The sequence below is a fragment of the Georgenia sp. X1117 genome (assembly GCF_057784635.1).
The window spans coordinates 630341-685688 of record NZ_CM173492.1; the positions used below are offsets into that span (position 1 = coordinate 630341).

At 72.4% G+C, this 55348-nt stretch carries 56 protein-coding genes (2 of these 56 cut by a window edge); 17 read left to right on the top strand and 39 right to left on the bottom strand.

From position 1 onward, the window contains the following. Together AC3D3D_RS02800 and argH are read right to left on the bottom strand one after the other, a co-directional pair. Window positions 1–109: the 5' end (the start) of a DNA-3-methyladenine glycosylase gene (locus AC3D3D_RS02800; RefSeq protein ID WP_463661050.1), read on the bottom strand. It extends 539 nt beyond the left edge of the window; only the first 109 of its 648 coding nucleotides appear in the window; the start codon lies at window positions 107–109; the stop codon falls past the left edge of the window. Between the two features lie 2 nt (window positions 110–111). Then, window positions 112–1632: an argininosuccinate lyase gene (argH, locus tag AC3D3D_RS02805; RefSeq protein ID WP_463661049.1), complete on the bottom strand. Its 1521-nt coding sequence runs from the start codon at window positions 1630–1632 to the stop codon at window positions 112–114. A gap of 159 nt (window positions 1633–1791) precedes the next feature. Between argH and AC3D3D_RS02810 the strand changes: the two genes are divergently transcribed. Then, a complete protein-coding gene (locus AC3D3D_RS02810) occupies window positions 1792–3096 on the top strand; it encodes an arginine deiminase (protein WP_463661048.1) in 1305 nt (434 codons plus the stop codon). A gap of 31 nt (window positions 3097–3127) precedes the next feature. On the opposite strand, the gene AC3D3D_RS02815 is transcribed toward AC3D3D_RS02810, so the two are convergent. The 17 genes from AC3D3D_RS02815 to AC3D3D_RS02895 all read right to left on the bottom strand — a co-directional run bounded on the left by AC3D3D_RS02815 (window position 3128) and on the right by AC3D3D_RS02895 (window position 19075). Next, the gene (locus AC3D3D_RS02815) at window positions 3128–4111 is read right to left on the bottom strand and encodes an ABC transporter substrate-binding protein (protein ID WP_463661047.1); all 984 of its coding nucleotides are present in this window, start codon (window positions 4109–4111) and stop codon (window positions 3128–3130) included. 49 nt (window positions 4112–4160) lie between these two features. Beyond that, the gene (locus tag AC3D3D_RS02820; protein ID WP_463661046.1) at window positions 4161–4955 is read right to left on the bottom strand and encodes an ABC transporter ATP-binding protein; all 795 of its coding nucleotides are present in this window, start codon (window positions 4953–4955) and stop codon (window positions 4161–4163) included. A 61-nt stretch (window positions 4956–5016) separates the two neighbouring features. Continuing rightward, complete coding sequence (locus AC3D3D_RS02825; RefSeq protein ID WP_463661045.1) at window positions 5017–5778, bottom strand: ABC transporter permease; 762 nt, start codon at window positions 5776–5778, stop codon at window positions 5017–5019. After that, window positions 5775–6587 (bottom strand): ABC transporter permease, encoded by an 813-nt coding sequence (locus AC3D3D_RS02830; RefSeq protein WP_463661044.1) that lies wholly within the window; start codon window positions 6585–6587, stop codon window positions 5775–5777. The genes AC3D3D_RS02825 and AC3D3D_RS02830 overlap by 4 nt, the downstream gene beginning before the upstream one ends. After that, complete coding sequence (locus tag AC3D3D_RS02835) at window positions 6584–8128, bottom strand: class I adenylate-forming enzyme family protein (RefSeq protein WP_463661043.1); 1545 nt, start codon at window positions 8126–8128, stop codon at window positions 6584–6586. Before AC3D3D_RS02835 ends, AC3D3D_RS02830 begins: the two co-directional genes overlap by 4 nt. Then, entirely contained in the window at window positions 8125–8604 is a 480-nt protein-coding gene (locus AC3D3D_RS02840; protein WP_463661042.1) for a PaaI family thioesterase, read from the bottom strand. The genes AC3D3D_RS02835 and AC3D3D_RS02840 overlap by 4 nt, the downstream gene beginning before the upstream one ends. Beyond that, window positions 8601–9644: a zinc-binding dehydrogenase gene (locus AC3D3D_RS02845; RefSeq protein ID WP_463661041.1), complete on the bottom strand. Its 1044-nt coding sequence runs from the start codon at window positions 9642–9644 to the stop codon at window positions 8601–8603. The genes AC3D3D_RS02840 and AC3D3D_RS02845 overlap by 4 nt, the downstream gene beginning before the upstream one ends. 87 nt (window positions 9645–9731) lie before the next feature. Beyond that, window positions 9732–10355: a VOC family protein gene (locus AC3D3D_RS02850; RefSeq protein ID WP_463661040.1), complete on the bottom strand. Its 624-nt coding sequence runs from the start codon at window positions 10353–10355 to the stop codon at window positions 9732–9734. 133 nt (window positions 10356–10488) lie between these two features. Beyond that, window positions 10489–11274 carry an SDR family NAD(P)-dependent oxidoreductase gene (locus tag AC3D3D_RS02855; RefSeq protein WP_463661039.1) on the bottom strand — a complete coding sequence of 262 codons (786 nt, stop codon included), beginning with the start codon at window positions 11272–11274 and terminating at the stop codon, window positions 10489–10491. A gap of 43 nt (window positions 11275–11317) precedes the next feature. Beyond that, window positions 11318–11563, bottom strand: coding sequence for a hypothetical protein (locus tag AC3D3D_RS02860; protein WP_463661038.1), 246 nt, complete (start codon window positions 11561–11563; stop codon window positions 11318–11320). Between the two features lie 65 nt (window positions 11564–11628). Next, a complete protein-coding gene (dctP, locus tag AC3D3D_RS02865; protein WP_463661037.1) occupies window positions 11629–12666 on the bottom strand; it encodes a TRAP transporter substrate-binding protein DctP in 1038 nt (345 codons plus the stop codon). 130 nt (window positions 12667–12796) lie between these two features. Further along, complete coding sequence (locus AC3D3D_RS02870; protein WP_463661036.1) at window positions 12797–13738, bottom strand: YncE family protein; 942 nt, start codon at window positions 13736–13738, stop codon at window positions 12797–12799. Between the two features lie 42 nt (window positions 13739–13780). Next, entirely contained in the window at window positions 13781–14728 is a 948-nt protein-coding gene (locus AC3D3D_RS02875; RefSeq protein WP_463661035.1) for an NAD(P)-dependent oxidoreductase, read from the bottom strand. Then, on the bottom strand, window positions 14728–15819 hold the full coding sequence (locus AC3D3D_RS02880; protein WP_463661034.1) for a mandelate racemase/muconate lactonizing enzyme family protein: 1092 nt from the start codon (window positions 15817–15819) through the stop codon (window positions 14728–14730). Before AC3D3D_RS02880 ends, AC3D3D_RS02875 begins: the two co-directional genes overlap by 1 nt. Before the next feature lie 41 nt (window positions 15820–15860). Beyond that, on the bottom strand, window positions 15861–16844 hold the full coding sequence (locus tag AC3D3D_RS02885; RefSeq protein ID WP_463661033.1) for a Bug family tripartite tricarboxylate transporter substrate binding protein: 984 nt from the start codon (window positions 16842–16844) through the stop codon (window positions 15861–15863). A gap of 98 nt (window positions 16845–16942) precedes the next feature. Then, window positions 16943–18445: a tripartite tricarboxylate transporter permease gene (locus tag AC3D3D_RS02890; protein ID WP_463661032.1), complete on the bottom strand. Its 1503-nt coding sequence runs from the start codon at window positions 18443–18445 to the stop codon at window positions 16943–16945. Between the two features lie 6 nt (window positions 18446–18451). Then, a complete protein-coding gene (locus AC3D3D_RS02895; RefSeq protein ID WP_463661031.1) occupies window positions 18452–19075 on the bottom strand; it encodes a tripartite tricarboxylate transporter TctB family protein in 624 nt (207 codons plus the stop codon). Window positions 19076–19468: 393 nt separating this feature from the next. Between AC3D3D_RS02895 and AC3D3D_RS02900 the strand changes: the two genes are divergently transcribed. Further along, the gene (locus AC3D3D_RS02900; protein ID WP_463661030.1) at window positions 19469–19594 is read left to right on the top strand and encodes a hypothetical protein; all 126 of its coding nucleotides are present in this window, start codon (window positions 19469–19471) and stop codon (window positions 19592–19594) included. Window positions 19595–19673: 79 nt separating this feature from the next. Here AC3D3D_RS02900 and AC3D3D_RS02905 read toward each other — a convergent pair. Further along, window positions 19674–20953 (bottom strand): IS3 family transposase gene (locus tag AC3D3D_RS02905; RefSeq protein ID WP_463661029.1). Its coding sequence is split into 2 segments (ribosomal slippage): window positions 19674–20650 and window positions 20650–20953, totalling 1281 coding nucleotides; the frame shifts between segments, so codons are not numbered across the junction. A gap of 529 nt (window positions 20954–21482) precedes the next feature. Then, the gene (locus AC3D3D_RS02910; RefSeq protein WP_463661028.1) at window positions 21483–22892 is read right to left on the bottom strand and encodes a C40 family peptidase; all 1410 of its coding nucleotides are present in this window, start codon (window positions 22890–22892) and stop codon (window positions 21483–21485) included. A gap of 318 nt (window positions 22893–23210) precedes the next feature. Here AC3D3D_RS02910 and argF point away from each other — a divergent pair, with 318 nt between their 5' ends. The 3 genes from argF to AC3D3D_RS02925 are packed head-to-tail and all read left to right on the top strand — an operon-like array spanning window position 23211 to window position 24913. Further along, the gene (gene argF, locus AC3D3D_RS02915) at window positions 23211–24224 is read left to right on the top strand and encodes an ornithine carbamoyltransferase (protein ID WP_463661027.1); all 1014 of its coding nucleotides are present in this window, start codon (window positions 23211–23213) and stop codon (window positions 24222–24224) included. A 39-nt stretch (window positions 24225–24263) separates the two neighbouring features. After that, window positions 24264–24665: a hypothetical protein gene (locus tag AC3D3D_RS02920; RefSeq protein WP_463661026.1), complete on the top strand. Its 402-nt coding sequence runs from the start codon at window positions 24264–24266 to the stop codon at window positions 24663–24665. Window positions 24666–24724: 59 nt separating this feature from the next. Continuing rightward, window positions 24725–24913 carry a hypothetical protein gene (locus AC3D3D_RS02925; protein ID WP_463661025.1) on the top strand — a complete coding sequence of 63 codons (189 nt, stop codon included), beginning with the start codon at window positions 24725–24727 and terminating at the stop codon, window positions 24911–24913. Window positions 24914–25036: 123 nt separating this feature from the next. Here AC3D3D_RS02925 and AC3D3D_RS02930 read toward each other — a convergent pair whose 3' ends face one another. The 6 genes from AC3D3D_RS02930 to argC are packed head-to-tail and all read right to left on the bottom strand — an operon-like array spanning window position 25037 to window position 31331. Next, window positions 25037–26311: an argininosuccinate synthase gene (locus AC3D3D_RS02930; RefSeq protein WP_463661024.1), complete on the bottom strand. Its 1275-nt coding sequence runs from the start codon at window positions 26309–26311 to the stop codon at window positions 25037–25039. After that, a complete protein-coding gene (argR, locus tag AC3D3D_RS02935) occupies window positions 26308–26865 on the bottom strand; it encodes an arginine repressor (protein ID WP_463661023.1) in 558 nt (185 codons plus the stop codon). The genes AC3D3D_RS02930 and argR overlap by 4 nt, the downstream gene beginning before the upstream one ends. Continuing rightward, complete coding sequence (locus AC3D3D_RS02940; RefSeq protein WP_463661022.1) at window positions 26862–28121, bottom strand: acetylornithine transaminase; 1260 nt, start codon at window positions 28119–28121, stop codon at window positions 26862–26864. Before AC3D3D_RS02940 ends, argR begins: the two co-directional genes overlap by 4 nt. Next, entirely contained in the window at window positions 28118–29110 is a 993-nt protein-coding gene (gene argB / locus AC3D3D_RS02945) for an acetylglutamate kinase (RefSeq protein WP_463661021.1), read from the bottom strand. The genes AC3D3D_RS02940 and argB overlap by 4 nt, the downstream gene beginning before the upstream one ends. Beyond that, complete coding sequence (gene argJ, locus AC3D3D_RS02950) at window positions 29107–30270, bottom strand: bifunctional glutamate N-acetyltransferase/amino-acid acetyltransferase ArgJ (protein WP_463661020.1); 1164 nt, start codon at window positions 30268–30270, stop codon at window positions 29107–29109. Before argJ ends, argB begins: the two co-directional genes overlap by 4 nt. Beyond that, complete coding sequence (gene argC / locus AC3D3D_RS02955; protein WP_463661019.1) at window positions 30267–31331, bottom strand: N-acetyl-gamma-glutamyl-phosphate reductase; 1065 nt, start codon at window positions 31329–31331, stop codon at window positions 30267–30269. The genes argJ and argC overlap by 4 nt, the downstream gene beginning before the upstream one ends. A 196-nt stretch (window positions 31332–31527) precedes the next feature. Between argC and AC3D3D_RS02960 the strand changes: the two genes are divergently transcribed. Next, window positions 31528–32511: a quinone oxidoreductase family protein gene (locus tag AC3D3D_RS02960; RefSeq protein WP_463661018.1), complete on the top strand. Its 984-nt coding sequence runs from the start codon at window positions 31528–31530 to the stop codon at window positions 32509–32511. A gap of 50 nt (window positions 32512–32561) precedes the next feature. Continuing rightward, window positions 32562–33401, top strand: a complete 840-nt coding sequence (locus tag AC3D3D_RS02965) for a hypothetical protein (RefSeq protein WP_463661017.1) — start codon at window positions 32562–32564, stop codon at window positions 33399–33401. A gap of 30 nt (window positions 33402–33431) precedes the next feature. Here the strand turns inward: AC3D3D_RS02965 and AC3D3D_RS02970 are convergent, their stop codons facing one another. Then, complete coding sequence (locus AC3D3D_RS02970) at window positions 33432–33938, bottom strand: flavodoxin domain-containing protein (protein WP_463661016.1); 507 nt, start codon at window positions 33936–33938, stop codon at window positions 33432–33434. A gap of 188 nt (window positions 33939–34126) precedes the next feature. Here AC3D3D_RS02970 and AC3D3D_RS02975 point away from each other — a divergent pair, with 188 nt between their 5' ends. From AC3D3D_RS02975 to AC3D3D_RS02985, 3 genes are read left to right on the top strand one after another with little or no spacing between them, the layout of a single operon-like run. Further along, window positions 34127–34555 (top strand): hypothetical protein, encoded by a 429-nt coding sequence (locus AC3D3D_RS02975; protein WP_463661015.1) that lies wholly within the window; start codon window positions 34127–34129, stop codon window positions 34553–34555. Further along, the gene (locus AC3D3D_RS02980) at window positions 34552–34824 is read left to right on the top strand and encodes a hypothetical protein (protein ID WP_463661014.1); all 273 of its coding nucleotides are present in this window, start codon (window positions 34552–34554) and stop codon (window positions 34822–34824) included. Before AC3D3D_RS02975 ends, AC3D3D_RS02980 begins: the two co-directional genes overlap by 4 nt. 4 nt (window positions 34825–34828) lie before the next feature. Continuing rightward, the gene (locus tag AC3D3D_RS02985) at window positions 34829–35830 is read left to right on the top strand and encodes a hypothetical protein (RefSeq protein WP_463661013.1); all 1002 of its coding nucleotides are present in this window, start codon (window positions 34829–34831) and stop codon (window positions 35828–35830) included. A gap of 77 nt (window positions 35831–35907) precedes the next feature. On the opposite strand, the gene pheT is transcribed toward AC3D3D_RS02985, so the two are convergent. The 3 genes from pheT to AC3D3D_RS03000 form a co-directional block, all read right to left on the bottom strand. After that, window positions 35908–38508: a phenylalanine--tRNA ligase subunit beta gene (gene pheT / locus AC3D3D_RS02990; RefSeq protein ID WP_463661012.1), complete on the bottom strand. Its 2601-nt coding sequence runs from the start codon at window positions 38506–38508 to the stop codon at window positions 35908–35910. Window position 38509: 1 nt separating this feature from the next. Further along, window positions 38510–39604, bottom strand: coding sequence for a phenylalanine--tRNA ligase subunit alpha (gene pheS, locus AC3D3D_RS02995; RefSeq protein ID WP_463661011.1), 1095 nt, complete (start codon window positions 39602–39604; stop codon window positions 38510–38512). Window positions 39605–39704: 100 nt separating this feature from the next. Beyond that, a complete protein-coding gene (locus AC3D3D_RS03000; RefSeq protein WP_463661010.1) occupies window positions 39705–40619 on the bottom strand; it encodes a LysR family transcriptional regulator in 915 nt (304 codons plus the stop codon). A gap of 150 nt (window positions 40620–40769) precedes the next feature. Here AC3D3D_RS03000 and AC3D3D_RS03005 point away from each other — a divergent pair, with 150 nt between their 5' ends. The 3 genes from AC3D3D_RS03005 to AC3D3D_RS03015 all read left to right on the top strand — a co-directional run bounded on the left by AC3D3D_RS03005 (window position 40770) and on the right by AC3D3D_RS03015 (window position 44989). Then, window positions 40770–41771 (top strand): ABC transporter substrate-binding protein, encoded by a 1002-nt coding sequence (locus AC3D3D_RS03005; RefSeq protein WP_463661009.1) that lies wholly within the window; start codon window positions 40770–40772, stop codon window positions 41769–41771. A 104-nt stretch (window positions 41772–41875) separates the two neighbouring features. After that, window positions 41876–43516 carry a thiamine pyrophosphate-binding protein gene (locus AC3D3D_RS03010; RefSeq protein WP_463661008.1) on the top strand — a complete coding sequence of 547 codons (1641 nt, stop codon included), beginning with the start codon at window positions 41876–41878 and terminating at the stop codon, window positions 43514–43516. Window positions 43517–43612: 96 nt separating this feature from the next. Further along, complete coding sequence (locus AC3D3D_RS03015; RefSeq protein WP_463661007.1) at window positions 43613–44989, top strand: NAD(P)/FAD-dependent oxidoreductase; 1377 nt, start codon at window positions 43613–43615, stop codon at window positions 44987–44989. A gap of 82 nt (window positions 44990–45071) precedes the next feature. On the opposite strand, the gene AC3D3D_RS03020 is transcribed toward AC3D3D_RS03015, so the two are convergent. Then, window positions 45072–45575, bottom strand: a complete 504-nt coding sequence (locus AC3D3D_RS03020; protein ID WP_463661006.1) for an aminoacyl-tRNA deacylase — start codon at window positions 45573–45575, stop codon at window positions 45072–45074. Between the two features lie 162 nt (window positions 45576–45737). Here AC3D3D_RS03020 and AC3D3D_RS03025 point away from each other — a divergent pair, with 162 nt between their 5' ends. The 4 genes from AC3D3D_RS03025 to AC3D3D_RS03040 all read left to right on the top strand — a co-directional run bounded on the left by AC3D3D_RS03025 (window position 45738) and on the right by AC3D3D_RS03040 (window position 50593). Then, window positions 45738–46160 (top strand): CBS domain-containing protein, encoded by a 423-nt coding sequence (locus tag AC3D3D_RS03025; RefSeq protein WP_463661005.1) that lies wholly within the window; start codon window positions 45738–45740, stop codon window positions 46158–46160. 162 nt (window positions 46161–46322) lie between these two features. Beyond that, complete coding sequence (locus tag AC3D3D_RS03030; RefSeq protein ID WP_463661004.1) at window positions 46323–48143, top strand: HNH endonuclease signature motif containing protein; 1821 nt, start codon at window positions 46323–46325, stop codon at window positions 48141–48143. 72 nt (window positions 48144–48215) lie between these two features. Next, window positions 48216–49928 (top strand): ATP-binding cassette domain-containing protein, encoded by a 1713-nt coding sequence (locus AC3D3D_RS03035; RefSeq protein ID WP_463661003.1) that lies wholly within the window; start codon window positions 48216–48218, stop codon window positions 49926–49928. A gap of 110 nt (window positions 49929–50038) precedes the next feature. Then, complete coding sequence (locus AC3D3D_RS03040; protein WP_463661002.1) at window positions 50039–50593, top strand: DUF488 domain-containing protein; 555 nt, start codon at window positions 50039–50041, stop codon at window positions 50591–50593. Window positions 50594–50606: 13 nt separating this feature from the next. Here the strand turns inward: AC3D3D_RS03040 and AC3D3D_RS03045 are convergent, their stop codons facing one another. The 7 genes from AC3D3D_RS03045 to hisH all read right to left on the bottom strand — a co-directional run. Further along, window positions 50607–51485, bottom strand: coding sequence for a TrmH family RNA methyltransferase (locus tag AC3D3D_RS03045; RefSeq protein WP_463661069.1), 879 nt, complete (start codon window positions 51483–51485; stop codon window positions 50607–50609). 46 nt (window positions 51486–51531) lie between these two features. Then, entirely contained in the window at window positions 51532–51912 is a 381-nt protein-coding gene (gene rplT / locus AC3D3D_RS03050; protein WP_463661001.1) for a 50S ribosomal protein L20, read from the bottom strand. 30 nt (window positions 51913–51942) lie between these two features. Beyond that, window positions 51943–52137, bottom strand: a complete 195-nt coding sequence (gene rpmI, locus AC3D3D_RS03055; RefSeq protein WP_463661000.1) for a 50S ribosomal protein L35 — start codon at window positions 52135–52137, stop codon at window positions 51943–51945. An 81-nt stretch (window positions 52138–52218) separates the two neighbouring features. Further along, entirely contained in the window at window positions 52219–53262 is a 1044-nt protein-coding gene (infC, locus tag AC3D3D_RS03060) for a translation initiation factor IF-3 (protein WP_463660999.1), read from the bottom strand. A 346-nt stretch (window positions 53263–53608) separates the two neighbouring features. Then, complete coding sequence (locus AC3D3D_RS03065; protein WP_463660998.1) at window positions 53609–54415, bottom strand: SseB family protein; 807 nt, start codon at window positions 54413–54415, stop codon at window positions 53609–53611. Beyond that, window positions 54412–55185 (bottom strand): bifunctional 1-(5-phosphoribosyl)-5-((5-phosphoribosylamino)methylideneamino)imidazole-4-carboxamide isomerase/phosphoribosylanthranilate isomerase PriA, encoded by a 774-nt coding sequence (priA, locus tag AC3D3D_RS03070; protein ID WP_463660997.1) that lies wholly within the window; start codon window positions 55183–55185, stop codon window positions 54412–54414. Before priA ends, AC3D3D_RS03065 begins: the two co-directional genes overlap by 4 nt. Then, window positions 55182–55348, bottom strand: the 3' portion of a protein-coding gene (gene hisH, locus AC3D3D_RS03075) for an imidazole glycerol phosphate synthase subunit HisH (protein WP_463660996.1). Its footprint extends 490 nt past the window's final position; 167 of the gene's 657 nt are visible here — the last part of the coding sequence; the start codon falls outside the window, past its right edge; its stop codon occupies window positions 55182–55184. The genes priA and hisH overlap by 4 nt, the downstream gene beginning before the upstream one ends.

Here is a 55348-nt window from a genome sequence, read left to right on the forward strand (position 1 = left end):
GCACGACGACGGTGCTCCCCAGCAGCTCGGGCGCCACCTCGGTCGCCGGTCGGGCGAGGAACGCCCGGGTCCGTCCGACCTCATCGGCCGGGCCCGCGGCGTCGGGCACCGTCAGGCGCCCTCCCCCGAGGTGCCGCCCCCACCCGGGGCGGGGACGTCGTCGTCGGGGGCGGGATCTCCCTCCGCGTCCGCCGCGGCGCCGGTCAGGGCGCTGCGCAGCTGGGCGCTGAGGTTCCCGGCACGGGCGAGCTGCTCGAGCACCCGTGCGGGGGCCGTCCCGCCGTGCCCGTCGCGCGCGGCGACCGAGCCCTGCGCGGAGAGGACCTCGCGCACCTCGGGGGTGAGGTGGACGGAGACCGACGTGAGCTCGTCGTCGGTGAGGTCCCACAGCTCCTTGTCCTGGGACTCGGCGACGCGCACGCAGCCGCCCGCGATCTCGTGCGCCTCACGGAAGGGGACCCGACGGCGCACGAGCCACTCGGCGATGTCGGTGGCCAGCGAGAAGCCCTGGGGGGCGAGCTCGGCCATCCGCTCGGTGTCGAAGGTGAGGGTGGCGATCTGGCCGGCGACGGCGGGCAGGAGCACGGACAGGGTGTCGACCGCGTCGAAGACGGGCTCCTTGTCCTCCTGGAGGTCGCGGTCGTAGGCGAGCGGGAGGCCCTTGAGCGTGACGAGCAGGGCGGTGAGGTCGCCGACGAGACGGCCGGCCTTGCCGCGGGCGAGCTCGGCGACGTCGGGGTTCTTCTTCTGCGGCATGATGCTCGACCCGGTGGAGTAGGAGTCGTCGAGGGTGACGAAGCCGAACTCCTTGGTCGCCCAGATGATGACCTCCTCGGAGATGCGCGAGAGGTCGACGCCGATCATCGCGGCCACCCAGGAGAACTCGGCGACGACGTCGCGGGCGGCGGTCGCGTCGAGCGAGTTCTCCTCGGGCCCCATGAACCCGAGGTCGGCGGCGACGGCGTGCGGGTCGAGGCCGAGCGTGTTGCCGGCGAGCGCCCCGGCGCCGTAGGGGGACAGTGCGGCGCGCACGTCCCAGTCGAGGAGGCGCTCGACGTCGCGCATGAGCGGCCACGCGTGGGCGAGCAGGTGGTGGGCCAGCAGGATGGGCTGCGCGTGCTGCATGTGCGTGCGCCCGGGCATGATCGCCTCGGGGTGGGCGGCGGCCTGGTCGACCAGCGCGTCGACGACGTCGAGGACGAGGCCACCGACGTGCCGGGCCTCCTCGCGCAGGTAGCGGCGCACGAGCGTGGCGATCTGGTCGTTGCGCGAGCGTCCGGCGCGCAGCCGCCCACCCAGCTCGGGCCCGGCACGCTCGATGAGGCCGCGTTCCAGGGCGGTGTGCACGTCCTCGTCCTCGGGCCGCGGGGCGAAGGCGCCGGAGACGACGTCGGCCTCGAGCCGGTCGAGGGCGTCGAGCATCCCGGCGAGCTCGTCGTCGGTGAGCAGGTCGGCACGGGCCAGGGCCCGGGCGTGCGCGCGCGAGCCGGCGATGTCGTGCCGGGCCAGGCGCCAGTCGAAGTGGGTGGAGCGCGAGAGCTCGGTGAGCGCGTCGGCGGGGCCGCCGGCGAAGCGGCCGCCCCACAGGCGCAGCTCGGCGGACTCGGACGACGACGGAGAGGCTTCGGTCATGGGGTCCATCGTGCCGCGTCGCGGGCGATGGGACGAACGGCGTTCAGGCGGGGCCCGGGTGCGGGGCTGGTCAGCGGGCGTCGTCGCCAGGCCGGTCGTTGACGCCGGACGGCCCGCGCTCGAGTCCCTCGCGTCCGACCTGCGGCAGACTGCCCTGTCATGGAGCCCACCGCCGCCGCCCCGAACGTCGCCTCCGAGGTCGGCCGGCTGCGCGAGGTGATCGTGCACCGGCCCGGTGCCGAGCTCGAGCGCCTCACGCCGGCCACGATGGACGAGCTGCTGTGGGACGACCTGCTGTGGGTCTCCCGTGCGCAGGAGGAGCACGACGCCTTCGTCGAGGTGCTCACCGGGGCTGGCGTCGTCGTGCACGACCTCACCCGGCTGCTCACCGAGACCCTTGCGGTGCGCGAGGCACGCTTCCACCTGCTCGACGCGACCTTCACCCGGGAGAACCTCGGTCCTGCCCTGGCTGCCGAGCTGTGGGAGCACGCCCATGACCTCGACGACGCCGACCTGGCCGCGGTCCTCGTCACCGGGCTCACCGGCCGCGAGGTCGCCGAGCGGCTCGGCGGCGTGGACACCCTCCCTCTGCACGTGCGCGGCCCCGAGGGCCTCATCCTCGGCCCGCTGCCCAACCACCTGTTCACGCGCGACGCCTCGTGCTGGGTCTACGACGGGGTGGCCGTGAATTCGATGCGCTACGCCGCGCGCGTGCGCGAGTCGATCCACTACGAGGCGATCTACCGCTGGCACCCGCGCTTCGCCCCGTTCCGGGCCCCGGGCGACGTCCTCGGGCCGGAACTGGGTGCTCCCCCGCCCGACGTCGCCGCGCACCGGCGCACGACCTTCCGCCGGTGGGCGGCCGGCCCGGCCGAGGGTGCGGCCAACGTCGAGGGCGGCGACGTCCTCGTGGTCGGCGACGGCGCGGTCGTCGTGGGGATGAGCGAGCGGACCACCCCGCAGGGCGTCGAGCACCTGGCGGCCCGGCTGTTCGCGGCCGGGTCCGCCGACCGGGTGCTCGCGATCGCGATGCCGACGGCCCGCGAGCTCATGCACCTCGACACGGCGATGACGATGGTCGACGAGCGCACCTTCCTGCTCTACGGCGGGCTCGGCGACCTGCCCAGCTTCGTCCTCACGCCCGACGGTTCGGGCGGCCTGGTCGTCACCGATCATGCGCCGGAGCGGATGCGGGCCACGCTCGGCGAGGTCGTCGGACGCGAGCTGCGCTTCCTCACCCCGGACCTCGACGCCCGCCACGCCGCGCGCGAGCAGTGGGACGACGGCTGCAACGCGCTCGCCCTGGCACCGGGCGTCGTCGTCACCTACGACCGCGCCCCTGCCTCCAACGCCCACCTGCGGGCCAACGGCATCGAGGTCCTCGAGGTGCCGGGCGCCGAGCTGGGGCGCGGGCGCGGCGGCCCGCGCTGCATGAGCTGCCCCGTGGTGCGCGAGGTCGCCTAAGCGCAGGCCCCTCCTACGCCCGCGCCCGCTCCTACTCCTGGGGCTCGACGAAGATCTCGTCGTAGTTCGGCTCCTCGGAGATCATCCCCTGCTCGACGGCGGCCGCCGCGAACGCGCGGACGCTGTCCTGGTCGAGGCCCGGCACGTAGGTGGCCAGGTTCGCCTCGTCCACCAGCTCCGGGTCGAGGTCGAGCTGCTCGGCGATGACGCGACGCACCTCGTCCGGGTTCTCCGTCGCGTACTCGTTGGCGCGGTCCATCGCCCGCTGGAAGCCGGCCACCGCGTCGGGGTTCGCCTCGGCGAACGCGCCCGAGGTGATGTAGTAGCCGAGCTGGGTGTCCGGGAACGACTCGACGAAGTTCGAGCTGAGGTTGACGAACCCGTGGCTCTCCGAGATCGACCGGTGCGGCTCGACCGACCAGATCGCGTCGACGTCCCCGCGCTCGAGCGCCGCCGGCATGTCGGAGTAGTTCATCGGCGTGAACTCCAGGGAGGCGCCGTCGACGCCGGCCGCCTCGAGGGCGGTGATGATCGTCAGGTCACCGAGGTTGTTGACCGAGTTGACGGCGATGTTCGCGCCCTCGAGGTCTGCTGCGGACTCGAACCCGCTGTCGGGCAGGACGAAGATGCCCGACGTGTCCGCCTCGGGGTCGCTGCCGGCGCCGCAGCAGTTGGCCACGAGCTGGACGTCGAGCCCCTGGTCGATCGCCTGGAGGTCGCTGACGACGTTGGCGTAGCCGATCGGGCTCTCCTGGTTGACGACCGAGGGCACGATCGCCGATCCGGCCTCCGCGATCTGGACCGTGACGTCGAGCCCCTCCTCCTCGAAGAAGCCCTCCTCGACGCCGAGGTGCAGCGGTCCGGCGTCCATCGTCGTGATCTGCATGACCGTGAGCTCGACGAGGCCCTCCTCGTTCTCGGCCACCTCCTGTCCCCCGCCGCCGCAGGCGGCGAGGGTGAGGGCGGCGGAGGCGAGCGCTGCGGCGGCGGCGAGGCGCCGGGGTCGTGAGGTCATGAGGGGGTCCTTCTCTGGATGGGTCGTGCGCTGGTCGGACGGAGGTGGTTCAGATCGTGTACTCAGGGTCCGGCTGCGGCGAGACGACGAGCTCTCGGATCTCGGAGAACACCCGCGCCCGCAGCTCGGCGAACCGGGGCAGGGCCTTGGTGCGGATCTGGTCGCGGTCGGCGGGCAGGTCGATGTCGACGATCGTCCCGATCCGGCTGGGCGATCTCGTCATCACCGCCACCCGGTCGGAGAGGTAGACGGACTCGTCGACGTCGTGGGTGACGAAGACGACCGTCATCTCGGACTCGGCCCGCAGCGTGAGGACGAGGTCCTCGAGGTCGGCGCGGGTCTGGGCGTCGACGGACGCGAACGGCTCGTCCATGATGAGCACCTTCGGCCGGTAGGCGAGCGCGCGGGCGATGGCCACCCGCTGCTGCATGCCGCCGGACAGCTGCCAGGGGTGCTTGCGCCCCACGCCGTCGAGGCCGACCTCGGCGAGCGCCCGCTCGACGCGCTCGGCCCGCTCGCCCTTCCCGACGCCGCGGGCCCTGAGCGGCAGGCCCACGTTGGAGGCCACCGTGAACCACGGGAACAGCGAGCGGGAGTAGTCCTGGAGGACCACGGCGAAGTCGTCGGGCACGGAGGTGACCGCCCGGCCGTCGAACTCCACGGAACCGGACGTGGCGGGCTGGAGACCGGCGAGGCACCGGAGCAGCGTCGTCTTGCCGGCGCCGGACGGCCCGACGATGGAGAGGAACTCGCCGTCGGCCACGTCGAGGGTGATGTCGGCGAGCGCCTGGAAGGCGGTCGGTCCTTCGCCGTAGGTCTTGGTGAGCGAGTCGATGCGGAGCATGTCTGCCTTCGCTGGTCGTGAGGTGGTGCGGTCGGTCGGTCGGGTGCGGTCTGCCGGTGGGTCAGCGGGCCTGGTCGTCGTGCCAGCGCAGCGTGCGTCGTTCGACGGCGGCGAAGGCGAGGTTGAGGAGCACGCCGAGCGTGCCGAGGATGACGATCGCCCCCCAGACGGCGCTGAGGTTGAACGAGCTCTGGGCGGTGGTGAGGATGTAGCCGATCCCCAGGTTGGTCCCGGTCATCTCGCTGGTGACCACGAGGATGAGGCCCAGCGGGATCGCCACGCGGATGCCGGACGCCGCCCGTGGGGCGATGGCGGGCACGACGACGAAGAGCTGGCGGAACGGTCCGCGGATGTTGAAGCTCCGCGTGGTGTCGTGCAGCTGCGGCGGCAGGGAGCGGCAGGCGTCGATGACGTTGAGGAGGATCGGGAAGAAGCAGCCCAGGGCGATGATGAAGATCTTCATCTCGGTGCCGATGCCGAACAGGACCATGGCGAACGGGACGAGCGCGGTGGCCGGGATGGCGCGGACGAACTCGAAGGCCGGCGAGATCGCGCGGTCCACCACCCGCACCTGCCCCACGAGCAGCCCGATGCCGATGCCGGCCACGATGGCGATCGCGAGCCCGGCGAACAGGTTGACCAGCGACGAGACGAGGTGCTCGCTCCCCTGCCCGGCCAGCCAGTAGTCGACGACCCCGGTGAGGACGTCGGTCATCGGCGGGTAGTAGATGTTCGTCGACGCCGCGGAGGTCGCCCACCAGATCGCGAGGACGAGGACGGCGCCGAGCACCTTGAGCAGCGTGAGGCGGGTGGTCCGGCTCATCGGGTCGCCTCCCGCACCGACGGGTGCCAGGAGATGGCACGGTCGCCCACCCACCGGATGGCGGCGTTGAGGACGAGCCCCACGACGCCGATGACGACGATGTAGGCGTACATCCGGGCGAGCTCGCCACCGCTGCGGGCGAGGTTGAGGCCCTGCCCGAGGCCGGGGACGCCGATGAGGATCTCGGTGGTCACGACGATGACGAGCGCCATCGCCGACGCGATCCGCACGCCCGTGACGAGCTGCGGGAGCATCGACGGCAGGTAGACCCAGGCGATCCGCTGACGCCCCGTGAGGTTGAAGGCGTTCGCGGTCTCGCGCGCGACGGGGTCGACGGAGCGGACCGAGTCGATGGCCGCCACGAGCATCTGCCAGAACGCGGCGAAGGAGGCGAGGACCACCTCGCCGGTCCGACCGCCGCCGATGAGCAGGATGACGAGCGGGATGAGCGCGATCGACGGCAGGGGCCGGAGGAACTCCACGAGCGGCGTCGTCAGGGCGCGCAGGCTCTCGACCGAGCCGAGCAGGATCCCGACCGCGGTGCCGAGCACCACGGCGATCGCCAGGGACAGCGCCCACCCGGTGACGGTGGACCCGATGTGTCCCCACAGCGTGGCGCCACCGAGCAGGCCGACCAGCTCACCACCGATCTCGGTGGGTGGCGGCAGGTACGCAGACGGGATCGCACCGGTGACCGCGACCACCTGGAGCACGCCGAGGAGCGCGACGACGACGCCGACCGGCAGCAGGACGTCACCGGCACGGCGCACCCGGCGACGGCTCCGCACGCGGGCGGGGGCGACGCTCATGAGTCGTTCCCCGGCGGCGTGGCGTTCCCCTGCCCCGCCCGCTCGATCGCGAGACGCGTGAGGAGCTCCCGGTCGACCTTGTTCGTGCCGGACAGCGGGAGCGCGTCGATCACGTGCACGCGCCGCGGGTGCGCGTAGGGCTCGAGGTGGTCGAGCGTGTGGCGGCGCAGCTCGTCCTCGGTCACGCGCGCGTCCCCGGTCAGGACGACGAAGGCGACCGGCTTGGCGCCCTTGATCTCGTCGGGGACCGGGACGACGGCGGCGTGCAGCACGCCCGGGTAGGCCTGCAGGACCTGCTCGACGGCGAGCGGGTACACGTTCTCCCCGCCGGAGGAGAACATGTCGTCCTCGCGGCCGGCGAAGAAGTAGTAGCCGTCGTCGTCGACCTCGAAGAGGTCCTTGGAGTGGTAGAAGCCGTCCGCGGTGAGCGGACTCTCCAGGTCGGGGCGGTCGTGGTAGCCGCTGAGCAGGGCGGGGCACCGGATCTCGAGGACGCCGCGGCGCGGGTCGACGCTCCCGTCAGCGCCGACGAGCCGCAGGTCGACGTCCGGGGAGGCGAGGCCCACGCTGCCCTTCGGCGTCGGGCGGGCGGGGTCCTCCACGAAGGCGACCGGGCCGGACTCCGTGGTGCCGTAGCCGAAGCGGACGTGGGCGCGCGGGAAGAGCTCGCCGATCTCGTCGAGGAGGTCGTCGCTGGCGGGAGCCGAGCCGACGAACGCGAAGCGCACGGAGCCGAGGTCGAGGGTGTCGACGAGGTCGCGCTCGCGCAGGAGGAGCGCGAACATCGGCGGCACGCCGGTCACGCGGGTCACGCCCTCGTCCTGGGTGGCGCGCAGGAACGTGCGCGCGTCGAAGGCATCGAGCAGGACCACGGCGGCCCCGGCGGCGAAGGCGCCCTGGACGTTCGCGAGCGCGTTCATGTGGTACAGCGGCGCGGCCACGAGGGCGCGGTCGCCGTCCGCACCGCCGCCGGAGCCCATCCCCACGCCGATGACCCACAGGTGGCTGGCGTGGGACAGGACGACGCCCTTGGGCCGGCCGGTGGAGCCGGAGGTGTAGAGGATCATGCCCGGCTCGCCGACGTCGACGCTGCGCCTGGGCGCGCGGACGACCGGCGCGGTGCGACCGGCCGGGGACACTCCGTCGAGCACGTCGGCCAGCGGGACCACGGTGACGGCGGCGGGCACGTCGGTGACGGCCGCCGGGTCCTCGGCGAACAGGAGGCGGGCGCCGGAGTTCTCGAGGACGTAGCGGATGCCGTCAGCCGGCAGGCGGTGGCTGACCGGGACGGGCACGAGCCCGGCGCGCTGGGCGGCGTAGAAGGCGACGAGCCAGGCGCCGGAGTTCCTGCCCAGGATGGCGATGCGCGCCCCGGGCTCGTGGCCGGCGGCCTCGAGGCGGTCGGCCTGGGCCTCGATGGCGGTCTCGAGGTCGCCGTAGGTCCAGCGCGTGGTCGAACCGCCCCGGACCTCGACGAGGGCCTCGGCGTCCGGGTGGTCGGTCGCGACGGCGTTGCCGAGGTTGTCGGCCGGCAGCGTCATGGGCGAGGCTCCTGCTGGCGCCGGGCCTCGGCCGCGGCGCGGGCCTGCTCGGCGACCGAGGACAGGAACGAGCCGCGGCCCACGGCGAGCAGGCGCCCGTCGGCGTCCCGGACCTCCGCCTCGGCGTGACTGACCTGGCGGCCCGGGCGGATGGCGCGCCCGGTGACCGTGAGCGTGCCGGGGTGGGCGGCGCGCAGGTAGGAGATGGAGAAGTCGATCGTGGGCACGCCCGTGCCGAGCGTGCCGACGAGGGCCCAGTCGGCGGCCAGGTCGAGCAGCGTGGCGAGGATGCCGCCGTGGACGTACCCGGCGTCGACGTCGGCGATGAACTCCTCGCGGGCGTCGACCTCGACGACGACCGTCTCCCGGGTGACCTCGGTGACCCGCAGGCCGAGCCAACGGTGGTACGGGCTGCGCAGGAGCTCGGCCTCGACCTCCTGGGGCGTCAGCAGGGGAAGCTCGGGGCGCGCGTTCACGCGGACTCCTGCCCGGGCTCGAGCCACGGGTCGACGACGACCTTGCCGACGACGCCGCGATCGCGCACGCGGGCGAGGCCCTCGGCGGCGCGGGACAGCGGGAGGACCTCGTCCACGACGGGCTCGAGGCGGCCGGCCGCGACGTCGTCGAGCAGGGCGACGAAGTCGGGCTCGGCGAAGCCGTTGGAGCCGATGATCTGGAGCTCGAACGTCCAGATGTAGCGCAGGTCCTCGACCGGGTCGAAGCCGGCGGTGGCGCCGCAGACGAGGATCTTCCCGCCGAGCGCGGTGCTCTTGAGGGTGGGCTTCCAGGTGTCGCCGCCGGTGAAGTTGACGACGACGTCGAAGCCCGTGGTGCTGTTGAAGCGGTTCGGCTTGCCGAGGTGCTCCTTGGTCCAGGCGTAGAAGTCCTGCTCGCGGTAGTTGATGACGTCGTCGGCGCCGAGCTCGCGCATGCGGCGTGCCTTCTCCTCGGAGCCGACGGCGGCGACCACCCAGGCGCCGAGCTTCTTGGCCAGGAGGACGGCGGCGGTGCCGACGCCGCCGGACGCGCCGAGGACGAGCACGCGGTCGCCCGCCTTGATCGCATCCTTGCCGACGATCATGCGGTGGGCCGTGCCGTAGGCGACGGGCAGGGCGGCGGCCTGCGCGAAGGTGACGGCGTCGGGGATGGCGATGAGCTGGTCGGCGGCGACGAGCGCGTACTGGGCGAGGCCGCCGTCGACCATCTCGCCCATGAGCTCACCGGTCTCGCGCAACGGGTTGACGAGCACGCGGTCGCCGGCGCTCCATCCGGTCACGCCCTCGCCGAGCTCCTCGATCTCGCCGACGACGTCGAGGCCCGGGACGATCGGCATCGGCACGGTGATGCCGGGCATGCCGCGCACCGTGAAGATGTCGTGGTAGTTCAGCGAGGTGGCGCGGACCTTGACGACCGCGAACCCGGGGCGGACCTGCGGGCGGGGGTGGTGCTCCTCGAGGGTGAGGCCCTCGATCTCGCCGTGCTCGTGCAGGACGACTGCCCTCATGGTGTCCGTCATGGTCCTCTTTCTCGTGGGTGGTGCCGGTGGTGGTGCTGACTGTCGTGCGCGCCGCGGTGCGCACCGCGCTGGGGCGGGCGTGGCTGGTCAGAGGGTGAGCTCGCCGGCCGGGCCCCGGACGGTGACGCGGAGCCCGGGCGGGCCCTCGCTCACGTCGAGGTCGGTGCCGAGGGCCGCGAGGACGCGGCGCAGGGGCTCCGGGTGGGGGTCGCTCGCGGTGAAGGAGACGAGCTCGAGGCTCGCCTTGGTGGTGGTGGCGGGCGAGGGGGTGCTCCCCCAGTCGATGAGGAAGGGCACGACGCCGGTGGGCTCGGCCAGCGGGGTGGTGAGCCGCCACTGCAGGAGCTCACCGGCTGCGGTGCGGCGGGAACCGTCGTCGGGCGCACCCGGATCGGTGCCCGCGTCGGTCGCGCGGCTGCGGGCGGCGTCGAGGTCGCCGGGGTGGATCGCCCAGGTGGAGACGGACTGCTCGGTGACGCGATCGAGGTCGAACGGGCGGCCGGACGTGACCTCGGTGTTGGTGTGGTCGATCCCGAGCAGCTCGAGGTAGGTGTCCCCGCCGAAGGAGACGAGGTGGTTCGTGGTGCCGAAGCCCGGGTGGGCGCCGCCCGGCTCGGGGGTGACGCCCGTGGCGCTCTCGACGGCGCGGACCGTGGCGGCGAGGTCGGGCGTTGTCACCACGATGTGGTCCAGCTGGCGTGGCGAGGTCACTTCTCTCCCTACTGACGGTCGCCGGTCCGGGCGCGGGCGGGTCCGCCGGTGAGCGGACTGCCCAGGGACGGTAGCGCGGAGGGTCCCGCCGGATATTCCACGGCCGGCCACGGCTCACACCGTGAGACGTGGGTCAGCCGAAGGCGATGCCGCCGTCGACGATGAGGCTCTGCCCGGTGATGAACGAGGCCGACGGCGAGGCGAGGAACAGCACCGCACCGACGAGATCCTCGGGGACCTCGGGGCGCTTGATGGCGCGCTGGGCGACGACCCTGGGCAGGTAGGCGGGGTCGTTGACGGCGAGCGTGGCCTCGGACTCCACCAGGCCGGGGACGATGACGTTGACGGTGATGCCGTCGTCGCCGAGCTCCTTGGCGAGCGAGCGGGTGATGGCGTGGACGGCGCCCTTGGAGGCCACGTAGTGGGCGTTGAACGGGACGCCGTGCACGGTGGTGGAGCCGATGTTGATGATCCGGCCACGGCCGCTCGCGCGCAGGAGCGGGTGGAGCGCCTTGATGGTCAGCCACGTGCCGGTCGTGTTGACGCGCAGGACCTGGTCCCACTCCTCCAGCGTGATGTCCGCGAGCGACTTCTTGCTCCCGATGCCCATGTAGTAGCTGGCGTTGTTGAGCAGGACGTCGACGTGGCCGAGGTGCTGCTCGCAGTGGGCCGCGAGCTCGGCGACGGAGTCCGGGGAGCCGACGTCGGTGGGGTGGAAGGTCACGTCGTGCCCGTCCGCGCGGAGGCGTTCGGCGAGGGCCGGCCCCGGGTCGCGGTGGCCGGCGATGACGACGCGTGCGCCCGCGGCGGCGAACGCCTCGACGAACGTGGCGCCGATGCCACGGGCGCCGCCGGTGATGACGGCGGTCGTGCCCGGGGTGATGGTCGGGGTCGTGGAGGGCGAGTTCTGGGACGTCACCAGGGGGACGGTACGGGAGCGTCGTCGTGGCGGTTCGGCCGGCTTACAAACGGCAGACACGCTCGCGGTTGTAATTCTCGTCCTGGAGGTCGTCGACGGCCTTGACAAGGAGGACGAACGCGATGGGGCCGGCCGGTCGACGGAGCACCCACGTGAGAGACTCGCCCTCGATCTCGCAGCGCTTTCCGTCGCTGCCCAGAGTATCGAGCGGGATCCGTAAGTTCGAGTTCCGCTCCTCTGCTTCGACGAAGAGCGAGCGCCACCCCGCCGCCGTGTCCGCCGGGGACACACCCCCGGCCGTCATGATCCGCCCTGCCCGTCACGGTGATCGGGGCAGGGCGGAGCACGACGCTGCTATGCGTCGTCTCCCCCGTGCTCCTCGATCAGCTCCCGGGTACGGTCCAGCACGGCCTGGGCGTCGAAGTCGGCGCCGCTGTTGGACTCGACCCATTCGTCACTGAGGTCGCTCATGATCTGGTCCCACTCCGCGCGGTCGGCCTCGCTGAGCTCTGTGATCTCAAGACTGTGCTCGGTCTGGGTCCACTCGACGGACTCGGCCACGTTGACGTCGTCATGATAGGAGCTGGCGAACACCGACATCTCCTCGACGAGGGTGTCGATCTCGGTCCGGATGTCCTCGGGGAGCCCCTCATACTGCTCCTGGTCCATCAGGGCGACGAATGTTCCACCGATGCCGAGCGGGTAGTCGACCATGTAGTTGAGGAACTCCCCCAGGCCGAGGTCCTGGAGGACGTCGCGGGAGGACAGCGATCCCTGGAGCAGGTTTGTCTGCAGGGCCTGGGCCAGCTCTGGCGCGGGCATGCTGACGGGTGTGATCCCTAGCTCCTCGGCCATGCGGATGAACGGTCCAGGCGCCCGTAGGTCCAACCCGGCGAGGTCCTCTGAACCGGTCACCTCCGTGGTGGTGAGGACGTAGGCCGGCTCGGTGGTGAACGCCGTTACCACGTGGAACCCGTCAAACTCCGTGGGCTCGAACTCCTCGATCAGGTCGAGGAAGACGGCGCTTGCCACCTGCGAGTTGGGGATGCCCAGCGGCAGGTTCATCACGGAGCTGAATGGGAACCGGCTGGCGTCGTTGTGGGGACTGTCCAGCCCGACATCGACGACGCCCTCGGTGATGCCGTCGTAGATGTCGCCCGTGGCCAGGAGCGTGCCACCGGCGAACGTCTCGGCGGTCACCGCTCCGTCCGTGCGCTCCTCGATCAGGGATGACCACTCCTCCATCTGTACGGCCGGGAACGAGGCCTGGGGGCCGTAGAAGGCGTAGCGCAGCGTGACCTGTTCGGCCTGACCGTCGTCCGAGTCGTCGTCACCCGATCCGGAGCCGGTGCAGGCGGCGAGGAGAAGTGCGGTGGCGCCTGCGGCCGCCACCTTGGTGGTTATCGGTCGTTTCCGAGCACCGCCGGTGGACGAAAACTTTATGGGTCTACCTCCTGGTGCGTCGCATCGTCGCGACGGTTGTGGGTGGGGCTGGCGCTGTGAGGGGGTTGTTCGGTGGTGGTCAGACCAGCACGGTGACGTCTGGCTCCGAGCCGGTGGCGATGGTGCGCAGGGTTGTGAGCGTCTCGAGGTCGACGATCGCGACCTGGTTGCTGTCGAGCAGCGTCACGAAGGCGATCGGCTCTGAGCGATGGAACGAGATACCCGCCGGTATGGCGTCGAACTGCACGGAATCGACCTTTCGAAGGTCCGTGTCGTAGCGCGTGACGGTGCGATTTTCGATATCGGTCGTCAGGAGCGTCTCCTCGCCCGGCAGGACGTAGACCCGCAGCGGGTCTCCGTTCACGGCCGCCCGCTTCTCCTCCCGCAGGGTCTCAGCGTCGAGCCGCACCAGCTCCTTGGCGCCCCGAACCCCCACATAGAGCTGCTTCTCGTCCCCGCTCAGGGCGCAGCTCTCCGGGAGCGGGCCCGGCGCCGTGACAACAGGCAGCGTGGAGGCGTCGTGCGGGTCGACCGCGCTCACGGTGCCCGAGAGCAGTCCCGTGACGTAGGCCCGGGTTCCCGCGCGGTTGACCACCACCATGTGGGTCTTGATCCCGCCCGTCGCCACGGCGCCGGAGGGCGCCCCGGCTGTCGCCGGGTCGTCGATCCGCAGCAGGATCGCCTTGTCCTCGCTGAGGACGTAGAGACGGTCGTGGTCGTCGATCGCGATGCCGTGTAGGCGGTTGAACGGGCTCAGCTCGATGGTTCGCTCAAGCGTCCTCGCCCTCAGGTCGACGACGAACACGCTCGTCCCGCCCGCTCCGGCGTCGCCCGACATCCGGACGCCGTAGTGCGCGACGTACGCGCGCTTCCGGGCGGCATCAATCACCATCTCGTGCGGGTACGCGTCGAGCTCGATGCGGCCCAGCAGCGACCCCTCGGACACGTCGTGGAATGCGATAGCGTGGCCGCTCTTCTCGACGACGGCGAGCGTCTCCGTCGGGTCTCCGATCGTCATCACGGGCAACAGCCTTTCGTCGGGTCATGATCTGAGTCGTCGGGCCTACGAGGGCAACTCGACGGGGTAGAGCGCGTCCTGTCCGCCGAGCAGCCGCATCACCTGGTCCGCCGCGAGCCGGGCGAGCCCGTCGTAGGCCTCGTTGCTGTGCCCGGCGTTGTGGAGGGTCGCGATGACGTCGGGCCGGCCGAGCAGCGGGTGGTCGGGCGGGGGCGGCTCGTCGGCCCAGACGTCGACGGCAGCGCCGGCCACCTGTCCACGATCGAGGGCCTCGGCGAGTGCGATCTCGTCCACCACGCCACCGCGCCCGACGTTGACGAAGAACGCACCCGTCTTGATCGCCTCGAACGCCGCCGAGTCGAGCAGTGCCCGGGTGCCGTCGGTCAGCGGCACCTGGACGCACACGACGTCGGACTCGCGCAGCAACTCCTCGAGCGGCACCACCTCGACGCCGGACAGCTCGCTCACCTGCGGGTCCGAGCCCATGATCCGGCAGCCGAACGAGGGGAGCCGCTCGGCGACGGCCCGCCCGATCCGCCCGAGCCCCACGAGCCCCACGGTCCGGGTGCTCAGGAGTCCGCCGACGTCGATCAGGCGTTCTTCGCGGTTGAGGAGGTTCACCTCCTTGACCTTGATGCGGTGGACGATCGACAGCGTCAACGCCACGGCGGCCTCGGCCATCCCGACATAGTTCTCCGGCGCCGCCCCGTGCGCCACTGCGATGCCGCGGTGTGCCAGCGTCTTGAGCGGCAGGTGATCGGTCCCGATGACGGGGCTGACCACGGCGCGCAGGTCGCGCGCGCGCCCCACCTCGTCCTCGGTCAGTACGCGCTCCGGCGGGACGATGAGCCCGACCGCCCGCTCGAGGAGCCGGTCGGCCGCCCGGCCGGGCTCTCCGAGCATCGCCCACTCGAGGCCTGCCTTCTCCAGGGCGTCCTCGACGAGCGAGCGTCGGAACTGGCCCTGACCGACGAGGACCAGGCCTGTGGTCATCAGTCCCATTGCCCTGCGACGAGGAACTGCTCAACTGCGTCGGGCACCAGCTCGAAGCCGTGGCCGAGTGTCTCGGGCACCAGTGCGTGGCCGTTCTCGAACTGCAGCGGGCTGACGAGCCACTTGTCGACCCACGGGAACTGCTCGAGGTAAGCGGCGTTCGGGTAGGCCGCCATGAGGTGGATGTGAATCTCGGGCAGGAAGTGCGGTGCGAGCGCGACGCCCTCGGACCGGGCCACGTCGGCGATCTGGAGGAATTCCGTCGGGCCGGCGAGCTGTCCGACGTCGGGTTGGAGCAGGTGGGCTGCACCGCGGCGGGCGTACTCCTTGAACTCGCCGGCGCTCTGGAGGTGCTCGCCGACGGCGATGGGCACGTCGACGGCGCTGGCGAGGGCGGCGTGGCCGTCGACGTCCCGGGCGGGCATGGGCTCCTCGAGCCAGTAGACGCCGAGGTCGGCGAGCCGCCGGCCCAACCAGATCGCCTCGGGAAGGGCGAGGCGCTGGTTGGCGTCGCACATGATGCGCAACGCGTCGCCGAACTCTGACCGCAGCGCCGAGACGCGGTCGATGTCCTTCTCCGGGTCCATGCCCACGCGGAGCTTGACTGCCGTCAGCCCCATGTCCCTCTGCTTGTGGACGTTCTCGACGACCTTCTCCATCGGGAGTGTCGGCGCGAACTGCCCGCTCGAGTAGGCAGGGACCGAGGTACGGACCTTGCCGACGTGGTCGGCCAGGGAGATGCCGCGCTCGACGGCGGCCAGGTCCCAGAGGGCCATGTCCACGGCGCCGACCGCGATCGAGGCGAGACCGCGTCGGACCCGGTCGATCCTGAGCATGCTTGTGTTCCAGATGTCGGCGACGTCGTGGCTGCTCCGGCCGATCACGGCGGGGATGAGCACGGTGTCGATGACGCTGCGGATGGGCGCGCTGCCGTCCCACTCGACGGTAAACCCGAATCCGCGCCCGATGTGGCCGTCGGCGGTCTCGAGGGTGACGCCCGCGACGTTGCAGTTGTTCTCGTCCCCGACGACGTGGTCGCCGGGGAGGGGGATGCGCAGGATCCAACTTCGGGCGGCAACGATCTCGGCCATGAATTCTCCCTAGGTGTGTAGTGCCAAGCTCGGTAGATGCCTCAATCGGCGAGGACGCCCTCGAGGAGCTCGACCTGCTCGCCGAGGTAGGTCTCGAACTCCTCGCCGGTGAGGAACTCCGGCTGGAGCAGCGAGGACTCGATGTAGGTGTCGTAGGCCTCGGACTCCGTGTACGCCTCGACCATGTCCTCCCAGTAGGCGCGCTGCTCCTCGGTGATACCGGCCGGGGCGAGGACGCCGCGCAGCTGGCTCACCGAGACGTCGTACCCCTGCTCCGCCGCCGTGGGGATGTCACCCAGCGCGCTGTCCTCCGGATACCGCTCGTCGGCGAACACTGCCACGGCAATGAGGTCCCCGCTCTCCAGCTGGCCGGCAACCTCGTTGGGGTTGACGACCGCCATCTCGATGTTTCCAGCCAGGATCGCAGTGACGATCTCTGCTCCCGACTGGAAGACGACGCGGTCGAACTCGGCGCTCGTCTCACCGATGAGTACGTCCAACGTCACGGAGTCCGGCCCGTCCTGCCCTGCGACACCCGCGCGGACCTCGCTCGAGTCCGCGACCACCCCCTCGAGGGAGTCCCACCCGGAGTCTGCGCGCACCACCGCGATCGAGACATCCGTCCCGACCATGGCGATCGGTGTGAAGCTCTCCCAGGTGTAGCTCACGTCGGTGGTGATGGGCAGTGACAACGTCGAGATGGTGGCGGTCAGGAGGAAGTGAGGGTTGGCCTCCTGCTGCTGCACGTAGGACGAACCCGTCGCGCTCGATCCTCCGGGCCTGTTCTCCACCACGACCGTGACGTCATCATCGGTCTGCGAGAACGAGTCGGCCATCGATCGAGCGAAGATGTCCTGACCGCCGCCGGCATTGGCCGGCACGATGAAGCTCACGTCCTGCTCGGGTGACCACTCCCCGTCCGAGGTCTCACCGACCTCGTCGTCTCCGTCGGAGCAGGCTGCCAGTACCAGCGCAAGGGCGCCGATCGAGGCCGACATCCTGATACCACGCACGTTCCGCGTCATTGCAGTCTCCCTCACCAATCGTGTGAATGTCTTCGTCGTCGGAGATGTGTGTTCCGCGGTCGTTCAACCTGATCGCGGCGGTCCTCAGCACCCGGGTCCTACCTGCTCACGAGCTTGTCTGTGGACCTGGTGCGCCGGGACCGGACCCCACGAACCACGGGCGGCAGGACCAGGGCGAGCGCAGTGAGAGCGAGGAACACGAGCGCGAGCGGACGGCCCGCGAAGATGGCGTAGGAGCCGCCACCCATCTGCACCGACTGTGCGAGTCCCTGCTCGAGCATCGGTCCAAGGATCAGACCGAGGATCAGCGGGAGTAACGGGTAGTCGTACTTCTGAAGGAAGTAGCCGACGACGCCGAACACCACTGCCACCCACACGCCGGTCATGGAGCTCTCGACCGCATACGCACCGATCACGCACACCGCCAGGATCACGGGATACAGGCGCTTGTACGGGACCGTGAGAACCGAGGCGAAAAGCGGCGCGAGCGGCAGGTTCAGGATCAGCAGGATCGCGTTGCCGATGAGGAACGAGGCGAGCACGCCCCACACGAGAACCGGCTGCTGCTCGATGAGAAGTGGCCCGGGCTGAATTCCGTGCAGCGTGAGCGCGCCGAGCAGGACTGCCGTCGTCGCCGAGCCGGGGATCCCGAGCGAGAGCGTGGGGATGAACGATCCGTTGGCGCCGGCGTTGTTCGCCGCTTCCGGACCAGCCACACCCTGGATGGCCCCCCTGCCGAACCCCTTTCCCTTCGCGACGGTTCGCTCGACGCCGTAGCTCGCGAACGACGCGAGGGTCGAGCCGGCGCCGGGTACAACTCCCATGACGGTGCCGATGCCGGATCCTCGCACGATGGGGGCCGTGCTGACCTTGAGGTCGTTCTTGGACAGCATCATCTCGCCCCAGCTCGGGCGAGCGACCTGCGGGGAGTGGCGGGCGGACACGTTACGGAGAATCTCCGCGATCGCGAACACCCCGATCACGACCTCGATGAACCCCAGGCCGCCAAGCAGCTCGATGCGGCCGAACGTGAATCGTTCTGTCCCCAGCACGGGGTCGATGCCCACGGTCGCGACGACCAGACCCAGACCGAGGCAGAGCAGACCCTTGGTTCGCCCTCCAGCGGTGAACCCGACGGTGGCGACCAACGCCAGCAGGATGACTGCCACCATCTCGGGGGGGCCGAACTGCAGTGCGACGTTGGCGAGCAACGGTGAGACGAACATGACCACGACAAGGCTCAGCACGCCGGCGACGAACGAGGCGATGGCCGCGATCGCCAGGGCCTGGCCGGCTCGTCCGCGTCGGGCCATCTGGTGTCCCTCGAGAACCGTGACGGCCGTGGCGGCCTCGCCCGGTGCTCCGATCAGGACCGATGAGATCGTCCCGCCGTACTGGGCGCCGTAATAGATCCCGGCCAGCATGATGATCGCTGTCACCGGCTCGAGGCCGAAGGTCAGCGGAAGGAGCAGACCGACTCCCGAAGCGGAGCCGAGGCCGGGGAGCATACCAATGACGGTGCCGAGCGTAACGCCGATGAGGCAGTAGAGAAGGTTCGTCGCTGTGAATGCAGTCTCGAAGCCAAGAAGAATCTCAGTCATCGCCGATCACCACAAGGTCCCGGTGGGGACCGGTACCGCCAGCAGCTCCTGGAACAGGAACCACACGGCGCCACCGACGATCACCGCGAACAACGCGCTGTAGACGATCTTCCACCGTTCGATGAGGAGCGATACGAACAGCACGTAGGCGCCTACGGCCGGAGCCAACCCGATCAGCGGAATCGCTGCGGCCAGTGCGACCAGTCCTGCCACATTGATCCAGCGCTTCCACACCGCATCCGTTTCCGGGGCCTCGTCCGTCATCGGAAGCGTCTCTGCGATCTCCCGCCGACCGTCGTCCCGAGGAGCCATCGGCTGATCAACGGCGGAGTCACTCGATTCTGTCGTCGTAGCTCGCATCCGCTTGGCGACCGCGCCGAGCAGGAGCGCAGCAGCAAGCACCACCATGGTCGAGCCGACGACAGCGGGCAACATTCCAGCGCCGAGCGATCCGTTCTCGGTCGACAGGCCGAGCTCGAAGCCCCGGCGCGCGACCAGGACCCCGAGCAGCACGAACACTCCGCGGACGATCAGGTCGCCCAGCGGTACCGCCGCCTCAAGCTCCTCAACATCGTGTTCGTCACGCTCCGTGTGTGCTTCTGTCGAAGAGTCGGGCGGTGAATGAGCCATACGTGTATCTCCGTCGCGTAGTGGTCTAAGCGTCATTGCTACAGCTCGCTTTACGGCGTGAGACCCGACACTAGGGAACCTGGTCGTCACCAGTAAGTACCCGTCCGGGTACATTGCGGACTTTGCAAACACTGCGGCGCTTTGCCTGTTTCATAGCGGCTCTTCGGACATCCGGTGGGGAGCGTGACTCGCGGCGGTAGATGAGGGTGGGTAGAAGTCGAGGTTCCCGATGATCGGTAGCGACCAAGCAACCGTTCGTCCCGAGGACCTCAACGTTGACCAACGCTACGGGGTGCAGCGACAGCGCCCGGTAGTTGTCCGTGGCCCCTCTTCACTTATGTGAAGCGTCCCAGGTTGTGCGCCGCATCCTTTTGGGTTGGAAGGATGCAAAGCATGCCGAAGAAGATCGATCCGAAGGTCAAGGAGCGGTGCGTGTGCCAGGTGTTGGAGCACTTGCCGGAGTGCCCGTCGCTGACCGCGGCTGCTGAGGTCGTCGCTCGCCGTGAGGGCGTGGGCTAGGAGTCGGTGCGTCGCTGGGTGCTGCAGGCCCAGGTCGACGGCGGCCAGTGAACCGCCCTGGGTTCGCTGGAGGCTCTGGTCATTTGATTCCGACCAGGGCTTCGCGGCCCTGCTGCGTAGCGTAGAACGTTCCCTCGAACTCGACCGGTGGGAGATCTCTTAGATAGCCGTGCAGCCGCTGGTTGTTGTGCCAGTGGACCCAGCCGAGCGTCGCGAGCTCGACGTCTTCGATCGTGCGCCACGGCTTCTGGCGGGCGGGACCGCGGATGAGTTCGGCCTTGTAGTAGCCGTTGACGGTCTCGGCCAGCGCGTTGTCGAACGAGTCGCCGACGGTCCCGATCGACGGCACGGCGCCGATCTCGGCGAGCCGCTCGCCATAGCGCAGACTCGTGAACTGACTGCCCGCATCCGAGTGGCACCGCAGTCCCTCGAGCTGGGTTCCGCGCGACCAGCGGGCCATCTCGATCGCGTCGAGGACCATCTCGGTGCGCATGTGGCCCGCGACCCGCCAGCCGACGATCATCCGGGAGAACGCGTCGATGATGAAGCACACGTACGCGATGCCGGCGAACGTCGGCACGTAGGTCAGGTCCGTGACCCACAGCTGGTTCGGGCCCGTGGCGTTGAAGTCCCGCTTGACGAGGTCGGGGTGGCGGACGCTGGTCGGGTCCGGCCGGGTCGTGCGGACCCGCTTGGTCCGCACCGCGCCGGCGATGCCCTCGGCGCGCATCAGCCGGGCGACCTGGTCCCGGCCGACGTCGTGCCCGGCGCGGCGGGCTGCCTTCCACAGCTTGCGGGCCCCGTAGACCCGGTAGTTGTCCTCCCACAAGGTCCGCAGCGCCGGGCCCAGCTCGGCGTCCCGGACCGCGCGCGCCGAGGGCGGGCGTTTCTTGGCCGCGTAGTACGTGCTCACAGCCACCGGCACCCCTGCCGCACGCAGTACGGTGCAGATGGACTCGACCGTGAGCCGCACGCCGTCGACGACCTCGCCGCGGTTGGCGTCGATCAACGCGACTACTTCCTGTGCTGGCGGTCGAGCTCCGCCCCGAAGAAACTCGCGTCCCGCTTCAAGATCTCGTTCGCCCGCCGCAGCTCACGAATCTCCTGCTCGAGCTCCCTGATCCGCCGGGCCTCGCTCGTGCTCGTCCCGGGCGCGTGGCCGTCATCGATCTCGGCCTGCTTGACCCACTGACGCACCGACTCGGCCCCGTAGCCCAGCTGGGCCGCGACCCGCTGGATCGTGCCGTGCTCGGTCCCCAGCTCGGCGCGCAACGTGCGCACCATCCGCACCGCGGCGGCCTTCTCCTCATCCGAGTACCGCCGCGTCTGCGGCTTCCCGGGCGTCTGCTCCTTCGGCATGGCTCCATCCTCGTTTCCAAGGTCACGAGCCTCCAAGAAACCCAGGGCGGTTCATACACCACTATGCGGGACTCAACTACCTGCTGCAGTACGAGCCGCTCGGAATGGCCATCGCCGTTCGGGCCTGCGCCGTCACACCGTGCAGCAGCTGCGCTCGGGCGACCTTCCCGACATGTACGCGCGGCCCGCACGCCGGCTCGCCGAGTCCGGGCTGGGGCCACGCGAGTACCGGCGCCACCACGAGGCACTGGGGACGTGCTCGGTTCCGGACACGAGCATGCGGGACGCGTAACCGGCGACCTCGTCGGGAGGCTCGACCCGGCCGAGCTTCGCGCCGTCGACGAGGCGCTCCTTCTCACGCTCGGCCTGGACTGCGCACCGCGTTCCCGCGCCCGCGCTGCGTTCGACGACGCCGGCGCCTGCCGCTGCAGAACGACCGTGCGGCCCGACGCGAGATCGCGTCGGGCCGCACGTGGTCGGTGGTGGCGGAGGGCTGGCTCACGGCCCTCGCCCCGTCACGGGTTCCTGGTTACAGGACCCTAAGGTAGACGGGGTTGCCCGCGACCCACCGGTTGGGGCCCTCGCGGGTGCCCATGCCCGGGTTCCAGGCGCCGATGTTCTGGCCGTTGCCGGTGTAGATGGCGACGTGGCCGGGCCACCAGATGAGGTCGCCCGGACGCGCCTGGCTCGCCGGCACCTGCTCGAAGTGCGCGAACGCGCCCCAGGCCGTGGTGCGCGGCAGGGTGACGCCGAACTGCGAGTAGACGTACCCGGCATAGCCGATGCAGTCCCAGCCCGACGGCGTCGTCCCGCCCCAGACGTACGGCGAACCGACGTACTGGCGCGCCACCGAGACGACGGCGTCGCCGCGCCACTCGGGCGCCGGCGCGGGAGCCGGTGCCGGGGCAGGTGCGGGAGCTGGCGCCGGTGCGGGGGCGGGGGCGGGCGCCGGCGCGGGGGAAGGCGCCGGTGCGGGTGCCGGGGCCGGAGCCGGCTCGGGCTCCGGCGCCGGTTCAGGCTCAGGGGCCGGTTCAGGCTCAGGGGCCGGTTCAGGCTCAGGGGCCGGCTCAGGCTCAGGCGTGGGCTCCGGAGTCGGCTCGGGCTCCGGCGCCGGCTCGGGAGTGGGCTCCGGCTCCGCGGCGGGCGCCGGCTCCGATGCCGGGACGGGTTCGGGTGTGGGCTCAGGCTCGGGTTCCGGCTCCGGCTCCGGCTCCGGTTCAGGCGCCGGTTCGGGCCCAGGCGTGGGCTCCGGCTCAGGCGCCGGTTCCGGCTCGGGCGTCGGCTCCGGCTCCGGGACGGGCTCGGGTTCCGGCTCAGGTGCCGGCGTCGGCTCAGGTGCCGGCGTCGGCTCGGGCTCCGGTGCCGGCTCGGGCTCCGGTGCCGGCTCGGGCTCCAGCTCGTCGAGGAAGCCACGGTCGATCGTGAAGACGCTGCGTCCGTCGGCGCCGCTCGAGACGACGATCGTGTCGCCCGCCTGGCCGAAGTGGAAGACGTAGTCGGCCGCGCCATGGTCGCGGGCGTTGCGCACGTACATCGCATTGCCGCGGCGCACCGCCACCGACGTGGCACCGTCACCGTCCCAGTCACCGACGAACAGGGCGTCACGCTCGGCATCCGGGCGCAGCGCCGTCACGCTCGCCTCCTCGGCGCCGGACAGGGGCGCGGCCGGCTCGTTGGACGGCCACGACGCCATCGTGCGGTCGGGGCCGAACGGGCTCGTCGCGGTCGGGCCGAACGTGAACGCCGTCGACGTCACGGATCCGAACGTGAAGGCGGAGGTTGGCGAGGCGGACAGTCCGTGCAGCGCGATCCGGGTGACCTCGTCGGCACGGGACGTCGCCCCGACCTCGCCCTCGGCGCCGTAGGCGGCCGAGCTGGCCACGCACGCGACCGCCAGACCCACCCCCGCACCGGCCGGTAGCCATCTCTTCAGAAGCACAGGCTTTCTCCTCTTTCGCGCTCAGACGCGCAGCCCCGCCCCACCCGCGTCGCTGCAATCGATTCGTGGTCGCTGTCCGCGGCATGACCTGCCGTGTTACTCGTGAGACTAGAGGCAATTCGAGTGAACTCGTGTGACTCAAGTGAAATGAGGTCTACATCTCACTGAGACGCAGCCGATATCAGGCCGTAAGGACGTCACGTCTCATGTGCGCGCACACGCCCGCTCCCTGGCCCGGTCACCCTCCTCGGCGTCGACGGTCCGCGACCTCCCGGGCGGCGGTCCGGAGGGGCGCCCCTGCGCCCGTAACCTGGGCCCATGACCGCCTCGTCCATCGACCTCACCGGCCGCCACCTGCTCAAGGAGCTCGACTTCTCCCCCGCGGAGTGGCTGCACCTCGTCGACCTGGCCGCCCGCCTCAAGGCCGAGCGGCTCGAGGGCGGCGAGGAGCGTCGGCTCACGGGCAAGGCGGTCGCGCTCATCTTCGAGAAGACCTCGACCCGCACCAGGGCCGCCTTCGAGGTCGCGGCGGCGCACCAGGGCGCGTCGACCACCTACCTCGACCCCTCGGGCTCGCAGATCGGACACAAGGAGTCGATCCCGGACACCGCCGCGGTGCTCGGGCGGATGTACGACGCCATCGAGTACCGCGGCGACCACCAGGCCACCGTGGAGTCCCTCGCCGAGCACGCCGGCGTGCCGGTCTACAACGGGCTGACCGACGACTGGCACCCCACCCAGATGCTCGCCGACGCCCTGACGATCCGCGAGCACGTCGCCAAGCCGCTGGACCAGGTCACCCATGCCTACCTCGGCGACGCCCGGTTCAACACCGGCCGTTCGCTCCTCGTCTCCTCGGCGATGCTGGGCATGGACGTGCGGATCGTCGCCCCCGAGGGCTACCTGCCGCCGGCCGACGTCGTCGACGCGGCACGCGCGATCGCCGCCACCACGGGGGCACGGATCACGCTCACCTCCGACGTGGCGGAGGGCGTGCGGGGCGCGGACGCCGTCTCGACCGACGTGTGGGTCTCCATGGGCGAGAAGAAGGAGGTCTGGCAGGAGCGCATCGAGATCCTGCGGGACTACCGGGTGACCTCGCAGGTCATGGCCGCCACGGGCAACGACCGCGCCGTCTTCATGCACTGCCTCCCGGCCTTCCACGACCTCGGCACCGCCGTCGGCCGCGACGTCCACACCATGAGCGGCATGGACTCCCTCGAGGTGACCGACGAGGTCTTCCGCTCCCCCGCCTCGGTCGTGTTCGACCAGGCCGAGAACCGCCTGCACACCATCAAGGCCGTCCTCGTGGCCACCCTGGCCGGCGCCTGACGGACCGCCGAACGGCCCCACCGACCACCGGAGGCACGCATGTCTTCTCGACCGACCACTCGACGTCGCACGCTCGCGATCGGCGCCACCGCCCTGCTCCTGCCCATACTGGCCGCCTGCGGCGGCGTCGAGGACGAGAGTCTGACTGACGACGAGGCATGCGCCGAGTACCACTCGACCTGGAACGAGATGGAGGGACGCGCCCAGGAGGTCCAGAGCGCGGGCCCCTCCTCGGAGGAGTTCCGGTCGCTGTTCACGGACTACGCGACCCGCATGGACGATCTCGCCGCCTCCTCCGGCGAGGAGCTGGCTCCGCTGTTCACCGCCGAGGCAGACTTCGGGCGCGCGATGAGCGGCGAGGGCGACATGGAGCTGGAGTCCGTCGCCGAGAACACCGCCGCCATCGAGGAGATCTGCGGCCCCAGCGGCTCGGGCGGCTGACTCAGCGATTGGTGACAGGTGTCAGCGCATCGGCAGGACAATCTCGCCATGATGGGGGCATGAGCCGCAAGACGCTGTCCTTCATCGCCCTGGTCGTCACCATCCTCTTCGGCGCCGGCTTCGTCCTCTTCGACGACTCGCGCGGCACGTACGCGGCGATCGGCGCCGCCGTCGTGGCGATCGCCTGGATCTCGGTCGGCTACCTCGGCAAGCCGGACGACGACGAGCGGACCCGCGACGGTAGGTAGGCGCGCGAGCCGCGCGGGCGCGGCGGGGCCTCACCCTCGGGCGCGGCGCCCGTCCCCGCGTGCGCGCGCGAGGGCGGGCACCGACCCGTCCTCCGGTCGGCGCCCGCCCCTGGCACGGCGCGGTCAGTCGGTGAAGAAGTCCACCCCGTTGCCGAACCGCTCGTCGCGCGCGGCGGAGAGCTTCGAGGTCAGGCCGTAGATGTCGATGAACCCGACCGAGCTCGACTGGTCGAAGGTGTCGCCGGCGTCGTAGGTGGCCAGGTTGAAGTCGTACAGGGAGGACTCCGAGCGGCGACCGGTCACGGTGGCACGCCCGCCGTGCAGGGTCATGCGGATCTCGCCGGAGACGTAGCGCTGGGTCTCCTCGACGAACACGTCGAGCGCCTTCTTCAGCGGAGAGAACCACTGCCCGTCGTAGACGAGCTCCGCCCAGCGCTCGGACACGCGGCGCTTGTAGCGGGCCAGCTCGCGCTCGATCGTCACGTTCTCGAGCTCCTTGTGCGCGGCGAGCAGGGCCATCGCACCGGGGGCCTCGTAGACCTCGCGGGACTTGATGCCCACGAGCCGGTCCTCGACGACGTCGATGCGACCGATGCCCTGGGCACCGGCGCGGCGGTTCATCTCCTGGATGGCCTGCAGCGGGGTGACGGCCACGCCGTCGATCTCCACCGGGATCCCCTGCTCGAAACGGATGACGACCTCGTCGGGCAGCGGCGGGTAGGTCGGGTCGTCGGTGTAGCTGAAGATGTCCTTGGTCGGGGCGTTCCAGATGTCCTCGAGGAAGCCGGTCTCGATGGCGCGGCCCCACACGTTCTGGTCGATCGAGAACGGGTTGTTCTTCGTCGTCTCGATCGGCAGGTCGTGCTTCTCGGCGTACTCGATGGCCACGTCGCGGGTCAGCGCGAGGTCACGCACCGGCGCGATGCACTTCAGCTCCGGCGCGAGCGAGGTGATGCCGACCTCGAAGCGGACCTGGTCGTTGCCCTTGCCCGTGCAGCCGTGGGCGACCGTGGTGGCGCCGAAGCGCTTGGCGGCGCGCACGAGGTGCTTGACGATGACGGGACGGGAGATCGCCGAGACCAGCGGGTAGGCGTCCTGGTACAGGCCCTGGGCCTTGAGGGCCGGCATGCAGTACTCGGCGGCGAACTCGTCCTTGGCGTCGGCGACGTAGGCGTCGACCGCGCCGCAGTCCAGCGCGCGCTGGCGGATGACCTCGAGATCCTCCCCGCCCTGACCGACGTCGACGGCGACGGCGATGACCTCGGCGCCGGTCTGCTCGCCGATCCAGCCGATCGCGACGGAGGTGTCGAGGCCGCCGGAGTAGGCGAGCACCACGCGCTCCTTGCCGCCCGCGGCGGCCGAGGTGGCGGCGGTCCCCTGGGTGTTGTCGGTGCTCATGCGTCCTTCCTTCCGGCCGCGGTCGGCCTCGTGCTCTGGGGGTCGGTGGTGGTGCGGGCGGGCCCGGCGCGGCGGGCCAGGTCGAGGAGCCGGTCCTCGAGATCGGCGGCGGCCGGCTCGTCGCGAGAGATGACCAGGACAGTGTCGTCCCCGGCCACGCAGCCCAGCACGCCCGGCAGCCGGGACTGGTCCACGGCCGAGGCGAGCAGCTGGGCGGCCCCGGGCGGGGTGCGCAGGACGACGAGGTTCTGGGCGTGCTCGGCGCCGACGAGGACCTCGGCGCACCAGCGCTCGAGGCGCGCGTGGACCTGGGCGGCGTGGGTGATCGGTGCGGGTGCCACCAGCGCGGGCAGGGCGTAGACCTGCGCGCCGTCGGCGCCGCGGACCTTGACCGCGCGCAGCTCGTCGAGGTCGCGGGAGACGGTGGTCTGCGTGACGTCGACGCCGAGGTCGGCGAGCCGGCCCCGGAGCTCGGACTGCGAGTGCACGTCCCCGCTGGCGATCAGCTCCTCGACGAGGGCGTGGCGCGCGGCCCGGCTCGAGGGGGCGCTCATCCTCGGCCCACCGCCCCGGCACGGTCGGCCTCGACCCGGCCGAGCGCCGCGGTGAGCTTCTCGACCGCCTCGGCCACGTCGTCGTCGGTGAGGACCAGCGGCGGGGCGAGCCGCAGCGTGTCCGGGGCGACGGGGTTGACGATGAGCCCGGCGTCCTGCGCGGCGGCCGCGACCGCGGCCGCGTGCTCACCCGTCAGGGCGACGCCGATGTGCAGGCCGGCACCGCGGGTGCCGGCCACGAGCGGGGAGCCGATACCCTCGATGCCCGCGCGCAGCGCGCCGCCGACCTGCTCGACCCGGTCGAGGAAGCCCGGCGCACCGACGACGTCGAGGACCGCGAGCGCTGCGGCGGCACTGACCGGGTTGCCGCCGAAGGTGGTGCCGTGGGCGCCGGGGCCGAGCAGGGTCGCGGCATGCTCGCCGAGGGCGATCGTGGCACCGATCGGCATCCCGCCGCCCAGGCCCTTGGCCAGGGTGACGACGTCGGGCACGAACCCGTCGCCGAGCTCGGGCCGGTGGTGGCCCAGCCAGGCGCCGGTGCGGCCGATGCCGGTCTGGATCTCGTCGAGGACCACGAGCGCGCCGGCCTCCTGGGCGGCCCGGCCGGCAGCGGCGAGGTACCCCTCGGGCAGCGGGAGCACGCCCGCCTCCCCCTGGATCGGCTCGAGGAACAGCCCCGCGACGTCGCCGGCGGCCAGCTCGCGGCGCAGTGCCTCGAGGTCGCCGGGGTCGACGAAGGTGACGTCGGGCCCGAGCGGCGCGAACGGCTCGCGGTAGGCGGCCTTGTGCGTGAGGGCGAGGGCGCCGAGGGTGCGACCGTGGAAGGAGCCGGTCAGCGCCAGGACCCGGCCGGGCCGGTCGCCGGCGTGGCGGCGCACGATCTTCAGCGCGGCCTCGTTGGCCTCGGTCCCGGAGTTCGGCAGGAACACGCGCGAGCCCTGCGGGGCTCCCCCCGGGGTGACGATCTCCAGGAGCCGCTCGGCCAGGCGCACCTGCGGCCCGGAGGTGAAGAAGTTGGAGACGTGCCCGAGCGTGGCGACCTGGTCGGCGACCGCGCCGACGAGCGCGGGGTGGCCGTGTCCCAGGGAGAGCACGGCGATGCCCGCGAGCAGGTCGAGGTACTCGCGGCCGTCGTTGTCGGTGACGTGGGTGCCGGATCCGGACACGAGCGCCAGGCGGGGCAGCCCGAAGGTGTTCATCACGGAGCCGGTGTAGCGGTCCTGCCACGTGGGCCCGGTCTGGTTCTCGACGCTCATGCCTGGCTCCTCGTGGTCTCGGTGGTGGGTGCGTCCTCGTCGGGCAGCACGAGGGTGCCCACGCCGGCGTCGGTGAAGATCTCCAGCAGCATCGAGTGGGGCTTGCGCCCGTCGATCACGTGGGCCTGGGCGACGCCGGCGCGCACCGCCCGCAGGCAGGCCTCCATCTTGGGCACCATCCCCGACTCCAGGCTCGGCAGCAACTCGGCCAGCCGGGTCGCGGTGACCTGGGAGAGCAGGCTGGAGCGGTCGGGCCAGGCCGCGTAGAGGCCCTCGACGTCGGTGAGGACGACGAGCTTGCGGGCGCCGAGCGCCGAGGCGATCGCCGCTGCCGCGGTGTCGGCGTTGACGTTGAGCACCTGGCCGGGGTCCTCGACGTCGACCGCGACGGTCGAGACCACCGGGATGCGCCCGGCGTCGAGCAGCTGGGTGACCGCCTCGGGGTGGACGGTGACGACGTCTCCGACGTGCCCGACGTCGACCGCCGTGCCGTCGACGGTGGCGCTGCGCCGGCGGGCGAGCAGGAGCCGCCCGTCCTCGCCGGACAGGCCCACGGCGTGGGCGACGTCGCGGTTGAGCAGGGTGACGAGCTCGCGCTGGACCTGGCCGGTGAGCACCATCCGCACCACGTCCATGGCCTCGCCGGACGTGTAGCGCAGGCCGCCGCGGAACTCGGTGTCGATGCCGAGGCGGCCCAGCATGGAGGAGATCTGCGGGCCGCCGCCGTGCACGACGACCGGCCGCAGGCCGACCTGGTGGAGGAAGAGGACGTCGGAGGCGAAGGCGCGCTTGAGGTCCTCGTCGACCATGGCGTTGCCGCCGTACTTGATCACCACGGTGGCGCCGGCGAAGCGCTGGAGCCAGGGCAACGCCTGGATGAGGACCTCGGCCTTCTGGTGCGGGAAGAGGTCGCGCGCGGTGTCGAAGACGAAGTCCTCGGGCACCGGGGCTCCGGCGGGGGGCTCAGAGGTCTCGGGGTGCTTGCTCATGTGGAGTACGCGCTGTTCTCGTGGACGTAGTCGTGGGTGAGGTCGTTGGTCCACACCGTGGCGGTGGCCTCGCCGGCCTTGAGGTCGACGAGGACGGCGACCTCCCGCTCGGCGGCGAGGTCGACGAGCTCGCGCGGCTCCCCCACGCCGGCGTCGCGACACACCTGCACGCCGTTGATCGCCACGTCGATCGTCGTGGGGTCGAACGGGGCGACGTCCTCGGGCACCGTGCCGGCCGCGGCGATGACGCGTCCCCAGTTGGGGTCGTTGCCGAAGACGGCGGCCTTGAAGAGGTTGGACCGCGTGATCGCACGGCCGACGGCGAGGGCGGCGCTCTCGTCGGACGCGTTCGCCACGGTGACCGCGATGTCGTGGGACGCCCCTTCGGCGTCGGCGACGAGCTTGCGGGCGAGGTCCGCGCTCGCGGCGGTGACGGCCTCGGCGAGCGCGTCCTCGCTCGGCGTGACGCCCGACGCGCCGGAGGCGAGCAGGACGACGGTGTCGTTGGTCGACATGCAGCCGTCGGAGTCGACCCGGTCGAAGGTGGTGCGGGTGGCCGCGCGCAGCACCCGGTCCGCGGTGGCGGCGTCGACGACGGCATCCGTGGTGAGCACGACGAGCATCGTGGCCAGGCCCGGGGCGAGCATGCCGGCGCCCTTGGCCATGCCGCCGACCGACCAGCCGTCGCCCGGGACGTGGGCCTGCTTGGCCACCGTGTCGGTGGTCATGATCGCGTGGGCGGCGTCATCCCCGCCGTCGGGGTTCAGTGCCCCGGCGGCCGTGTCGGCGCCGGACAGCAGGGCGGGCATGTCGAGCCGCTCGCCGATGAGACCGGTGGAGCAGACGACGACGTCGCCGGCCGAGACGCCGAGCAGCCCGGCCACGTGCTCGGCGGTGCGGTGGGTGTCGGCGAAGCCCTCGGGGCCGGTGCAGGCGTTGGCGCCGCCCGAGTTGAGGACGACGACGTCGGCCCGCCCGTCGGCGACGACCTGGCGCGACCAGGTCACCGGGGCGGCCTCGATGCGGTTGGTGGTGAACACGGCGGCGGCCACGCGCTCGGGACCGTCGTTGACGACGAGGGCGAGGTCGGGCAGGCCCGAGGCCTTGAGCCCGGCGGTGACGCCGGCGGCCCGGAAGCCGGCGGGTGCGGTGATGCTCACGGTGCGACTCCCGTCGTGGGCAGGCCCGCGTGCTCCGGCAGGCCGAGGGCGAGGTTGAGGGACTGCAGGGCGGCGCCGGCGGTGCCCTTGACGAGGTTGTCGATCGCGCACACGGCGACCACGCGGCCGGCCCGGTGGTCGACGGCGACCTGGACGGTGGCCAGGTTGGCCCCGGCGACCGCCCCGGTGGTGGGCCACATGTTCTCGGGCAGCAGGCGCACGGCCGACTCGCCGTCGTAGGCGGCGTGCCAGGCGGCCAGGACGTCCTCGGTGCTTGCGCCCTCGGCCAGCGGGGCGCTGACGGTGGCGAGGATCCCGCGCGAGATCGGCGCGAGGACGGGGGTGAAGGAGATCTTCGGCGTCGCCGCACCGGCGACGGCCAGGTTCTGCTCGATCTCGGGGACGTGGCGGTGCGTGCCGGCCATCCCGTAGGGCTGGAGGTTTCCGGCCCCCTCGGCGGCGGTGAGGTGCGGCTTGAGGGCCTTGCCCGCGCCGGAGTAGCCGACCGCGAGGACGGCGACGACGTCGCTCGCGTCGACGACGTCGGCGGCCACCCCGGGCTGGATCGCCAGGGTGACGGCGGTGACGTTGCAGCCGGGCACGGCGATGCGGCGCGAGGTGGTCAGCGCGGCACGCTGCGCGGCCGGGGCGGTCTCGCCGGCGTGCAGCAGCTCGGGCATCCCGTAGGGCCAGGCGCCGGCGTGCGGGCTGCCGTAGAAGGACTCCCAGGCCACGGGGTCGGTGAGGCGGTGGTCGGCCCCGACGTCGACGACGACTCCCTCGTAGCCCAGCCCCTCGAGCTCCGCGGTGATCGCACCGGACGCGCCGTGCGGCAGGGCGAGGACGACGACGTCGTGCTCAGCCAGGCGGGCCGCGTCGGTGGCCTCGAGGGTGCGGTCGGCGAGCGGCAGCAGGTGCGGCTGGTGGCGGAGCAGCGGGTCGCCCGCGGAGGAGTGGGCGGTGAGCGCACCGACGCTCAGGTCGGGGTGCGCGAGGGCGAGGCGCAGGACCTCGCCGCCCGCATATCCGGAGGCGCCGGCGACGGCGATCGAGAAAGACACCGCATCATCTTACGTACATCCGCATAGATATGCGCAAACCGGTAGTGCGGGCCGGCGTACAAGAAGAACCCCCGGGGGGCGAGACGCCGTCACGGCGGTGCCCGGGGACGGAAGCCGGTCGGGGTGCACCTGCGCGGTCGTGCGTACGAGGCCCGCCCGCGCTCACGGCCGATGGTGCATGGGGCACGATGACCTCATGCGCGCCATCGTCCAGACCGAGACCGGCTCCCCCGACGTCCTGCAGCTGAGTGAGCTCCCCGACCCGGAGCCCGGGCCGGGAGACCTGCTCGTCGACGTCGCACACGCGGGTCTGAACTTCATCGACACCTACCAGCGCAGCGGGCTCTACCGCGTCGAGCTGCCGCACGTGCCCGGCTCGGAGGGCTCGGGCACCGTGGCCGCCGTCGGGTCCGAGGTGTCGGGCTGGTCGGTCGGCGACCGCGTGGCGTGGGCCGGCGGCCCGCGCTCCTACGCCGAGCGGATCTCCCTGCCGGCGGCCGCCGCGCTGCCCGTGCCCGAGGGCCTCGGTCTCGACGTCGCCGCGGCCCTGCCCCTGCAGGGCATGACCGCCCACTACCTGCTCGACGGCGCCTCGAACGTCGGCGAGGGCACCACCGTCCTGCTCACCGCGGCCGCCGGCGGCGTCGGTCTGCTGGCCACCCAGCTCGCCGCGGCGCGCGGTGCGCGGGTCATCGCCCTGGTGGGTTCGCCGGCGAAGGAGGAGCTCGCCCGCGCGGCCGGTGCGGCCGAGGTCGTGCGCTACCGCGAGCTGGGCGACCTCACCGGCGAGCTCCCCGACGTCGTGCGTGGGCTCACCGACGGCGCGGGCGTCGACGTCGTGCTCGACGGCGTCGGTAGGGACACCTTCGACGCCTCGCTGGCCTCCCTGCGCCCGCGAGGCACGCTCGTTCTGTTCGGCGCGGCCTCCGGGCCGGTCCCGCCCCTGGACCTCCAGCGGCTCAACGCCGGCGGCTCGCTGTTCGTCACCCGCCCCACGCTCGCCCACTACACGGCCGAGCGCGAGGAGCTCGAGTGGCGCTGGCTCGGCGTCGCGGATGCTGCCGCGCAGGGCACCCTCGACGTCCGGATCGGCGCACGCTTCCCGCTGGCCGACGCCGCCGACGCCCACCGGGCCATCGAGTCAGGCACCACGACCGGCAAGGTCCTCATCGAGGTCTGACCGCCGAGGAAGCCGGCCGCGCACTCCCCCGCGCCAACTACCCTGAGGCGGTGAGCGAGCAGCGGACCTACCGGCGAGACGTCGAACCCGCCGCTCGACCGCCCGAGTGGGACCGCGGCCTGACAAGGTTCTGGCCCGAGGCCGTCCTCCTGCTGCTCACCCTCCTCCTGGGCTACGGCGCGCTGACGACGCCCGCCGGCGGTGGTCCGCTCGCCCTGGTCGGCCGGATCCTCCTGCCGCTCGGACCCCTCCTCGGCCTGGGCGCCCTGCTCGCGCCGCGGTCGAGGCGTCGTCCGGGCACCCTCGTCGCCGGGCGGTCCGACGACGGCGGGCTCGTCCTGCGCGCGGACCCCTCCTCGCTCCGGCTGACCTTCTACGCGCTGCTGGCCGCCGGTCTGGCCGGCCCGTTCGTCGCCGTCGACACGTTCCTCCAGGGAACCGGTGCCGACCTGCCGCCGGTCTGGCTGACCATGCCGATGTTCCTCGCCACCCTCGCGGGCCCGCCGATGGCCTACGAGCTGGGGCGCGGCCGCATCCGTGGGGCGGAGATGAGCATCGGCGCCGAGACCCTCGTCGTCGATGCGCTGATGACCACCCGGACGGTGATGTGGTCGAGGGTGCGCTTGATCGAACCCGTCCGGGGGGCCGGTGCCCGGGTCCGCATCACGTGCACCGCACCCATCGGACGTCAGCGCCGGGGCAGCACCGGGCGCGGCCGCGCCACCACGGTGGTGGAGGACCCCCAGCTCTCCGAGGTCTTCTCCCTGGCCGCCTACCCGGGCGACCCCGGCGTCCTGCTGTCGGTGCTGCGTGCCCTGGCCGAGGACCCGGAGGCCGCGGGCCGGCTCCTTACGGGCCCGGAGCCGGGCGCCGCCGCCGTCGACCTCTGAGACTGCGCCGTCAGGCAGGGACCCGCGGGCTCATGCCTCGGAGCCGACGTGCTCGGCGAGCTGGGCCACGATCTCCTCGGCGAAGGTCTCGATGCGGTCCCAGTCGCGGAAGTCCCCCTCCATCCCGCCGGCGAGCCGGATGACGCTGCGCTCGCGCAGCCCCAGCAGGTTGGGGTCCAGCCGCCCGCGGAAGGTGCGGTAGTCGATGGGGTCCAGCGCCGTCACGTAGCGGGCCGCCCGCATCGGGTCCTGGACCTCGCCGTGCGGTACCCCGGCCAGCCCGACGGAGAAGACCCACACCGGCAGGGCGCGCAGCTCCTCGGCCCGGTCGGAGACGAAGGTCCGCATCGCCTCCATCCACTGGGTCATGTAGACCGCCGAGCCGACGACGACCGCGTCGACGCCGTCGAGGGTGGTGACCTCGCCGGGCGCGACCCGGCGCGCGAGATGACCCGAGCGGCGGAACACCTCGACCATCGCGTCGCCCACGCCGTCGGTGGCACCGTGCTTGGAGGAGGTCACGACGAGGATCTTCATGACAACACGATGCCCGTCCGCCGTTCCGAGCACCAGGGACCATCGTCCCTGGGCCGACGGACGCGCCTGCCGCCTCGGTCCGGGCCGGACGACCTCCGCCGTCGCAGGGCCGGACTACCCCACACGCGCGCTGGCGTATGCCCGGCGGCCGACATAACGTCGGTCATCACCCCCTTGCTCCAGTACCCATGAGGCAGCGCACGAAGATTCCCGCGACGAGCTCGATCGTCCTCCCCCCGATCGTCTACGTGCCGGTGAGCCCCCGGAACCAGGGCGGGGCTCCGCACCACGACCTGCTCGAGCGGGTGGACGGTCGCACGGGCCTTCCCGTCTACACCGCGCTCGACCGGCTCCAGTCCGCCTGGGGCGTCGAGCACGGCTGGGCTCTCATGAGTCTCGCCGGTATCGAGAAGGCGATCAGCGAGGGCCTCGCTCACGTCGTGGTCATCGATCACGACGCCAGCCAACCGGCGCCAAGCGCCGAGGAGCTGGCCGCCACCGACCGGCTTCGGACCTCCGGCCAGGCACGGACGAGAGCCACGTCCGAGCAGCCGCAGACGCACGCGGCACCTTCCACCACCCTGCAGGCGATGCCCGGATGGAGTACCAACAGATGAGCGACATTCTTCAGGTCGACCAGACCACCATGGACACGATGAAGCGCTACCACACCGAGGCCGCGGACGCCGGCGCCCAGCTCGCCGAACCGACCGAGGGTGACTTCGGTTGGGGCGACGTCGAGGTCTCCGGCATCGTGGCGCGCATCGCGGAGTGGATCGGCGGCTCGATCACCCACCACGCCGAGGTGGCCGAGGTGCTCCGGCACACCTGGGACAACTTCCAGGAGGACGACGACGGCGCTGCGGCACTCTTCGGGACGGTGTGACGCGATGCCGATCGATACCGAGGTGCCCGGTGACCCGGACGCCGTGCTCGAGGTCGCCGACTGGCTCAAGAAGGCGCACGAGGCCCTGGTGGACGGATCGAACGGTGCCGCGCTCGCCGTCCAGCAGGGGAGCCAGGGATTCTTCGGCGAAGCCGGAGATGCCTACAACGCGTGGGGCAACGACCTGAGCGACGCGCTCTCGGAGGCGAACCATCGAACGGATGACGCCGAGGGGAAGGTCCGCACCTTCAGCTCCAAGCTGCGGTCGCTCCAGATCGAGATGACGACCATCCGTGAGGGGGCGGTCGAGGACGGCCTCGAGGTCAACGGCTTCCTCATCCTCGAGCCGGACCCGGCGCCGGGCGTCGCCGCCTGGAACCCGTTCGACCGGAGTCGCACGTTCGGCGACTACCTGCGAGAGATGGAGGAGCACCGCGTCCAGGCAGCGAAGATCACGGCCTACGACGATGCGTCGACAGATGTCACTCGTGAGCAGCAAGAGCTGCTGGACTGGATCGACTCCGACCTCGGCCCGGCGCTCGAGGCGGTGCGGGCCCAGGCGGGCCTGGACATGCTCACCGGTGTGACGATGACGACCGGGATGGACATCGGTGAGGCCGGGCTGCACGAGGCGGCCGAGCGGTGGGACCGACGGGCCGAAAGCTGGTACGAGCGGTCCGACGAGATGCCCGCGAAGGGCAACCGCAGACCGCGCAGCAGGACATGGCAGTACGGTGACGACAATGCGGGGTGGGGCAAGTGGACCCGCAGAGCAGCCAAGTCGGTGCCGTTCGTCGGCTGGGGCCTTACTACGTACGACCTCTATACCCGTGACGACGACTCGACCGTCCTGGTGGAGTCGATCCCGTTCGTCGGGTGGGCCGCGGGACCCCTCTACGAGAAGTTTGTCCCCGAGCACTACCGCTCCGCTGTCGACGACGTCATCGACGACGTGACCGACGACATCTTCGACGACGTCAAGGGACTCTGGCCCTTCGGAGGCTGAGACAGGCCCGGTCCCTGGACGAGCCCCCACCGCACCCTTGACGAGGGCCGGAGCCGCGCCCCGCGCCCGACGTCCGGTCAGGCGCGCAGGACGGCCCCGTGCCGTTCGGCGACGGTGGTGACGATCCGCTCGCGCACCGCGGCGATGTCCTCCGCACCGAGCGTGCGGTCGGGAGCCCGCAGCCGGACCGCGACCGCGTAGCTCACGCGGCCCTCGCCGACCTGGTCCCCGGAGTAGACGTCGAACAGGCGCACCTCCTCGCCGAGCTCGCCGGCCGCCTCGCGCACGGTGCCGACGACGTGCGCGGCCGGCACCTGGGCGTCGACGACGAAGGCGAGATCCTCCTTCGCCGAGGGGTAGGTCGAGACCGCGCGCACCTGGACCGGGTCCTCGGGCGCGCCGGTGAGCGCGTCGAGGTCGAGCTCGAGGGCGGCGGTGCGGGCGGGCAGGCCGAAGGCCTTGACCACCGAGGGGTGCAGCTCGCCGGCGTGGCCCAGGACCACGTCCGCGCCCCCGGGGCCGGCGCCGAGGCCGGTGATCCGGGCGCTGCGGCCCGGGTGGAACGGTGCTCGGGGCTCGGCGAGGACCTCGATCTCGACGCCGACCACGCGCGCGGCGCGGCGGGCGAGCTCGATCGCGTCGGCCCAGTCGGCCTCCCGCGCCGGGGCCAGCGGGCCCGCCGGCACCTGCACGCCGCCGAGGACGCCCGCCACGTGGCGCGGCTGGGCGGGGACGGCGGTGTGCAGCGCGTCGAGCTCGGCGTCGGTCGGCCGCCCCTCGGCACCGGGCGTCACGGTCCCGACGGTGCCGGCCGGCCGGGTGACCATCCCGGTCTCCAGCAGCGCCAGGGCGCCCGAACCCCGTGAGACGTTGCGCCGCGCGGCCTCGAGCAGGGTGTCGAGCAGGGAGGTGCGCAGCGCACCGGCGTCGTCGGCCAGGGGGTTGACCAGGCGGACCACGGCGCGGCGCTCGTCGTCGGCCTCGTACCCGAGCTGGTCGTGCACGGCACCGATGAACGGGTAGGTGAGCACCTCGGTGAGGCCCGCCTCGGTGAGCGTGCGGGTGATGTCGCGGCGACGCCGCTGCGCCACGGTCAGGCCGCCGCCCTCGGGGGCGGCCGGCAGGACGGAGGGGATCTTGTCGTAGCCGTCGAGCCGGGCCACCTCCTCGACCAGGTGCGCCGGGCCGGTGAGGTCGGAGCGCCAGGTCGGCGGGGTGACGACGAGGGTGTTGGACCCGCCCGAGCCCTCCTCGACGGTGCAGCCGATGGCGGTGAGCAGCTCGACGACGCGCTCGCGCGGGTAGTCGACGCCCACCAGTCGGGCCGCCTCGGCCGGGTCGAGCAGCAGCGTCGCCGGCGGGGCGACCTCACCGACGTCGCCGACCATGGCGTCGTCCGCGCGTCCGCCACCGTGCTCGACGAGCAGGTCGACGACCCGCTGCGCCGCCACCGGTGCCAGCTCGGGGTCCACGCCGCGCTCGAAGCGCTTGGCGGCCTCGGAGGGCAGCCGGTGGCGCCGCGCCGTGCGGGCGACGGAGACCTGGTCGAAGTGCGCCGCCTCGACGAGCACGTCCGTGGTCGAGGGCCCCACCTCGGTCGAGGCGCCACCCATGACACCGGCGATGCCGAGGACGCGTGCGCCGTGGCCGCCGGCGGAGTCGGTGACGAGCAGGTCCTCGACGTCGAGCTCGCGGTCGACGTCGTCGAGGGTGGTGAGGCGCTCCCCCGGGTGCGCCCGGCGCACGACGACCGGCGCCGTGAGGGTGGCCAGGTCGTAGGCGTGCAGCGGCTGACCCAGGTCGAGCATGACGTAGTTGGTGACGTCGACGGCCAGCGAGATCGGCCGCATGCCGGCGGCGCGCAGGCGGGCGGCCATCCACTGCGGCGTCGGGGCGGCGGGGTCGATGCCGCGCACCACCCGGGTGACGAAGCGGTCGCAGCCGGGCGCCCCGTGGATCGGGGCCTCGTCGGCGAGCTCGACCGCGAAGGCGTCCGGCGTCGTCGGGGGCAGGACGCCCGAGGGGAGGTTCGCCGGCAGGCCGGGATCGGTGAACCGGGCGCCGGTGGAGTGGGAGTACTCCCGCGCCACGCCGCGCATGGCGAAGCAGTAGCCCCGGTCGGGGGTCACGTTGATCTCGAGGACCTCCTCGCCCAGGCCGAGGACGCCGGTGAGGTCCGTGCCGACGTCGGGCACGTCCTCGCCGAGCATCTCGCCGAGGTCGATGATCCCGGAGTGGTCCTCCCCCAGGCCGAGCTCGCGGGCGGAGCAGATCATGCCGTCCGAGAGGTGCCCGTAGGTCGTGCGTGGGCTGATGGCGAAGTCGCCGGGCAGGACGGCGCCGGGCAGCGCGACGACGACGAGCTGGCCGGGGTAGACGTTGGGGGCGCCGCAGACGATGCCGCGCGAGGCGACGTCGGCGGGCTCCTTGCCGGTGCCGGGGGCGTCGTTGTGCTCGCCGACGTCGACGCGGCAGTAGCCGATCGTCTTCCCGTTGCCGTGGGTCTCCTCGACGCGGCTGAGGACGCGGCCGACGACGAGCGGTCCGGTGACGGCGGCGGGGACGATGTCCTCCTCCTCCAGACCGACGCGGACGAGGTCGGCGGCGAGGTCGGCGGCCGTGGTGCCGGGGCGGACCTCGACGTGCTCGGCGAGCCAGGTGAGCGGGACGTACGGCATGTCAGTTGCCCCTTCCGGTGGTGCCGAACTGCTGGGAGAAGCGCACGTCGCCCTCGACGATGTCGTGCATGTCGGCGATGCCGTGGCGCAGCATGAGGGTGCGCTCCAGGCCCATGCCGAAGGCGAAGCCCGTATAGCGCTCGGGGTCGATGCCCACCGCGCGCAGGACGCGGGGGTTGACCATCCCGCAGCCGCCCCACTCGATCCAGCCGGCCCCGCCCTTCTTCTGCGGGAACCACAGGTCCATCTCGGCGCTGGGCTCGGTGAACGGGAAGAAGCTCGGGCGCAGGCGGGTGCGGGCCTCGGGGCCGAACATCGCGCGCGCGAAGTGGTCGAGCGTGCCCTTGAGGTGGGCCATCGTCAGGCCCTCGTCGACGGCGAGGCCCTCGACCTGGTGGAACACGGGGGTGTGCGTGGCATCCAGCGCGTCGGTCCGGAAGACCTTGCCGGGGCAGGCGATGTAGATCGGCGGCTGCTGCTCGAGCATCGTGCGCGCCTGGACCGGGGACGTGTGGGTGCGCATGACCAGGCCCCGGGCCGCACCCTCGACGGCGGTGCCGTCGGCCAAGGTGACCTCGCCGACGTAGAAGGTGTCCTGCATCTGGCGGGCGGGGTGGTCGACGCCGAAGTTGAGCGCGTCGAAGTTGAACCACTCGTGCTCGAGCTCGGGGCCCTCGGCGATCTGCCAGCCCAGGGAGACGAAGTGGTCGGCGACGTCGTCGATGAGTCCGGTGAGCGGGTGACTGGCCCCGACCTGCGCGGGGCGGGCCACGGTGACGTCGACGCTCTCCTCGCGCAGCACGCGCTCGGCCTCGGCGGCCTCGAGCTCGCCCTGGCGGGCGGCGAGCGCCTGCTGGACGCGGCCCCGCGCCTGGCCCATCACCTTGCCGGCGACCGGCTTGTCCGCCTTGTCCAGGCCGCGGATCGCCTGGTTGGCCTGCGAGATCGGGGAGGCGTCACCGACGTGGGCGAGCCGGGCCTCCTTGAGCTGCTCGAGGCTCTGCGCACCGGCGAAGGCCTGCAGCGCGGCGGTCACGGCGGCCTCGACGCCGTCGGTGTCGAGCGGACTCAGGGACTGCGGGTCGTCGGTGGGCACGGTCCCCGATCCTACCGACCCGCGGCGGGCGGCCGACGCCGGACGGCGGGACGACCGGGCCCAGGCGAGCGCCCCGGCCCCGGCGGGCGGACGGGGCGGGCTACGCCGACGGGTCCGCCCAGGTGGCGGGCCGGACCGAGCCCTCGACGATCGCGGTACGGAGCCACTCGACGGCGGGCGAGAGCCCGGTGCGTGGCCGGTAGAGCCGCACCGGGGCCTCGGGCACGTCGAACGGCAGCTCCCGGGCGACGAGACGCTCGCGCCCCGGGTAGGTGCGGTAGGCGCCCCACGGGAGGACGGCCACGAGGTCGGTGCGCTCGAGCAGGGGCGGCACGGCGGCGAAGGACCGGGTGCTCACCGCGACCCGGTGGTCGATCTCGAGCCGGCCCATCACCTGCTCGGGCACCCGGTGCCCCACCGCCGCCGGGACGACGACGTGCGCGGCCGAGCCGACGGCGTCCGTGGTGAGGGGGCCGGCCGCCAGCGGGTGCCCCCGACGCATGACGAGCACGTACCACTCCTCGAACAGCAGGTCGGTCGCGAGGCCGCCGCCGAGCGGCACCGTGGCGATCGCGAGGTCGACCTGTCCGGTGAGCAGCCACGTGCGGGCCTCGTCGACGTCCATCGCGACGACGTCGAGACCGACCTCGGGCGCCCGCACCGCGAGCAGCTCGACGACGCCGGGCAGGATCGCGGTCTCGCCCAGGTCGGTGAGGCACAGGCGGAAGCGGCGCCTCGACGTCGTCGGGTCGAAGCCGCGGGCCCGTTCGACGGCGACCCGCAGCGCGCCGATCGCGCCGGCGGAGTCGCGGTACAGGGCGTCGGCGAGCTCCGTGGGGCGCACGCCGCCGGGCGCGCGGACGAACAGCTCGTCGCCGAGGCGGCGGCGGAGCCTGCCCAGCGCGTGGCTGACGGTGGGCTGGGACAGTCCGAGGTCCTGCGCCGCGCGCGTGACGTTGCCGGCCTCGTAGACCCGCACGAACGTCGCGAGGAGCTCCAGGTCGACGTCGGCCACCCGACGATCATAGATCTGGTGCATGTCGCCGCAGAGACAAAGTCATTGGTCGCCATGTGGCCACGGCACTAGCGTCGAGGACGGGCGGCACCGACGTGGCGCCGCCCAGCGGTCACCGTCGACCGCCCGTCGCCGCACGAAGGAGTGCAGATGAAGACCACGAGAGTGCTGCCGATGTTCGCCGTCGGGCTGCTGGCCCTGGCCGCGTGCGGCGGCGGTGACACCGAGGACGACAGCCAGGAGGCCGGCTCGGCCGAGGGGGGCGACGGGGGTGGCGCGGACGGCGAGCTCACGCCGATCACCGTCTCCGTCATCCCGATCGCCGACACGGCCGCCGTGTGGCTCGGCGTCGACGAGGGGTTCTTCGAGGAGGAGGGCCTCGACGTGACCATCACGACGACGGGCGGCGGGGCCGAGGCGATGGCCGGCGTCGTCGCCGGGGAGTCCGAGTTCGCCTTCAGCAACGTCATCTCGATCATGCTCGCCCAGCAGCAGGGCCTCGACGTGCGGTACGTGACGAACGGGACGTCGGCCGAGGGGACGGAGAACGGCTTCGGTGCGCTCGTCGTGCCCGGCGACTCCGAGTACGAGAGCGCCGCGGACCTCGAGGGCCTCACCGTCTCGGTCAACAACTTCTCCAACATCACCGGGGCCACGGCGAGCTACTCCGTGGAGGCCGACGGCGGCGACCCCGGCACCATCGAGTGGGTCGAGATCGCCTTCCCCGACGCCCCGGCCGCGGTGACGAACGGCGACGTCGACGCCGCCATGATCGTCGAGCCCTTCATCACGCAGGCCGTCAACGAGGGCAACCGCGTGCTCGCCTGGCCGTTCCAGGAGATCGAGGACCTCGACATCGCCGGCTACTTCACCACCAACGAGCGCATCGAGTCCGACCCCGAGCTCGTCGCCTCGTTCCAGGCCGCGATGAACCGCTCGCTGGATTACGCGGCGGAGAACGAGGACGCGGTCCGCGACATCATCGCCACCTACACGGAGATCCCCGAGGACGTGCTGGCCGAGATCGCCATGCCCACGTTCCGCACGGAGTTCAACGAGGAGGCGATGGCCGAGCTCGGCGCCGCGGCCACGCGCTACGGGATCCTCGACCAGGAGCCCGACCTCGAGACGATCCTGCCGCTCGAGGACTGACCCCCTCTCCCCCACCCCCTCGTCGGGAGTGCGGCTGCCCGCCGCACTCCCGACGCCGCAGGGGCGCGCCCGCACCACCTACACAGACCAGGAGGACCCTCACCATGCGCGTGGCAGAAGCAGTCGGCAGGGCGCTCGTCGCGCTCGGCGTGCGGCAGGCGTTCGGCGTCGTCGGGAGCGGGAACTTCCACGCCACCAACGCCATGACGGCCGCCGGGGCGCGGTACGTCGCCGCCCGCCACGAGGCGGGCGCGGGCCTCATGGCCGACGCGTACGCGCGCCTGACCGGGGAGGTCGCCGTCGTCTCGCTGCACCAGGGCTGCGGGCTGACCAACGCGATGACCGCGCTGACCGAGGCGGCCAAGAGCGGGTCCCCGGTCCTCGCCGTCGTCGGGGACACCCCGCCCACCGCGCGCCTGACCTCGAACTTCTGGATCGACCAGGCCGGCGCCCTGCGCGCGCTCGGCGTGGAGGTGGCCCGCGTGCACTCGGCACGCACGGCGCTCGCCGACACGGCGGCGGCCTACCGGCTCGCGCTGCACCACCGGCGCACCGTGGTGCTCAACATGCCCCTCGACGTGCAGGAGGAGGACATCGCCTTCTCCCCCGACGACGTGCCGCACCTCCCGCCGCCCGCCCCGCCCGCACCGGATCCCGACGCCGCGGCCGAGGTCGCCCGGCTCCTGCGGGCCGCCGAGCGGCCGGTCGTCCTCGCCGGCCGGGGCGCCCGCCACGCGGGCGCCGAGCTCGCCCACCTCGCCGAGGTGAGCGGCGCGCTCCTGGCGACCTCCGCCGTCGCCCGGGGCCTGTTCGCGGACCAGGCGTGGTCCCTCGACGTCATGGGGGGCTTCTCCTCCCCCACCGTCGCCGACCTCATCGCCTCGGCCGACGTCGTCGTGGGCGTGGGCGTCGCGCTCAACCGCTGGACGGCGCGCAACGGTGACCTCACGAGCGGCAAGACGCTCGTGCACGTCGACGTCGACCCGACCGCGATCGGCCGCCACCGCCCCGTCGACGTCGGGATCGTCGGGGACGCGGCGCTCACCGCGCGGGCCGTCGCCGACCTCGTCGCCGCGGGCGGCCCGCGCGAGGGCTACCGGACGGACCGGGTGCGCGCGCTCCTGGACTCCGGCGCCCTGTGGCCCGACGTCCCCTACGAGGACACCTCCACCAGGGACCGGATCGACCCGCGGACCCTGACCCTCGCGCTGGAGGAGATGGTGCCCCGCGAGCGCGTCGTCGTCACCGACGCCGGCAACTTCACGGGCTACCCCGCGAACTTCCTGTCCGTGCCGGACGCCCGGGGGATGGTGCTTCCGCTCGCGTTCCAGTCGATCGGGCTCGCGCTGGGCCAGGCCGTGGGCGCGGCGGTGGCCAGGCCGGACCGTCAGGTCGTGGCCGGGATCGGCGACGGCGGATTCATGATGAGTCTCGTCGAGCTCGACACCGCGGTCCGCGAGCGGCTCCCCGTGCTCGTGGTGGTCTACGACGACGCCGCGTACGGCGCGGAGATCCACCACTTCGACGCGGACGAGGACATGTCCGCCGTGACGTTCCCCGAGACCGACGTCGCGGCCATCGCCCGAGGCTACGCCTGCGAGGGCGTGACCGTGCGCCGCGCGGAGGACCTCGGGGCGGTGCGACGCTGGCTCGACGGTCCGCGCGAGCGGCCGCTCGTCGTCGACGCGAAGATCACCTCGTTCCGCTCGTGGGTCGAGGAGCACGTCTTCCAGGGCGACTCGTAGGGCGCCGGGCTGCGACAGCGGCCCGCACGGGCGACCGGGGCCTGGTGTGTCCGGACCCACTCGCGCCCCGCGCCGCGGCAGTTCTACGGTTGACCCATGACCGAATCGACCGGATCCCCTGTCCCCGGCCTCAAGCGGCTCGAGCCCAGCCCGAACCGCCGTGGCGTGCGCGAGCACGTCGTCATCGTCGGGGGTGGGTTCGGCGGGCTGGCCGCGGCCCGCGCGCTCAAGGACGCCGAGGTCGACGTCACGCTGGTGGACAAGAACCTCTACAACACCTTCCAGCCGCTGCTGTACCAGGTGGCCACCGCGACCATCAACCCCGGCGACATCTCCTACTTCCTGCGCTCGGCGCGCGGGCGGCAGAAGAACCTGCGCATCGTCCGCGGCGAGGTCACCGGCGTCGAGGCCGACACCCACCGCATCCAGCTCGCCGACGGGCGGCGCATGCGCTATGACCGCCTCGTGCTCGCCGTCGGCGTGACCGCGAACTTCTTCGGCACCCCCGGCGCGGACGACCTGGCCTACCCGCTCTACACGCGCAGGCAGGCGATCCGGCTGCGCGACGTCCTCTTCGCCCGGCTCGAGGCGGCCGCCCAGCACCCCGACCCGGGTGACGTCCGCGTCGTCGTCGTCGGTGGTGGCGCGACCGGCGTGGAGACCGCCGGCGCGCTGGCCGAGCTGCGCAACAAGGACTTCCCGGTCGCCTACCCGGACATCGACAAGGCGCGCATGCACGTCACCCTCGTCGACATGGCGCCGAACCTGCTCATGCCGTTCTCCGAGCACAGCCAGCGCTACACCGCCGAGGCGCTGCGCGAGCGCGGGGTGGACCTGCGCCTGGGCTCGGGCGTCAAGGAGGTGCGCACCGACGGCGTCGAGCTCGCCGACGGCACCTTCCTCGAGGCGATGATCGTCATCTGGGCGGGCGGCGTGACCGCCTACGAGCAGGTCGGCGGCTGGGGCCTGCCCCAGGGGCGCGGCGGCCGGATCGAGGTGGACGACCACCTGCGGGTCGTCGGGGTCGAGGACGTGTACGCGGTGGGCGACGCGGCCGTGAGCCCGGCCGGCCTGCCGCAGCTCGCCCAGCCCGCCATCCAGGGCGGCGAGTACGTCGGACGGGTCATCGCCGACGAGACCACCGCCGCGCGCGACCACACGCCGATGCCGCAGCACGGACCGTTCCGGTACAACGACCAGGGGATCCTCGCGACGATCGGCCGCAGCTCGGCCGTCGCCGAGGTCGCCGGGCTGCCCAACCTCACCGGGTTCCCCGCCTGGGTGATCTGGATGGGCGTCCACCTCGCCTCGCTGCTCGGCAACCGGAACCGGCTCTCGACGATGGTCAACCTCGGCACCCGGTACCTCACCTGGCGCGGCGGGCACAACATCATCGTCGGCGACGCACCGCCGGAGGCGAAGATGCCCGACCAGGCGGTGCCCACCACCACGACGGGCACCTCGACGCGGTAGCGGTAGACCGGGAGCGGTAGCGGGCGTCCGGGAGCGGTAGCGACTGCTCCGGGACTCCTCGTCCGGACCGCCCCCGGTCGGCTCAGTCGGCCGGGGGCGGTTCGGTGATGTCGGCGAGCCGGGCACCCAGGGCGGCGACGGCGTCGTCGGCGTCGAGGGTGATCGCCACGCCGTGCGCGCCACCGCCGAGGGAGACCCGACGGCCGGCGACGGACGCGTCCACGATCACCGGCCAGGCGGTGGTCGACCCGAAGGGCGTGATGGTGCCGCGCTCGTAGCCGGTGACCTCGCGGGCCCGGTCGGCGTCGGGCATCGAGAGCCGGTTCGCGCCCAGGAGCGCACGCATCCGGGGCCAGGAGATCTGCCGGTCGCCGGGGACGAGGGCGAAGACGTAGTGCTCGTCGTCGATGCGCACGACCATCGACTTGACGATGTCGCGCGGCTCGACGCCGCGGGCCTCGGCGGCCTCCTCGAGCGAGCGAACGCGGCCGTGGCGGGTCACCTCGTGGTCGATGCCGGCGGCGGCGACCGCCTCGGTCGCGGGGGTGGACGGCGTCTCGTCGGTCGTCGTGCTCTCGTCGGTCACCCACCCGAGCGTAGGCGGTCACGCGGTCGGGGGTGAGGACGTCGATCCTCGGGCACGCGCCGGGCAATCGTCGGGAGCCGGCAGCGACGGCGACGGCCAAGCTCGTCCGGGCGTTCCGCCGCCGGGCGTGACCCACGCCATATCGGGGACTAGCATCACCCCATGCGCATCGACGAGGTGGTCCGCCGCAAGGGACACGAGGTCGTCACCATCAGGTCCGACGCCACCGTCGGCGAGCTCCTCGACCTGCTCGACGAGCATCGCATCGGAGCCGTCGTCGTCTCCGACGCCGAGGGACGGGTGGACGGCATCGTCACCGAGCGCGACCTTCTCGCGCTCGTGCGCGTGGACGGCGCCGCCGCCAGGCGCGTCTCCGAGGTGATGACGCGCGACGTCGTCACCTGCTCGCCGAAGGACGAGCTCGAGACCCTCGCCCGCACGATGACCGACCATCGGATCCGCCACCTGCCGGTCGTCGATGACGCGCAGATGGTCGCGATCGTGTCCATCGGCGACGTCGTCAAGAACCGCCTCGACGAGCTCCAGGCCGAGCGCGACCACCTCGAGGGCTACGTGCACGGCTGACGAGCCGCCGGCGACCGCACACCCGACCAGCTCCAGTCGGGCTGCACACCCGACCGACTCGCGTCAGCGACAACCGCACCTCACGTTCGACGCCCACACCTCTTGACATCGAACATACGTTCGAGTAGTGTCATCTCTACATCGTGCGGAGGGGGTGGGGACGTGACGCAGGTGATCGACAGTGCCGGCACCCTCGACCTGCGCGCCCTGGCGGTCGAGCTCGACGACTGGCGCGAGCAGCAGTCCCAGATCGACCTCGCCGCGCTCGATCCCCTGCCCGCGGAGGGCGTCCCCCACCTGACGGTCGGGGACGCCGAGGTCGAGGCGTGGGTCGCCTCCCTCGTCATGGCACCCGAGATCGATGGGCCTGACGTCGACGGACCTGAGGTCGAAGGTCCCGGCACCGGCTGGGCCAGCGTCGGTCGGGCCGACGACGGCCCTGACTCCGGCCGGTCTGGTGCCGGGCGCGCCGACGGGCGCGACTCCGACGGACTCGTCGCCCACAGACTCGTCGCCGACGGCGTCGGTGTCGACCGGGCCGACGACGACCAGCCTGTCGGCACCGGAGTCGGCATCAGACCCAGCTCTCCCGCGCCGCACTCGCACCCGCCCGCCGGCGCCACGAGTGTGCCGGCGGCCGGTCCGGAGGACGCGCTGCACGTGCTGGAATCCATCGTGTGCGCGTGGGACCGCGTGGCCGGGACCGACTGGCACGCTCTGCCCGCGGAGAGCGTGCACGCGGCCCAGCAGATGATCGAGCAGGTCGAGCGCAGGATGAGCGCCGCTCGGGCCGCCGTCCTCAGCACCGCCGAGACGAACGGGCTCTGGGCGATCGAGGGATGGCGCACGTTCCGGTCGTTCGTCCAGCACCGGGTGGCCACCAGCTCGGCTGCGGCCGGCCGTCAGGTGGCCCAGGCCCGTGCGCTGCGGGACCACCTGCCCCTGACCGCGGCGGCGCTCGCGGAGGCGCAGATCGGCGTCGAGCACGTCGGCGTGCTCGTGCGCGAGGCGATGCGGACCAACGTGCTCAAGCAGAAGCTCCGTTCCGACGAGCTCGGTGAGGCCTTCCTCGTCGAGCAGGCGCGACAGATGGACGCGGAGGACTTCCGCCAACTGGTGAAGACGTGGGCCACGATGGCCGACCCGGAGGCCGCGGACCGCGCCTGGAGCGAGTCCGACGCCAAGGAGGAGCTGACCATCTCCCCCACGCTCGGCGGCTACCACGTCAACGGGTGGCTCGACGAGATCTCCGGCGAGGTCGTGACCACCGCCCTGAATGCCCACATGGGTACCAGGAGCGCCGGCGACGAGCGGACGCCCTCTCAACGACGCGCCGCAGCACTCGTCGCCCTCGCGCACCAGTCCCTCGACGCCGGACTGCAGCTCAGCCATGCACGCGTGCGCCCGCACGTCACCGTCACCGCGGACGTGCAGACCCTGCACGCCCTGGCCGCCGCCACCGGGACCGTGCTGCCGCCCGCACACGACGACAACCACATCATCTCGGCCACGATCGACCACCGGGCGATGGTCGATGTCGCGCCGGCGACACTCGAGGACGGGACCCCGATCCCGCCGGCGCTCCTGGCCCGGCTCGCCTGCGACAGCGCCCTCTCCCGAGTGATCTTCGGTCCGGACTCGACGGTCCTCGACGTCGGGCGGGAGAAACGGATCTTCCCCGCCGGCATGACGCGCGGGATCATCGCCCGGGACCGACGATGTCAGTTCCCGGGATGCAGCGAACCGCCCGGTTTCGGCGAGATCCATCATTCGCTGCAGTGGTACCGCGACAACGGGCCCACGAGCGTCGAGCACGGGATCCTTCTGTGCTGGCACCACCACGACTGGGTGCATGCGCGCTCGATCACCATCGTGCGCGTCGACGGCGAGTGGCGCTTCCACGACCGCAACGGGCGACTCATCGAGCCGTCCCCACCGATGGCGCTCATCGCGAGCACGTCGGCGACCCCTCCGCACCCATGACCGGCGCGGCCGGGCGCGGCTCGCGCGGGAAAGCAGTCGTCACTTCTGCTCCCGGTCGCCGATGATCGGGGCATGGCCCATCTCGACGTCGCCTCCGTGACGTACTCGCTGCCCGACGGGCGGCCCCTGCTCGACGAGGTCTCCTTCCGGGTCGGCGACGGCGCCCGGGTGGCCCTCGTGGGTCCCAACGGCAGCGGCAAGACCACCCTGGTCCGGCTGATCACCGGCGACCTGGCGATGCAGGAGGGGGCGATCACCCGGCAAGGGTCGCTCGCGCACATGAGTCAGCTCGTCGGCCGGTTCGGCGGCGAGTCGACGGTGCGTGACCTGCTCCTCGAGGTGGCCCCGGAACGGATCCGCGCCGCCGCGCAGGCGCTGGACGCCGCCGAGCTGGCGATCATGGAGGTCGACGACGAGCCGGCGCAGATGGCCTACGCCACCGCCCTGGCCGACTGGGGCGACGCCGGCGGCTACGAGTTCGAGACCACCGTGTGGGACGTGGTGTGCACCGCGGCCCTCGGTCTGCCCTACGAGCGGGCTCGGTGGCGGGACGCGCGCACCCTGTCCGGCGGGGAGCAGAAGCGGCTCGTGCTCGAGGCCATGCTGCACGGCCCGGCCGAGATCCTCGTCCTGGACGAGCCGGACAACTTCCTCGACGTCCCGGCCAAGATCTGGCTCGAGCAGCGCCTGGCGGCCGCGGAGAAGTCCGTCCTCCTCGTCAGCCACGACCGCGAGCTGCTCTCGGCCGCCACGACCGGCGTCGTCACGCTCGAGCCGGGCGCCGCGGGGGCGGTCGCCTGGACCCACCCCGCCTCGTTCCGCACCTGGCACGAGGCGCGCGAGCGGCGCAACGCCGACCTGGCCGAGCGCCTGCGCCGGTGGGAGGAGGAGCGGGACAAGCTGCGGCGCCTCGTGGCCATGTACAAGCAGAAGGCGGCCTACAACTCCGACATGTCCTCGCGCTACTCGGCGGCGGTGACCAGGCTCGAGCGCTTCGAGGCGGCCGGCCCGCCCGAGAAGGTCACCACCGAGCAGGACGTGCTCATGCGACTGCGCGGGGGCCGGACGGCCAAGCGCGCCGTCGTGCTCGAGGGCCTCACCCTCCTCGACCCGGGCGACCCCGACGGCGGGCGCCGACTCATGGACGCCTTCGACACCGAGATCTGGTTCGGTGAGCGGGTCGCCGTCCTGGGCTCGAACGGGTCGGGCAAGTCGCACCTGCTCCGGCTGCTCGCCGGGGGCGGGACGACCCCGGAGGCCGAGCACCTGCCGGTCGGGGACACCGAGGTCCCACCGGTGCCGCACAAGGGGACGGCACGGCTGGGCTCGAGGGTGCGGCCGGGCTGGTTCGCGCAGATGCACGACCAGCCGGCGCTGCACGGACGCACGCTGCTGGAGATCCTCCACCGCGGTGACGCGCACCGGGCGGGTCGGCCGTGCGACCTCGCCGCGCGGGCGCTGGACCGCTACGGGCTCGCCCGGTCCGCGGAGCAGACCTTCGACTCGCTCTCCGGCGGGCAGCAGGCGCGGTTCCAGATCCTCCTGCTCGAGCTGTCCGGGGCCACGCTGCTGCTGCTCGACGAGCCCACCGACAACCTCGACCTGCACTCCGCCGAGGCGCTCGGGGAGGCGTTGGCGCAGTTCGAGGGCACGGTCGTGGCGGTCACGCACGACCGGTGGTTCGCCCGCGGCTTCGACCGGTTCCTCGTGCTCGGCGCGGACGCCGCCGTGCGGGAGTCGGCCGAGCCGGTGTGGGACGAGGGGCGGGTGGCTCGTCGTCGATGAGCGACGACGCCACAGCCCCGGGCTGACGCCCCACCCTCGCGTCGATCCGTTCGTCCCCCGGGACCCCCTGCACGAGCGAGCGCGTGACGCGCGGTGCCTACCCTGGGTGGATGACCAGTGTGCTCACCGTCGGCCACGGCCGGCAGGGCGCCGACGAGCTGCTCGGGCTGCTCTCCGGTGCCGGCGTCGAACGCCTCGTCGACATCCGATCGTTCCCCGGCAGCCGCAGGAACCCTCAGTTCGGCCGCACCGAGATGGAGACCTGGGTGCCGGCCGCGGGTATCGGGTACCGGTGGGAGAAGTCGCTCGGGGGTCGACGCCGTCCGGTGCCGGACAGTCGTCACGTCGCGCTGCGGCACGAGTCGTTCCGCGCCTACGCGGACCACATGGAGACGCCGGAGTTCCTCGGCGGCGTCGACGAGCTGCTCCGCCTCGCGGAGGAGGGGACGACCGCGGTGATGTGCAGCGAGTCCGTCTGGTGGCGGTGCCATCGTCGGCTGCTCGCCGACCACCTGGTGCTCGTGCGCCGGGCGACGGTCACCCACCTCATGCCGGGCGGGCGTCACGCCGAGCACCGCCCGACCGAGGGTGCCCGGCTCGAGCATCTGCGGGCCGGCGTGTCGCAGGTCGTCTACGACGTCGGGACCACGCCGCCGCTCGTGTGACGGGGGCGAACGCTCAGACCGCCCGGCGCTGCGCCCGCGCGCTCGCGTAGAGGCACAGCGCGGCGGCGGTGGCGACGTTGAGCGACTCGGCGTGACCGTGCACGGGCACGCGCACGCTCGCGTCGGCCAGCGCACGCTCGGCCGGGCTGAGGCCGTGGGCCTCGTTGCCGAGCAGCCACAGCGTCGGCGCGGCGAGGTCGGGGGCGAGCAGGTCGGTGGCCGCGAGCTCGCCCTGGACGGAGAGGGTGAGACCGTGAGCCCGGGCCAGGGCGCGGTCGGCGAGCTCGTCGAGGTCCCACTCCCCCGCGCCGTCGGCCGCGAGGACCTGCAGACCGGCGGCGCGGGCAGCCGCGACCGCCTCCGCGACGTCGACGCCCCCGACCACCGGCAGGTGGAACAGCGATCCGGCCGTGGCGCGCACGACCTTGGGGTTGGTGGCCTCGACCGAGCCGCGGCCCAGCAGGACGGCATCGGCCCCGGCGGCGTCCGCGGAGCGCAGCACGGTGCCGGCGTTACCGGGATCGGCGGCGGACGACAGGAGCGCCACGAGCCTGGGCCCGTCGGCGAGGACGCCGTCGAGCGTCGTCGCGGCGAGCATTTCGGTGCGGGCGACGGCGAGGATCCCCTGGGCGTCGGCGCTCATCGCGCGCACCACCTCGGCCGAGGCCGCGTGGGAGCGCACGCCCGCCTCGGCCACGGCCTCGACGACATCGTGGTGGCGCAGGGCGGCGTCCTCGGCGAGGTAGACGTCCCGGACCGCCTCCGGCGCGAACCGCACGAGCTCGCGCACCGCCTGGGGTCCCTCTACGAGGAACTGCCCGTGCCGTGCACGAGCCGAGCGCCCGGACAGCGCCGCGACCCTGCGCACCCGCTCGGAGCGGGGGTTGGTCAGCGGAGCGTCCGGGCGCTCGTGATCACCCGTGCCGTGAGGGGCCAGGTCAGGCCGCCGGCGCGTTGACGTCGGTCGGGAGGGCCTTCTTGGCCACCTCGACGAGGGCCGAGAATGCGGCCGGGTCGTTGACCGCGAGCTCGGCGAGCATGCGGCGGTCGACCTCGACCTCGGCGGCCTTGAGGCCCTGGATGAACCGGTTGTAGGTCAGGCCGTCGGCGCGGACCGCGGCGTTGATGCGCTGGATCCACAGGCGACGGAAGTCGCCCTTGCGGGCCTTGCGGTCACGGAAGGCGTAGGTCTCCGAGTGGAGGACCTGCTCCTTCGCCTTGCGGTAGAGCCGCGAACGCTGACCCCGGTACCCCGAGGCGCGGTCGAGGATCGTCCGGCGCTTCTTGTGGGCGTTGACCGCCCTCTTCACACGTGCCATGTCAGGTGCTCCTCAACTACTGCCCGGGCCTCAGAGGCCGAGCATCTTCTTCACGTTACGGGCGTCGCCGCCGGTGATCTCGCCGTCGTTGGACAGGCGACGGACCTGGCGGCGCGAACGCTCGGCGAACTTGTGCACCTTGCGCGTGCGCTCGTGCATGATCTTGCCGGAGCCGGTGACCCGGAACCGCTTCTTCGCACCGGAGTGCGTCTTGTTCTTCGGCATGCTTCCCTCTCGGTCGCGCCGGTGCGCGACGTCGTGCTCTCTCCGGGACCTTCTCGGCCGTCGGACGTTCGGACGTGACCGTTACTGGGCCGAGGACGGTGCGTTCGGCTTCGGTGCGGTCGGCCTGGGCGTCGCCGACGGCTTCGGCGCTCCAGGCTTGGGTGCAGCGGCAGGCGTGGCGCTCGGCGTCGGCCTGGCTGCGGGCTTGGCGGGACCGGGCTTGCTCGACGTGGCCGAGGAGCCCGTGGCGCCGGCACCCGGACTGGGCGTGCCGGCAGAGGTACCGGTGGACGGGGCGGGACGCGCGGCCCCGCCCGAGGACGGGCGACCCGAGGAGGCCGGCCGGGACGAGGACGACGCCGGGCGCGAGGACGACGGGCGCGACGAGGACGAGCCCTGCCGCGGGGACGACGAACGCGACGCGCCGGAGGCCGGCCGAGAGGAGGAGGACGCCGGGCGCGCGGGCGCCGAGGTCTGGCTCCCGGGCGGGGCCTTGGTGAACACGGGCGCCTCGATGACCGGGGCGTCCGGGGCCGCCTCGGGCGCGGAGCGCTGCGCGGACCGGGCCTGGTCGCCGCGCTTCTCGTCCTTGGCCTCGGAGCTGGAGGCCCGGCGGGCCTCCTTCTCGGCGGCGCGCTTCTTCAGCTGCTCGTTGTGCGCCTCGGACTTCTTCTTGTGCGGACCGATGACCATGGTCATGTTGCGGCCGTCCTGGCGCGGCGCGGACTCCACCGAGCCGAGGTCGGCGACGTCCTCGGCGAGCCGCTGGAGGAGGCGGATGCCCATCTCCGGGCGCGACTGCTCGCGACCACGGAACATGATCATCACCTTGACCTTGTCGCCGCCCTCGAGGAACCGCACGACGTGACCCTTCTTGGTCTCGTAGTCGTGGGCGTCGATCTTCAGGCGGAAGCGGATCTCCTTGAGCATCGTGTTCGCCTGCTTGCGGCGGGCGTCACGCGACTTGACGTCCGACTCGTACTTGAACTTGCCGTAGTCCATGAGCTTCGCGACCGGGGGTCGCGCGTCGGGGGCCACCTCGACGAGGTCGAGGTCTGCCTCCTGGGCAAGCCGAAGGGCGTCCTCCACGCGGACGACGCCGACCTGCTCTCCGCCGGGACCCACGAGTCGGACCTCGGGGACGCGGATTCGGTCGTTGATACGGGTCTCGCTGATGCTGAGCTCCTTGATCGTGGATGGTTCGGGACCAGCCGTCAGGAGCCACGAGAAAGGCCTCCGACGCAAGAGCGCGGAGGCCTGGGGTGCGCTGGTGCGCACAAGGAGCGTGACAGGATGCCACGCCCGACCAGGAACCCGGTGCCCGTGGGGCACCCAGGTGGGATCTCTCCGCTTGCTCGCCGGTCGCATGCACGACCGGCCGGTCAGCCACCCATGTTAGCAGCCCGTTCGCCGCGGCCCCAGGGGTGCGGCGCGTGCGCTTCGTCTCCGCGCGGCCGCGCGCAGCGGCGGGCTACTCGGCGACGAGGGTGGGGTAGAGCTCGACGGAGTCCACCGCGTGGCGCATCTCCTCGATGGTCCCCAGCTGCTCGGAGACCCGCGCGAGCTCGGCCTCGAGGCCGGCGCGGTCGAAGCCGGGGCGCACGGCGAGGACCACCCGCAGCTCGGCGCGCACGCCCGCCTCGAGCCGGACCCCCACGAGGTTGGCCGAGCCGCGCAGGGACTCGGTGATGAGTCCGGGCAGCTCGGGCAGCTCCCACGGCGGCACCCACTCTCCCCCGCTCGCCAGCGCGACGACGGCCGGTCGCCCCACGAGCACCGGTCGCTCCGAGCCGGGGTCGAGCACGAGGATCTGGTCGCCCTCCTGGGCCGCCGAGGCGGCGGCGCGCACCCCCTCGACGGGGACCGGCCGGGCGCCCGGGTCCCACGCACGCATGGCGTCGTAGCTGGAGAACGCGGGCAGGGCGGCGCGGCCGTCGGGGGTGGCGACGGTGACCGAGGCGGCCGAGGCCACGGCGTCGGCCTGGGCGTCGCCGGTGATCTGCTTCTCGTGGGCCGCAGTACGGCCCGCCGCGTCCTTCCCGGGGTGCCCGTGGGCGACCACCGGCACGAGAACCCGGCCGGTGCGCAGCTCGGCGACGACGTCGACGAGCCGTCGCGCGAGGTCGGTCTGGGCCAGGGCGGCGGCCATCGTCTCGGTGACCGACCCGTCGTCGCCGGCGAAGGGGTTGGCCCGCAGCATGCGGCCGGCCCAGGCCTGGCCCGCGGAGTCGGCGTGCGGCGAGGGATGGCGGCCCGAGCCGTTGACGATCTCGTTCATGCTCGACCCGCCACCTCGAAGGCCGCGGGCAGCGTGAAGGCGCCGGCGTAGAGGGCCTTGCCGACGATGGCGCCCTCGACGCCGAGCGGGACCAGCTCGCGCAGCGCCGTCAGGTCGGCCAGGGAGGAGACGCCGCCGGAGGCCACCACCGGCGCCTGGGTCCGCGTGGTCAGCTCGCGCAGCAGCTCGAGGTTGGGGCCGGTCAGGGTGCCGTCCCGGGTGACGTCGGTGACGACGTACCGGGCGCAGCCGTCGGCCTCGAGCCGGGCCAGGACGTCCCAGAGGTTCCCGGCGTCCTCGGTCCAGCCGCGGGCGGCCAGCGTGGTGCCGCGCACGTCGAGGCCGACGGCCACCTGCTCGCCGTGGCGGGCGATGACCGAGGAGGTCCACGCGGGGTTCTCCAGCGCCGCGGTGCCGAGGTTGACGCGGCTCGCGCCGGCGTCGAGCGCGCGGGCCAGGGAGTCGTCGTCGCGGATCCCGCCGGAGAGCTCGACGCGCACGTCGAGCTCGCCGACGATGCGGCTGAGCAGCTCGTGGTTCGAGCCGCGCCCGAAGGCGGCGTCGAGGTCGACGAGGTGGATCCAGCGCGCGCCCTGCTCGACGAAGCGGGCGGCGACCTCCGCGGGCTCCCCGTACTCGGTCTCCGAGCCGGCCTCGCCCTGGACCAGGCGCACGGCCCGGCCGTCGACGACGTCCACGGCCGGCAGCAGCTCCAGGACGGGCGCCCCGGCCTTATCGTCGGTCGCGTGCGGGGCGGCGGTCTCGCTCATCGGGGTCCTCCGAGGTCGTCCACCCAGGTGCGCAGCAGGTGCGCGCCGGCGTCGCCGGACTTCTCGGGGTGGAACTGGGTCGCGGTCAGGGGGCCGTTCTCGACGGCGGCGACGAAGGGCGCGCCGTGCTCGCCCCACGTCACGGTCGGCGGGGTGGTGCGGC

What these genes read in the sequence shown, in the direction of transcription:
- argH (WP_463661049.1), bottom strand. Translation starts at nt 1,632, where the DNA reads ATGACCGAAGCCTCTCCGTCGTCGTCCGAGTCCGCCGAGCTGCGCCTG.
- AC3D3D_RS02810 (WP_463661048.1), top strand. Translation starts at nt 1,792, where the DNA reads ATGGAGCCCACCGCCGCCGCCCCGAACGTCGCCTCCGAGGTCGGCCGG.
- AC3D3D_RS02815 (WP_463661047.1), bottom strand. Translation starts at nt 4,111, where the DNA reads ATGACCTCACGACCCCGGCGCCTCGCCGCCGCCGCAGCGCTCGCCTCC.
- AC3D3D_RS02820 (WP_463661046.1), bottom strand. Translation starts at nt 4,955, where the DNA reads ATGCTCCGCATCGACTCGCTCACCAAGACCTACGGCGAAGGACCGACC.
- AC3D3D_RS02825 (WP_463661045.1), bottom strand. Translation starts at nt 5,778, where the DNA reads ATGAGCCGGACCACCCGCCTCACGCTGCTCAAGGTGCTCGGCGCCGTC.
- AC3D3D_RS02830 (WP_463661044.1), bottom strand. Translation starts at nt 6,587, where the DNA reads ATGAGCGTCGCCCCCGCCCGCGTGCGGAGCCGTCGCCGGGTGCGCCGT.
- AC3D3D_RS02835 (WP_463661043.1), bottom strand. Translation starts at nt 8,128, where the DNA reads ATGACGCTGCCGGCCGACAACCTCGGCAACGCCGTCGCGACCGACCAC.
- AC3D3D_RS02845 (WP_463661041.1), bottom strand. Translation starts at nt 9,644, where the DNA reads ATGACGGACACCATGAGGGCAGTCGTCCTGCACGAGCACGGCGAGATC.
- AC3D3D_RS02875 (WP_463661035.1), bottom strand. Translation starts at nt 14,728, where the DNA reads ATGACCACAGGCCTGGTCCTCGTCGGTCAGGGCCAGTTCCGACGCTCG.
- AC3D3D_RS02880 (WP_463661034.1), bottom strand. Translation starts at nt 15,819, where the DNA reads ATGGCCGAGATCGTTGCCGCCCGAAGTTGGATCCTGCGCATCCCCCTC.
- AC3D3D_RS02885 (WP_463661033.1), bottom strand. Translation starts at nt 16,844, where the DNA reads ATGACGCGGAACGTGCGTGGTATCAGGATGTCGGCCTCGATCGGCGCC.
- AC3D3D_RS02890 (WP_463661032.1), bottom strand. Translation starts at nt 18,445, where the DNA reads ATGACTGAGATTCTTCTTGGCTTCGAGACTGCATTCACAGCGACGAAC.
- AC3D3D_RS02895 (WP_463661031.1), bottom strand. Translation starts at nt 19,075, where the DNA reads ATGGCTCATTCACCGCCCGACTCTTCGACAGAAGCACACACGGAGCGT.
- AC3D3D_RS02900 (WP_463661030.1), top strand. Translation starts at nt 19,469, where the DNA reads ATGCCGAAGAAGATCGATCCGAAGGTCAAGGAGCGGTGCGTGTGCCAG.
- argF (WP_463661027.1), top strand. Translation starts at nt 23,211, where the DNA reads ATGACCGCCTCGTCCATCGACCTCACCGGCCGCCACCTGCTCAAGGAG.
- AC3D3D_RS02920 (WP_463661026.1), top strand. Translation starts at nt 24,264, where the DNA reads ATGTCTTCTCGACCGACCACTCGACGTCGCACGCTCGCGATCGGCGCC.
- AC3D3D_RS02925 (WP_463661025.1), top strand. Translation starts at nt 24,725, where the DNA reads ATGAGCCGCAAGACGCTGTCCTTCATCGCCCTGGTCGTCACCATCCTC.
- AC3D3D_RS02930 (WP_463661024.1), bottom strand. Translation starts at nt 26,311, where the DNA reads ATGAGCACCGACAACACCCAGGGGACCGCCGCCACCTCGGCCGCCGCG.
- argR (WP_463661023.1), bottom strand. Translation starts at nt 26,865, where the DNA reads ATGAGCGCCCCCTCGAGCCGGGCCGCGCGCCACGCCCTCGTCGAGGAG.
- AC3D3D_RS02940 (WP_463661022.1), bottom strand. Translation starts at nt 28,121, where the DNA reads ATGAGCGTCGAGAACCAGACCGGGCCCACGTGGCAGGACCGCTACACC.
- argB (WP_463661021.1), bottom strand. Translation starts at nt 29,110, where the DNA reads ATGAGCAAGCACCCCGAGACCTCTGAGCCCCCCGCCGGAGCCCCGGTG.
- AC3D3D_RS02960 (WP_463661018.1), top strand. Translation starts at nt 31,528, where the DNA reads ATGCGCGCCATCGTCCAGACCGAGACCGGCTCCCCCGACGTCCTGCAG.
- AC3D3D_RS02970 (WP_463661016.1), bottom strand. Translation starts at nt 33,938, where the DNA reads ATGAAGATCCTCGTCGTGACCTCCTCCAAGCACGGTGCCACCGACGGC.
- AC3D3D_RS02975 (WP_463661015.1), top strand. Translation starts at nt 34,127, where the DNA reads ATGAGGCAGCGCACGAAGATTCCCGCGACGAGCTCGATCGTCCTCCCC.
- AC3D3D_RS02980 (WP_463661014.1), top strand. Translation starts at nt 34,552, where the DNA reads ATGAGCGACATTCTTCAGGTCGACCAGACCACCATGGACACGATGAAG.
- AC3D3D_RS02985 (WP_463661013.1), top strand. Translation starts at nt 34,829, where the DNA reads ATGCCGATCGATACCGAGGTGCCCGGTGACCCGGACGCCGTGCTCGAG.
- pheT (WP_463661012.1), bottom strand. Translation starts at nt 38,508, where the DNA reads ATGCCGTACGTCCCGCTCACCTGGCTCGCCGAGCACGTCGAGGTCCGC.
- AC3D3D_RS03005 (WP_463661009.1), top strand. Translation starts at nt 40,770, where the DNA reads ATGAAGACCACGAGAGTGCTGCCGATGTTCGCCGTCGGGCTGCTGGCC.
- AC3D3D_RS03010 (WP_463661008.1), top strand. Translation starts at nt 41,876, where the DNA reads ATGCGCGTGGCAGAAGCAGTCGGCAGGGCGCTCGTCGCGCTCGGCGTG.
- AC3D3D_RS03015 (WP_463661007.1), top strand. Translation starts at nt 43,613, where the DNA reads ATGACCGAATCGACCGGATCCCCTGTCCCCGGCCTCAAGCGGCTCGAG.
- AC3D3D_RS03025 (WP_463661005.1), top strand. Translation starts at nt 45,738, where the DNA reads ATGCGCATCGACGAGGTGGTCCGCCGCAAGGGACACGAGGTCGTCACC.
- AC3D3D_RS03035 (WP_463661003.1), top strand. Translation starts at nt 48,216, where the DNA reads ATGGCCCATCTCGACGTCGCCTCCGTGACGTACTCGCTGCCCGACGGG.
- AC3D3D_RS03040 (WP_463661002.1), top strand. Translation starts at nt 50,039, where the DNA reads ATGACCAGTGTGCTCACCGTCGGCCACGGCCGGCAGGGCGCCGACGAG.
- rplT (WP_463661001.1), bottom strand. Translation starts at nt 51,912, where the DNA reads ATGGCACGTGTGAAGAGGGCGGTCAACGCCCACAAGAAGCGCCGGACG.
- rpmI (WP_463661000.1), bottom strand. Translation starts at nt 52,137, where the DNA reads ATGCCGAAGAACAAGACGCACTCCGGTGCGAAGAAGCGGTTCCGGGTC.
- AC3D3D_RS03065 (WP_463660998.1), bottom strand. Translation starts at nt 54,415, where the DNA reads ATGAACGAGATCGTCAACGGCTCGGGCCGCCATCCCTCGCCGCACGCC.
- priA (WP_463660997.1), bottom strand. Translation starts at nt 55,185, where the DNA reads ATGAGCGAGACCGCCGCCCCGCACGCGACCGACGATAAGGCCGGGGCG.